We start from the raw sequence: 57,171 nt of genomic DNA, 5'->3' as shown, positions 1-57,171 counted from the left end.
CCAGCGAAGTGCTGCCGACTGGCGGTACCGCCTTCATCAGCGTGCGTGACGACGACAAGCCGCAAGTGGCTGGCGTTGCCCGCGACCTGATCGCCCTGGGCTTCGAAGTGGTTGCAACTGCCGGCACTGCCAAGGTTATCGAAGCGGCTGGCCTGAAAGTGCGCCGTGTGAACAAGGTGACCGAAGGTCGTCCGCACGTGGTCGACATGATCAAGAACGACGAAGTGTCGCTGATCATCAACACCACCGAAGGCCGCCAGTCGATCGCCGATTCCTACTCGATTCGTCGCAATGCGCTGCAGCACAAGATTTACTGCACCACTACCATTGCGGCCGGTGAAGCCATCTGCGAGGCGCTGAAATTCGGTCCGGAAAAGACCGTTCGTCGCCTGCAGGATCTGCATGCAGGACTGAAAGCATGAGCATTACCAAGTACCCGATGACCGTCCAGGGCGCTCGCGCCCTGGAAGAGGAGCACCTGTTCCTGAGCAAGACCGAGCGCCCGCGCCTGAGCCAGGCCATCGGCGAAGCACGTGAACTGGGCGACCTCAAGGAAAACGCCGAATACCATGCCGCCCGTGAAGAGCAGGGCATGGTCGAGGCGCGTATCCGCGATATCGAAGGCCGCCTGCAGAACTCGGTGGTGATCGACGTGACCACCATCCCTCACACCGGCAAGGTGATTTTCGGTACCACCGTGGTACTGGCCAACACCGAAACCGATGAAGAGGTGTCCTACCAGATCGTCGGCGAGGATGAAGCTGACGTGAAGCAGGGCAAGCTCTCGAGCGGTGCGCCGATTGCCCGTGCCATCATCGGCAAGGAAGAAGGTGATACTGTCGTCGTCAAGACGCCTAGCGGGACGGTCGAGTACGAGATTGTCGAAGTCAAGCACATCTGACCGGCGCCTGCGGGCGCCATCCCTCGAGGGGATCCTCTGGCAGCTGGCCCAGGTTTTCTGGGTCGGTGGCTTGTGGGTGTTTCACGTGGGACTGGTGCCCGCGCTCAAGGTCAGTGGCCTGGCGCCGCTGCTGGTGCAGGATATCGCCGGGCAGATCGACCGCTGGTTGATCGGTGTGGCGCTGCTTGGCTTGTTGACCCAGCTGGCGGTGCTGGCAAGGGTGGACGGCCTGTCGGCCTGGTGGCAGCAGTTCCGTGGCCAGATGCTGTTGCTCGGCTTCGGTGCCTGCGTGGGGTATTACACCTTGCGCTACGGTATTTCCGTTGGCGAGCGCTGGCAGCTGCTCTGTTTCCTGGTGCTTGGCTTTTCCGGCATCGTGCTGGTGGCCCAGCCGGTTCCGGTCAAGGTGCGCCGCTAAACGGCTCGAGATCGCTGGGGCCGCTTTGCGGCCCTTTCGCGACACAAGGCCGCTCCCACAGGGATTGCGTTGTGCCGCAGGTCGGTGCAATCCCTGTGGGAGCAGCCTTGTGTCGCGATGGGCTGCGCAGCAGCCCCCCGTGCCGTTACTTGTAACGGTGGATATTGGACAGCTGCTTGTTCGGCTGTGGGTTCTTGCGGTAGATCAGGGCTTTCTTGCCAATGGTCTGCACCAGCTCGGCACGGCCGGCCTTGCACAGTTCGGCAATGGTCTCGGCCCGCTCTTCGCGGTCTTCCGAGCGAATTTCGACCTTGATCAGCTCATGGTCGACCAGGGCGCGCTCCAGTTCGGCGATGACGCCTTCATTCAAACCGTTGCCAGCAACGATCAGGACCGGCTTCAGGTCATGACCAATGGACTTGTATTGCTTCTTCTGCTCGTTATTGAGCGGCATAATCTGACCCTTTCCGTCTGATTCTGTAAAATTGACCGGCATTTTACCCGAGGGCCACCGGCTCCGCCCAGTCAATCACGACGCATATCATCGAGGTGCCCCGTGGTACAACGTTCCAAAAGCAGCGCAAACTGGCTGCGAGAGCATTTCAACGATCCTTTTGTGAAACAGGCACAAAAGGATGGCTACCGCTCGCGTGCGAGCTACAAATTGCTGGAGATCCAGGAAAAGGACCGGCTGATCCGCCCAGGCATGAGCGTGATCGACCTCGGCGCGGCTCCTGGTGGCTGGTCGCAGGTGACCAGTCGTCTGATTGGTGGCCAGGGCCGCCTGATCGCGTCCGACATCCTGGAGATGGACTCGATCCCCGATGTGACCTTCATCCAGGGCGATTTCACCCATGATGAAGTGCTGCAGCGCATTCTCGAGGCCGTCGGCGATTCGCATGTGGACCTTGTGATTTCCGACATGGCCCCCAATATGAGTGGTACGCCTGCGGTGGACATGCCGCGTGCCATGTTCCTCTGCGAGCTGGCCCTCGATCTGGCAACCCGCGTGCTGAAGCCCGGCGGCGATTTCCTGATCAAGATTTTCCAGGGCGAAGGTTTTGACGTGTACCTCAAGGACGTGCGCAGCAAGTTCGACAAGGTACAGATGCGCAAGCCGTCGTCGTCGCGTGACCGTTCCCGCGAGCAGTACCTGCTGGGCAGGGGTTTCAAGGGGGCATGAAAGGCGTGAAGCGTGGTGGCCGATAGTTATTTCCAATCGGCCGCTGCGTCAGGATCGTCCGAACTTCGTGTAGTCTAGCTTTCACAAAGGGTTACAGACGGTGCCTGCGGCTGCGTAGGTAATGTAGTAAGTTAGGGCGATGAATATCATGCGAGGAACGGCTGCGTCGTGCGCCGACCTCAGAGGGTAGCGAATTGAACGACATGGCAAAGAATCTGATCCTGTGGTTGATCATCGCAGCTGTCCTGGTGACAGTGATGAACAACTTCTCCAGCCCTAACGAGCCGCAGACCCTCAACTATTCCGACTTCATCCAGCAGGTCAAGGATGGCAAGGTCGAGCGTGTGACCGTCGACGGCTACATCATTACCGGCAAGCGCGCCGACGGCGACAATTTCAAGACCGTTCGCCCGGCCATTACCGACAACGGCCTGATCGGCGACCTGGTCGACAACCACGTCATCGTCGAAGGCAAGCAGCCTGAGCAGCAGAGCATCTGGACCCAGCTGCTGGTGGCGAGCTTCCCGATCCTGGTGATCATCGCCGTGTTCATGTTCTTCATGCGCCAGATGCAGGGCGGCGCGGGCGGCAAGGGCGGGCCGATGAGCTTCGGCAAGAGCAAGGCGCGCCTGCTGTCCGAAGACCAGGTCAAGACCACTCTGGCCGACGTTGCAGGTTGCGACGAAGCCAAGGAAGAGGTCGGCGAGCTGGTCGAGTTCCTGCGCGACCCGGGCAAGTTCCAGCGCCTGGGCGGCCGTATCCCGCGTGGCGTGCTGATGGTCGGCCCGCCCGGTACCGGTAAGACCTTGCTTGCCAAGGCCATCGCCGGCGAGGCGAAAGTGCCGTTCTTCACCATTTCCGGTTCGGACTTCGTGGAAATGTTCGTCGGTGTCGGTGCCAGCCGTGTGCGCGACATGTTCGAGCAGGCCAAGAAGCACGCCCCGTGCATCATCTTCATCGACGAGATCGACGCCGTTGGTCGCCACCGTGGCGCCGGCATGGGTGGCGGTCACGACGAGCGTGAGCAAACCCTCAACCAGTTGCTGGTGGAGATGGACGGCTTCGAAATGAACGATGGCATCATCGTCATCGCCGCTACCAACCGTCCGGACGTGCTCGACCCGGCTCTGCTGCGCCCCGGCCGCTTCGACCGCCAGGTGGTGGTTGGCCTGCCGGATATTCGTGGTCGTGAGCAGATCCTCAAGGTGCACATGCGCAAGGTGCCGGTCGGCGAGAACGTCAACCCGGCGGTCATTGCCCGTGGTACCCCTGGCTTCTCCGGTGCGGACCTGGCCAACCTGGTCAACGAGGCCTCACTGTTTGCCGCGCGCGCCAACAAGCGCCTGGTCGAAATGAAAGAGTTCGAGCTGGCCAAGGACAAGATCATGATGGGCGCCGAGCGCAAGACCATGGTCATGTCCGAGAAAGAGAAGCAGAACACTGCCTATCACGAGGCTGGCCACGCCATTGTCGGTCGCCTGGTGCCTGAGCACGATCCGGTCTACAAGGTTTCGATCATTCCGCGCGGTCGTGCCCTGGGCGTGACCATGTTCCTGCCGGAAGAAGACCGCTACAGCCTGTCCAAGCGCGCACTGATCAGCCAGATCTGCTCGCTGTACGGCGGCCGTATTGCCGAAGAAATGACCCTGGGCTTCGACGGTGTCACTACCGGCGCGTCCAACGACATCATGCGTGCCAGCCAGATCGCCCGAAACATGGTGACCAAGTGGGGCCTTTCCGAAAAACTCGGCCCGCTGATGTACGCCGAGGAAGAAGGCGAGGTGTTCCTGGGTCGCAGTGCTGCCAGCCAGCACGCCAGCGTTTCCGGCGAAACCGCCAAGCTGATCGACTCGGAAGTGCGCAGCATCATCGACCAGTGCTACGCCACGGCCAAGCAATTGCTCACCGACAACCGTGACAAGCTCGATGCCATGGCCGAAGCGCTGATGAAGTACGAGACCATCGACGCCGAGCAGATTGACGATATCATGGCTGGCCGTACCCCCCGCGAACCGCGCGACTGGGATGATGACTCGGCTTCGGGCAAGCCTGCTGCCCAGGGTGATCGCCCGGAATCGCCGATCGGCGGTCCAGCGGCTCAACACTAAGGGCATCTATGAGCTCAGCGCAGTACCCGACCCGGTTGCCTTGCGGCAACCGGGTTCTTGATTTGTCGCGTACCCATGTCATGGGTATTCTCAATATCACCCCTGATTCCTTTTCTGATGGTGGGCGCTTCAACCAGCGCGACGAGGCGTTGCGTCATGCCGAAGCGATGGTTGCCGCAGGCGCCACGCTGATCGATATCGGCGGCGAGTCCACGCGTCCGGGCGCGCGCGCGGTATCGGTGACCGAGGAGCTGGAGCGGGTAGCCCCCATGGTCGAGGCGATCAACAGCCGCCTCGATGTGGTCATCTCGGTCGATACCTCCACCCCGGCGGTCATGCGTGAATCGGCGCGCCTCGGTGCCGGGCTGATCAACGACGTGCGAGCCCTGGAGCGCGATGGCGCCCTGGACGCTGCCGCGGATACCGGCCTGCCGGTATGCCTCATGCACATGCGCGGCGAGCCGGGTAACATGCAGGACGACCCACATTACGAAGATGTGACCGCCGACGTTACGCGTTACCTTGAGCAGCGAATGGCCGCCTGCGCTGCGGCGGGCATCGACGCAAACAGAATCATCCTTGATCCGGGCTTCGGTTTCGCCAAGACACTGGCGCACAACCTGAGCCTGTTCAAGCATATGGAAGCGCTCTATCGCCTTGGGCGCCCGCTGCTGGTGGGTGTTTCACGCAAGAGCATGATCGGCCTGACGCTGGAACGTCCGGTCGGCGAGCGGTTGTACGGCAGCCTCGCGCTGGCGGCGTTGGCCATGACCAAGGGGGCGAGCATCCTTCGTGTCCATGACGTGGCCGAAACCGTTGATGTGGTGCGCATGATCGCTGCGGTGCAAAACGCCGAATAAGAACATTGGAGTCCCTATGAGCAGAAAATACTTTGGTACCGACGGCATTCGTGGCCGCGTCGGCGAATACCCGATCACGCCTGACTTCATGCTGAAGCTTGGTTGGGCGGCCGGCATGGCCTTCCGCAAGCAAGGCCACTGCCGGGTGCTGGTTGGCAAGGACACGCGTATTTCCGGCTACATGTTCGAGTCCGCACTCGAAGCCGGCCTGTCCGCGGCAGGTGCCGACGTGATGCTGCTCGGGCCGATGCCTACGCCGGCCATCGCCTACCTGACGCGTACCTTCCACGCCGAAGCCGGCATCGTCATCAGCGCCTCGCACAACCCGCACGATGACAACGGCATCAAGTTCTTCTCGGGCCAGGGGACCAAGCTGCCGGACGAAGTCGAGCTGATGATCGAGGAATTGCTCGACCAGCCGATGACCGTTGTCGAGTCGGGCAAGCTGGGCAAGGTTTCGCGCATCAACGATGCCGCCGGCCGCTACATCGAGTTCTGCAAGAGCAGCGTGCCGAGCAGCACCAGTTTCGACGGCCTCAAGCTGGTGGTCGATTGCGCCCATGGCGCCACCTACAAGGTCGCGCCAAGCGTGTTCCGCGAGCTGGGTGCCGACGTGACCGTGCTGCATGCCCAGCCCGACGGCCTGAACATCAACGAAGGCTGTGGCTCGACTCACATCGAATCGCTGCAGGCTGCCGTGCTGGTCGGTCATGCCGACCTGGGCATCGCCTTCGACGGTGATGGCGACCGAGTGCTGATGGTCGACCACACCGGCGCCATCGTCGATGGTGACGAACTGCTGTTCATCATCGCCCGCGACATGCAGGAGCGGGGCAAGCTGCAGGGCGGGGTAGTGGGCACGCTGATGAGCAACCTGGGCCTGGAGCTTGCGCTGAAGGAGCTGGATATCCCGTTCGTGCGGGCCAAGGTCGGTGACCGTTATGTCATGGCCGAGCTGCTGGAGCGTGAGTGGCTGGTCGGTGGTGAAAACTCCGGTCACGTCGTGTGCTGCAATCACACCACCACTGGTGACGCGATAATCGCTGCGCTGCAGGTGCTGATGGCGCTCAAGCGCCGTGGCGAAACCCTCGCCCAGGCTCGTCAGGCCCTGCGCAAGTGCCCGCAGGTGCTGATCAACGTGCGCTATGGCGCCAGCAAGGTCGACCCGCTGGAGCACCCGGCGGTCAAGGAAGCCAGTGCCAAGGTGACCGAGGCCTTGGCCGGCCGCGGCCGCGTGCTGCTGCGCAAATCCGGTACCGAGCCGTTGGTGCGGGTGATGGTCGAGGGCGAGGACGAAAGCCAGGTGCGTGCGCACGCAGAAGCGTTGGCCAAACTGGTTGGCGAAGTTTGTGTCTGAAGGCGCTTGCCAGCGCAGATAGGGTTGGGTACTATCTGCGCCCACTTTGACCGACGAGGTAAAGCATGCGTCGCCCTATGGTAGCTGGTAACTGGAAGATGCACGGTACCCGCGCTAGCGTCGCTGAGCTGACCGAAGGCTTGAGAAATCTGGCCTTGCCGAGCGGAGTGGAAGTCGCGGTGTTTCCACCGGCCTTGTTCATCAATCAAGTGATCGATGGCCTGGCAGGCAAGGAAATTACTGTCGGCGCACAGAATTCTGCAGTACAACCCGAGCAGGGTGCGCTGACCGGAGAAGTTGCTCCGGAACAGCTGGTTGAAGCAGGCTGCAAGTTGGTGTTGATTGGTCATTCGGAGCGTCGCCAGATCATTGGTGAAACCGACGAAGTGCTCAATCGCAAGTTTGCAGCGGCCCTAGCCAAAGGTTTGAAGCCAGTGCTTTGCATCGGGGAAACCCTTGAAGAGCGCGAGGCCGGCAAAACGCTCGAAGTTGTCGGGCGTCAACTAAGCAGTATCATCGAGGCATTCGGTGTTAAGGCTTTTGCCAATGCAGTAATTGCCTATGAGCCTGTATGGGCCATTGGCACTGGCCTTACGGCCACGCCACAGCAGGCCCAGGATGTGCATGCAGCCATCCGCGGCCAGCTGGCGGCAGAAGATGCTGAAGTGGCTGCGAAGGTGCAGTTGCTCTACGGCGGCAGCGTGAAGGCGGCCAATGCGGCCGAACTGTTCGGCATGCCGGATATCGATGGGGGGCTCATTGGTGGAGCTTCCCTGAACGCAGACGAATTCGGTGCAATTTGTCGCGCCGCAGGAAACTGAACAAATGCTGGAAACAGTCATCGTTGTTTTTCATCTGTTGGCAGCGCTGTCGCTTGTAGTGCTGGTTCTGTTGCAACAGGGTAAAGGTGCCGAAGCAGGTGCATCTTTCGGCGCGGGTGCTTCAAATACCGTGTTCGGGAGCCAGGGCTCTGCAACGTTCCTGAGTAAATTAACTGCTATACTCGCTGCCACTTTCTTTTTGACAGCACTTGGGTTAGGATACTTCGCGAAGCAACAAGCTCACCAGCTTAGCCAAGCAGGTCTTCCAGATCCAGCAGTGCTAGAAGTGAAAGAGCCGCAGAAACCGGCAGTTAATGATGATGTACCGGTGCTCCAGCAGCAGAAGAGCGAAACCACTCCTAATACGGGTGATGTACCTCCTCCAGCACAAGAGCAGAAGTAACGGGTTTCAAGTAGTAGTATTGCCGAGGTGGTGGAATTGGTAGACACGCAACCTTGAGGTGGTTGTGCCCATAGGGTGTAGGGGTTCGAGTCCCCTTCTCGGTACCAATTAAAGCTTGAGAGCCCGCTTTAGCGGGCTTTCTTGCAGGTGAAGGTTCGGATTTGACCCTCAGGAGGGTTCGGTCTTATACTTTCGCCCCAGCTTTGTCGCGGGGTGGAGCAGCTTGGTAGCTCGTCGGGCTCATAACCCGAAGGTCGTTGGTTCAAATCCAGCCCCCGCAACCAGCTTCAGCGGAGCCCCTTTTCAGGGGCTTTTTGCTAACCGAACAGTTTTCGGCGTCGTTGTCCAACGGCGCTTTCAGGGATGGGCGCTTCGCCCATTTTTTATTTGCACAGCATGCACGAGGGGGTTCAGGTGTCGAGCAAGCTAGAACAGTTGCAGGCCTTGTTGGCCCCGGTTGTCGAGGGTCTGGGCTATCAATGCTGGGGGATCGAATACGTTTCCCAGGGTAAGCATTCGGTACTGCGCATCTACATCGACAAGGAAGGCGGCATCCTGGTGGACGACTGCGAAGCGGTCAGCCGTCAGGCCAGCGCAATTCTCGATGTGGAAGATCCGATCAGCAGTGAATACACCCTCGAGGTGTCTTCTCCAGGCATGGATCGCCCACTGTTCACTCTGGAACAGTTTGCCTCGCATGCCGGCGAACAAGTGAAGATCAAGCTGCGCTCACCCTTCGAGGGTCGTCGTAACTTCCAGGGCCTTCTCCGCGGTGTGGAGGAGCAGGATGTGGTGGTCCAGGTGGACAATCAAGAGTTCCTGTTGCCGATCGACTCGATCGACAAGGCCAATATTATTCCCAGTTTTGACTGAGACGTGCCGGGCCCGGCGGACTATCCGGGCCCAATGGCTTGCGCAAGGCGAGGCGTACGATGAGCAAAGAAGTACTGCTGGTTGTTGAATCGGTATCCAACGAAAAAGGTGTACCGCCCGGCGTCATTTTCGAAGCGCTGGAAGTGGCACTGGCCACTGCAACCAAAAAACGTTTTGAAGACGAAGTCGACCTGCGTGTGGAAATCAACCGCCACACCGGTAGCTACGAGACCTTCCGTCGCTGGACCGTGGTCGACGAAGCCGATCTTGATGATCCGGCGATCGAGACCTGGTTGAGCAAGATTCACGAAACCCACCCTGAAGCCAAGGTCGGTGACGTGATCGAAGAGAAGATCGAGTCCATCGAGTTCGGTCGTATTGCCGCCCAGACCGCCAAGCAGGTCATCGTGCAGAAGGTCCGTGAGGCCGAGCGTGCCCAGGTGGTCGATGCCTACCGCGAGCGCGTTGGCGAGATCATCTCCGGTACCGTCAAAAAGGTTACCCGCGACAACGTCATCGTTGACCTGGGCAACAACGCAGAGGCCCTGCTGGCCCGCGAAGACATCATTCCGCGTGAGACCTTCCGTGTTGGCGTGCGCCTGCGTGCGCTGCTCAAGGAAATTCGCACCGAGAACCGTGGCCCTCAGCTGATCCTGTCGCGCACCGCGCCACAGATGCTGATCGAGCTTTTCCGCATCGAAGTGCCGGAAATTGCCGAAGGCCTCATCGAAGTCATGGCTGCCTCCCGTGATCCGGGTTCGCGAGCCAAGATCGCCGTCCGCTCCAAGGACAAGCGCATCGACCCGCAAGGCGCCTGCATCGGCATGCGTGGTTCGCGCGTCCAGGCCGTATCCGGGGAGCTGGGTGGTGAGCGTGTGGATATCGTCCTGTGGGACGATAACCCGGCGCAGTTTGTCATCAACGCCATGTCGCCGGCTGAAGTTGCGGCGATCATCGTTGATGAAGATGCCCATGCCATGGACATCGCCGTTGCCGAGGACAACCTGGCCCAGGCCATTGGTCGTGGCGGTCAGAACGTTCGCCTGGCCAGTCAGCTGACCGGCTGGACCCTGAACGTGATGACCGAGAAGGACATCCAGGCCAAGCAGCAGGCCGAAACCGGTGACATCCTGCGCAATTTCATCGATGAACTGGAAGTCGACGAGGAGCTGGCCCAAGTGCTGGTCGACGAAGGCTTCACCAGCCTCGAAGAAATTGCCTACGTACCGTTGGAAGAAATGCTCAACATCGATGGCTTTGACGAAGATATCGTCAACGAGCTCCGCGCTCGAGCCAAGGACCGTTTGTTGACCAAGGCCATCGCTACCGAAGAAAAACTGGCAGACGCCCATCCGGCTGACGACCTGCTCTCCCTCGAGGGCATGGACAAGGACCTGGCGGCGGAACTGGCGGTGCGCGGCGTGGTTAACCGCGAAGACCTGGCCGAGCAGTCGATCGACGATCTGCTCGACATCGACGGCATCGACGAAGAGCGTGCCGGCAAGTTGATCATGGCCGCCCGAGCCCACTGGTTCGAGTAATTAGGCGCGGCCTGAGGAGAGAAGTGCATGACGCAAGTCACGGTGAAAGAACTGGCCCAAGAGGTCGAGGCACCGGTAGAGCGCCTGCTGCAGCAGATGCGTGAGGCAGGTCTGCCGCACACCGACGCCGGTCAGGTAGTGACCGACAATGAGAAGCAGACCTTGCTGACTCATTTGAAGAGCAGCCACAAGAGCAAGGCGGAAGAACCGCGCAAGATTACCTTGCAGCGCAAAACCACCAGCACCCTGCGTGTCGCCGGTAGCAAGAGCATCAGCGTAGAAGTACGCAAGAAGAAAGTATTCGTGCAGCGCAGCCCGGAAGAAATCCAGGCTGAGCAGAAGCGTGAACTGGATGAGCGCCGCGCGGCTGAAAATGCCGCTCGCGAGAAGGTCGAGGCCGAAGTTCGCCAGCGCAACGAAGAGCAGGCTCGCCGTCAGGCCGCCGATACCGCTGCTGCAGCCCCTGCGCCTGCCGCCAAGCCAGAGGCGGCGCCAGCCGCTGCCCCGGCCCCGGTAGTTGCCGATGCCCCGGCGTCCGAAGACGCCGCAGCCCGTGCCGCCGAGCGCAAGAAGGACGAAGCCCGTCGCAACGAAGGCCGCACCCGTGACGAAGACCGTCGTGGTGGCGAGCGTCGTGGCGAGGCCCCGCGCGTGTCGATCAAGGTCAAGGTCAAGGAGAAGGAAAAGGCTCCGACTCCTCGTGCCGCACCGCGCACCACCGATGAAGAGAGCGATGGCGTACGCCGTGGCCGCGGTGGCAAGAGCAAGCTGAAGAAGCGCAACCAGCACGGCTTCCAGAACCCGACCGGTCCAGTCATCCGTGACGTGACCATCGGCGAGACCATCACCGTCTCGGAACTGGCCCAACAGATGTCGGTCAAGGCCGCTGAAGTGGTCAAGTTCATGTTCAAGCTGGGTACCCCGGTCACCATCAACCAGGTGCTCGACCAGGAAACCGCTCAGCTGGTCGCCGAAGAACTGGGCCACAAAGTGACCCTGGTCAGCGATACCGCCCTGGAAGACTCCCTGGCCGAATCGCTGAAGTTCGAAGGTGAAGTCGAATCGCGTGCGCCGGTCGTTACCGTCATGGGTCACGTTGACCACGGCAAGACCTCGCTGCTCGACTACATCCGTCGTGCCAAGGTTGCCGCTGGCGAAGCCGGTGGTATTACCCAGCACATCGGTGCCTACCACGTGGAAACCGACCGCGGCATGGTCACCTTCCTCGATACCCCAGGCCACGCTGCGTTCACCGCAATGCGTGCCCGTGGTGCCAAGGCTACCGACATCGTCATCCTGGTGGTGGCGGCGGACGACGGCGTGATGCCGCAAACCCGCGAAGCCGTTCAGCATGCCAAGGCAGCTGGCGTTCCGCTGGTGGTTGCGGTGAACAAGATCGACAAGCCGGGTGCCGATATCGATCGCATCCGCAACGAGCTGGCCGTCGAAGGCGTGACCTCCGAGGACTGGGGTGGTGACACTCCGTTCGTCAAGGTTTCGGCGAAGATGGGTACCGGCGTCGACGAACTGCTCGAAGCTGTCCTGCTGCAGGCCGAGATCCTCGAGCTGACCGCTACCCCGACCGCTCCAGGTCGTGGCGTGGTTGTCGAATCGCGTCTGGACAAGGGCCGTGGCCCGGTGGCTACCATCCTGGTTCAGGACGGTACCCTGCGTCAGGGCGACATGGTCCTGTGCGGTTCCAACTATGGCCGCGTGCGCGCCATGCTCGACGAGAACGGCAAGCCTGTGAAGGAAGCCGGCCCGTCGATCCCGGTCGAAATCCTCGGCCTGGACGGTACCCCGGAAGCCGGTGACGAGCTGTCCGTGGTTGCCGACGAGAAGAAGGCCCGTGAGGTTGCCCTGTTCCGTCAAGGCAAGTACCGCGAGGTCAAGCTGGCCCGTGCTCACGCCGGCAAGCTGGAAAACATCTTCGAGACCATGGGTCAGGAAGAGAAGAAGACCCTCAACATCGTCCTCAAGACCGACGTGCGTGGTTCCCTGGAAGCACTGCAGGGTTCGCTGTCGGGCCTGGGCAACGACGAAGTTCAGGTACGCGTGATCGGTGGCGGCGTCGGTGGTATCACCGAAAGCGACGCCAACCTGGCGCTGGCTTCGAATGCAGTACTGTTCGGCTTCAACGTGCGTGCCGATGCCGGCGCGCGCAAGATCGTCGAGCAGGAAGGTCTGGATATGCGTTACTACAACGTGATCTACGACATCATCGAAGACGTCAAGAAGGCCCTGACCGGCATGCTCGGCAGCGATGTTCGCGAGAACATCCTGGGTGTCGCCGAAGTACGTGACGTGTTCCGTTCGCCGAAGTTCGGCGCCATCGCTGGCTGTATGGTCATCGAGGGTACCGTGTACCGCAACCGTCCGATCCGCGTACTGCGCGAAGACGTTGTGATCTTCGAAGGCGAACTGGAGTCGCTGCGTCGCTTCAAGGACGACGCCTCCGAAGTGCGTAACGGCATGGAGTGCGGTATTGGCGTGAAGAGCTACAACGACGTCAAGGTCGGCGACAAGATCGAAGTCTTCGAGAAAGTCCAGGTTGCTCGTACCCTTTAAGGGTGAGCAGGGCGCCAGCCCCCGCCGCAGGGCGGTGGGCAGTGCCTCAGTAGGTAGCGCCCGGTCAGGCATCAGCCTGACCGGGCGTTTGCCGCTTTAAGTTACAGGTAGCAAGAATGGCCAAAGAATACAGCCGTACCCAACGTATCGGTGATCAGATGCAGCGCGAGCTGGCCGAGCTGATCCGCCGTGAAGTCAAGGACCCCCGCGTCGGTCTGGTCACCATCACCGCTGTGGATGTCAGCCGCGACCTAGGCCATGCCAAGGTCTTCATCACCGTCATGGGCGAAGAAACGCCAGACGCAGTGCAGCAGTCGCTCAAGGCCCTGAACAGCGCCGCCAGCTTCCTGCGCCTGCACCTGGGCCGCTCGATGCAGCTGCGCAGCGTGCCGCAACTGCATTTCCACTTCGACGAAAGCGTCAGCCGCGGTGTCCACCTGTCGGCACTGATCGAGCGCGCGGTCGCCGAAGACCGCCTGCACAAGGATGCCGACAAGCCGGACGCCGAGGAGTAAGCGGTGGCCCAGGTCAAACGTATCCGCCGCAACGTCAGCGGCATCATCCTGCTCGACAAGCCGCTGGGCTTCACCTCCAACGCCGCCCTGCAAAAGGTGCGCTGGCTGCTCAACGCGGAAAAGGCCGGCCACACCGGCAGCCTCGACCCGCTGGCAACCGGCGTGTTGCCGCTGTGCTTCGGCGAAGCGACCAAGTTTTCGCAGTACCTGCTCGATTCCGACAAGGGCTACGAAACGGTCATGCAGATGGGGCAGACTACCAACACCGGTGATGCCGAAGGTGAGGTGCTGCAGACCCGCGAGGTGACCGTTGGTCGCGCCGACATCGAGGCCCTGCTGCCGCGTTTTCGTGGCCAGATCAGCCAGATACCGCCGATGTACTCGGCGCTCAAGCGTGACGGCCAGCCGCTGTACAAGCTGGCACGTGCAGGAGAGGTAGTGGAGCGCGAGGCGCGTTCTGTTACTATTGGCCGCTTGGAGTTGCTCGAGTGCGAAGGCACCCGTGCACGGTTGAGCGTAGGATGCAGCAAAGGCACCTATATCCGCACCCTGGTGGAGGATATCGGCGAGGCCCTTGGCTGCGGCGCCTATGTCGCCGAGCTGCGCAGGACCCAGGCCGGGCCTTTCGCGCTGGCACAGACGGTCACCCTCGAGGAACTCGAACAGGCCCACGCCGAAGGCGGCAACGAAGCGCTCGACCGCTTCCTCATGCCCTCGGACAGCGGCCTGCAGGACTGGCCGCTGGTGTGCCTGTCCGAACACAGTGCGTTCTACTGGCTGCATGGGCAGGCGGTACGCGCGCCGGACGCGCCACAATTTGGCATGGTCCGGGTACAGGATCACAATGCACGCTTCATCGGTATCGGTGAAGTGAGCGAAGACGGGCGCATTGCGCCGCGTCGGCTGATTCGGTCGGAATGACCGAAACCGTGAGGCCAGGCAGTTGCCAGGCCCCACGGCACCAAGGGTGGCTGTCAGTAGGCACGGTCACACCTTTTTTATTAATACAGGGATTTGTCCCTGGCCTATTGGACCCCGCATGCGGGATCCGTTATCAGGAGAAGCCAAATGGCCCTCAGCGTTGAAGAAAAAGCTCAGATCGTTGCCGAATACCAGCAAGCCGCCGGCGATACCGGTAGCCCGGAAGTGCAGGTTGCTCTGCTGACCGCCAACATCAACAAGCTGCAAGGCCACTTCAAGGCCAACGACAAAGACCACCACTCCCGTCGTGGTCTGATTCGTATGGTCAACCAGCGTCGCAAGCTGCTGGACTACCTGAAGGGCAAAGACACCACTCGTTACAGCGCCCTGATCGGTCGCCTGGGTCTGCGTCGCTAATAGCGGCCTGGCCAGTGGTGTGCATGGCGTGTCGCAGGCTTCGGCAGGGCTGTTTTGCAGTGCTGCCGTTGGACACGCCACGCGTATCTCCGAGGTTGGCAGCCTGGCAATGCTGAGCGGATTTTCCGCTTGGTGCCAGGCTCCCAGCCTCGTGTTGTATCTGGACGGTCAATGGGGCCGATTCCCCGTTCTGCCCAAGAATTCGCAAGAAACCAGTTCCCCCAAGAGCCACTGAAAAAGGTAGGAAACCGTGAACCCGGTAATCAAGACTTTCCAGTTCGGTCAATCGACCGTTACTCTCGAAACGGGCCGTATTGCCCGTCAGGCAACCGGCGCCGTGCTGGTGACCGTCGACAACGACGTCACCGTGCTGGTGACTGTGGTAGGCGCCAAACAGGCCGATCCAGGCAAGGGTTTCTTCCCGCTGTCGGTCCACTACCAGGAAAAGACCTACGCCGCCGGCAAGATCCCGGGTGGCTTCTTCAAGCGTGAAGGCCGTCCTTCCGAGAAAGAGACCCTGACCTCGCGCCTGATCGACCGTCCGATCCGTCCGCTGTTCCCGGAAGGCTTCATGAACGAAGTGCAGGTAGTCTGCACCGTGGTTTCCACCAGCAAGAAGACCGACCCGGACATCGCTGCGATGATCGGTACCTCGGCTGCCCTGGCCATTTCCGGCATTCCGTTCGAAGGCCCGATCGGCGCCGCTCGCGTTGCCTTCCACGAAAGCACCGGCTACCTGCTGAACCCGACCTACGAGCAACTGGCTGCCTCGAGCCTGGACATGGTCGTTGCCGGTACCTCCGACGCTGTACTGATGGTTGAATCGGAAGCCAAAGAGCTGACCGAAGACCAGATGCTGGGCGCCGTACTGTTCGCCCACGACGAATTCCAGGCCGTGATCCAGGCCGTCAAGGAACTGGCCGCCGAAGCCGGCAAGCCGACCTGGGACTGGCAGCCAGCCCCAGCCAACGTCGAGCTGATGAACCTGGTGCGTGGCGAGTTCGGCGAAGCCGTTTCGCAGGCCTACACCATCACTCAGAAGGCTGACCGTTACAACCGCCTGGGCCAGCTGCGCGACGAGGCTGTTGCCCGTCTGAGCAACGAAGAGACCGGCCCGTCCGCCAGCGCCATCAAGGACATCTTCGGCGAGCTGGAATACCGCACCGTCCGCGAGAACATCGTCAACGGCAAACCGCGTATCGACGGCCGTGACACCCGCACCGTGCGCCCGCTGAACATCGAAGTCGGCGTATTGCCGAAGACCCACGGTTCGGCGCTGTTCACCCGTGGCGAAACCCAGGCCCTGGTCGTCGCGACCCTGGGTACTGCCCGTGACGCCCAGCTGCTGGACACCCTGGAAGGCGAGAAGAAAGACCCGTTCATGCTGCACTACAACTTCCCGCCATTCTCGGTGGGTGAGTGCGGCCGCATGGGCGGCGCCGGCCGTCGTGAAATCGGCCACGGCCGCCTGGCCCGTCGTGGCGTGCAGGCCATGCTGCCGAGCGACAGCGACTTCCCTTACACCATCCGCGTGGTATCGGAAATCACCGAATCCAACGGTTCCAGCTCCATGGCTTCGGTCTGTGGTGCTTCCCTGGCCCTGATGGACGCCGGTGTACCGATGAAGGCACCGGTTGCCGGTATCGCCATGGGCCTGGTCAAGGAAGGTGACAAGTTCGCCGTCCTGACCGACATCCTGGGTGACGAAGACCACCTGGGCGACATGGACTTCAAGGTAGCCGGTACCGCCAAGGGTGTTACTGCGCTGCAGATGGACATCAAGATCAACGGCATCACCGAAGAGATCATGGAAATCGCCCTGGGCCAGGCCCTGGAAGCGCGCCTGAACATCCTCGGCCAGATGAACCAGATCATCGCCCAGTCGCGTAGCGAGCTGTCGGCCAACGCCCCGACCATGATCGCGATGAAGATCGACACCGACAAGATCCGCGACGTCATCGGTAAAGGCGGCGCCACCATTCGCGCCATCTGCGAAGAGACCAAGGCTTCGATCGACATCGAAGACGACGGCTCGATCAAGATCTTCGGCGAAACCAAGGAAGCGGCAGAGGCTGCCAAGCAGCGCATCCTGGGCATCACTGCCGAGGCCGAGATCGGCAAGATCTACGTCGGCAAGGTCGAGCGCATCGTCGACTTCGGTGCCTTCGTCAACATCCTGCCTGGCAAGGACGGCCTGGTGCACATCTCCATGTTGAGCGATGCTCGCGTCGAGAAAGTCACCGACATCCTGAAAGAAGGCCAGGAAGTTGAAGTACTGGTACTGGACGTGGACAACCGCGGCCGTATCAAGCTGTCGATCAAGGACGTTGCCGCGGCCAAGGCCTCGGGCGTCTAAGCGACTGCCACGCAACAGGAAAAGGGCCCTTCGGGGCCCTTTTTTCATGGGCGAAAGGGAACCTTTTGCGGACTTGCATCTTGCATGCAGGTTTACCGTGCAGATTGCAAAATGCACGACGACGGGAATGCTGGTTTTTCGCTAACTTATTGATTTGAAAGGAAACAAGCGAAGCGGAAAATCTGGCACAGCGCGTGCAAGTACCTTCATATCTGACGCCAGGACATACGGCGCAGACCTTTCGAAAAACAGGAGTGACTCACATGAAGAAGTTCGCCATTGCTGCCGCTACTGCTACCGCCCTGACCCTGACCATGGCTAACGGCGCATTCGCTGCAGAGCCAACCCAGGCTCCAGTCATGTTGGCCGCCAATACCGTGGACAACGCCAAGCAGGAAGGTTCTGACACCTGGATCACCACCAAAGTGAAAGCGGACCTGCTGACTGAAAAAGGTATTCCAGGCAGCGACATCAAAGTCGAGACCAGCCAAGGTGTCGTCTCGCTGTCGTCTGACGTGGCGGTGACTCAGTCCCAGAAAGAAGAAGCTGTACGTATTACCAAGAACATCAAAGGCGTCAAGAGTGTGATGTCGGACGGCCTGAAAGCCGAATAAGGAATGTCCCGTCGGCCAAAAGGATTTGGCCACCTTCGCTCCGAGCCCCGGCTATTTGCCGGGGCTTTTCATTGGTGGCTAGTAAACCGGGTTACGCGCAATCACCTCACTCTCGAAGCATTCCTGCTCGACGATCAGCGGCTCGACCAACGGCCGGCTATCGCGAAAGTGCGCAGTCTGCGTATGCGCGTCATACGCCGCATCATCGCGGTAGATCTCGTACAGGTAGATCACCTCCGGATCGACCCGGTCCTGCGACACATCGAACACCAGGCAGCCAGGCTCGTTGGCAACGGAAGCCGCGGCATTGACCTTGATCGCAGTCAGAAATTCCTCGGCGCAACCGGGCTTCACTCGGGTCTTGATGAACAGGCTATACACAAGGCTCTCCTTTTGTTTTAAATTCTATTATGAATTGTATACAAAAATGGAGCCTCGCCAATGTCCGAATTGCCTGCACGCCCTGGCCGCCTGAACGGCCTGCGTCATATTGCCTTGTTGGTACCCAACCTGGAGGAGTGTGAACGCTTCTACGTCGATGTGCTGGGCATGGAAGTGCTGAACCGCGCCAACGAAGACCTGGTATACCTCACTTGTGGTAACGACAACCTGTCGCTGGGGCGTGGGGCAGGGGCGGCCAATGGGTTGCAGACCCTGGACCACTATGGGTTCATCGTCGATAGCGTGGAGGAGCTGGAAGCCTGGTACCAGTACTTCAAGGCGCACGGCGTGACCTTGCTGGACCGGCCGTTCAACCATGGTGACGGGGCGCGCAGCTTCCACCTGTTGGACCCGGCAGGGAACAAGGTGCAGCCGTTGTACCATCCGGCGGTGTCGGGGCAGCGTTTGGTGTGAAGCCTGTACCGGCCTCTTCGCGGGCTTGCCCGCTCCCACAGGTACTGCACAGGCCTTGAACTGTGTGCGGTCCCTGTGGGAGCGGGCAAGCCCGCGAAGAGGCCAGACCTGCTAGTAGAAGTTACTCGGCATCCAGATGCATCGGCGTCACCACCCGCCCATCGCTCTCGGCCTGGCCCAGGTTGGTATCGATGAAGTACACCCGGTCATCTTCCAGCTGGCCTTTGTCCACCAGGTAATCCTTGATGCTGCTGGCCCGCTCCTGGCCCAGCGTGCGCAGTAGCGCAGTACTCTCGGCCCAGGACTTGATCACCGCCTCGCGCAGCTTGGCGGTGCGCTCGTCGCGGCCCAGTTGCTCCCATTCGGCAGGCGGCTGCTGCTTCAGGCGGTTACGGTAGATGCCTTCGAGCATCGCCGGTTTGTCACTGTCGTCGACCACCAGCATCGAGGCATTGGCCGGCACCTTGTCACCGCGACGCTGCAGGATCTTGTACCAGGTGGCCTGGTACTCGCGCTCCAGGCGCTGCTGGGCGATCAGCGGGCCATCGCTGGCCTGGGCGCTGGTGCCTTCGATTTCCAGGCGCAGTTCCGGGCGTTCCTTCAGGGCCGACGCCAGCTTGTCCAGCGATGCCTGGGCGTCGCTACCGAGCTCGCTGGAGCCCGGGGCGAAGGCCACGTTGCCCAGGTCTTCCGAACCACCGCCGGCAACCAGCCCGCCAATGAACTTGAACGGTGCCTGCGCCGCACGCAACACCAGGTTGCGCAGGGTTTGCCAGACGATCGGCATCACGCTGAACTGCGGGTTGTTGAGGTCGCCCGACACCGGAAGCTCGATCGAGATCTTGCCTTCGGTGTCCTTCAGCAACGCAACCGCCAGGCGGATCGGCAGGTCCACTGCGTCCGGGCTGTCGACCTTCTCGCCCAACTGCAGCTGCTCTACCACCACCTTGTTTTCGGCCTTCAGCTGGCCATTGGTGATCAGGTAGTGCAGGTCGAGGTTGAGCCGGCCTTTGCGGATGCGGAAGCCGGCGAACTTGCCGGAGTAGGGGGTGAGTGTGGTCAGCTCGACCCGCTTGAAGCTGGTGGCGATGTCCAGGCTGGCCAGCGGGTCGAACGGGTTGAGGGCGCCTTTGATGGTGACCGGCGCGTAGCGGTCGACCTTGCCCTTGACGTCGACCTTGGCCGGCACCGGCTTGCGGTTGTCGATGGTGCCGATCCGGCCGTTGAGCTGCTGGATGGCCGTGGCGAAGTTGGGGGTGAGGGACAGGTCGGCGAAGTTGGCCGAGCCGTCGTTGATGTCGATCTGGCCGATGTGGATGCCCAGCGGCTTGTCGTTGCTGGCAGCGGCCGGCTTGGCCTGGCTGGTCGCCGGGGCGCCGGCCGGCTGCGGGATCAGCAGGTCGTTGATGTTGGTGGTGCGGTCCTCGTTGATGATGAAGCGCGCATAGGGTTGCAGCAGGGTCACCTTGTCGATCGACAGAGCATCGCCGTGCACGTAGGACAGGCCGTCGACGTTCACCTGCTGCCATTTGACGAAGTCACGGCTCTTGATGGTGTCGAGGGTGTGCAGCTGGCTGACCTGTGCCTTGCCGGTAACGCTGAAGGCCAGCGGTGCGGTGTTCTTCAGGTCGACCTTGAGGTCGCTGGCGAGCATGCCGCTGCGCAGCTCCAGCAGGATGAACGGGCTGATATAGGCCTGGGCCACTCGCAGGTCGATGTCGCGGGTGCTCACGTCCAGCTTGGCCCAGATGGGCGCCAGGTTGACCTGGCCGGCCGCCTGCAGTTTGCCTTGCTTGCCCACGCCGGTATCGAGCTTGAGGGTGAAGGGCGACTTGTTGAGGCTGTCGAAACCTTGCAGGTCGGCGTTGAGCGGGCCGACGTCGAGGGCCACCGGCTCCTTCTGGGTACGGTCTGCCAGGTGCACCAGGTAGTTACGCAGTTGCACATCCTTGAGCAGCACCTGCCAGGGTTTGCTCGGCTCCTTGGCGGCTTGCTGTTCGGGCGTGGGTTCGGCGGCTGCCGGCTCGGCCTTTTCCTTCGGCGTAGCTTTGGGCGGCTGGCTGGCGAACAGCTTCTGCCAATCGAGCTGGCCGTCCTTTTCCAGCGCAGCCCAGGTTTCCAGCTTTTCACTGCGGATCTTGCCCACGGTGACCAGCTGCTTGACCAGGTCGACCGAGGTTTCGCTTACTTCCAGGCTGGCCAGGCGTGCCAGCGGGCGGCCATCCGGGGCCTTGATGGCAAACGGGGCGATGCGCACCGACGCGTTGTCCAGCAACAGTTCGGTCTGTTTGGCAAGGTTGAGCTTGTAGTGGGTGTCGAGGCTGACCACGCCCTCTTCCAGCACCAGTGGCACGGCATCGCGCACATAGGGCCAGAATGCCTTCATCTTGCCTTCGGTGATCTTCAGTGTGCCTTCAGAGGCGATCGGCGCCAGGCTCAGGGTACCTTTCCAGTCGATACGCCCGCCGTTGGGGCCGATGGCCACCAGGGTCATGTCGGCATTGTCGTTAGGCAGGGTGCTGAGGTTTTTCAGCTCCAGGTTCATGTTGTCGTACAGGAACTCGATCGGCTCGCTCGGGCGCAGGTCCTCGAAGTGCAGGTAGCCGTCGCTGAGCTTGATGCTGCCGATGCGTAGCGGGAACGGGTCGCTGGGCGGCTCGTCAGGCTTGGCTTCGCTGGCTGGCAGCTTGAACAGGCGGGTCAGGTTGAGGGTACCGTCCTTGGCGAACAGTACTTCGTTGCGTGGTTTGACCAGTTCCACGGCGTCCAGGTGCAGGGCACCGCTCCACAGGCTGTCGAGCGAGAGGTTGGCGTACAGCCGCTCGAAGCCGACCTGCTCCTTGCCCGGCTCGCCGATCTGCAGGCCCCACAGCGTCAGCTCGAGGCTGAAGGGGTTGAGCTCGATCCGTTCGAGGTGGGCAGGCACGGTCGCGTACTGGGCCAACTGCTGGTTGGCGATGCGCAGCGCGACACCGGGGAGAACGAGAAAGCCGAGAAGGCTGTAGAGGGCTACGAGGGCCAGCAGTGCGCCAGCGGCGCGAGTCAATCCTTTGTACATGTGTCGCTTCGTCTGTCTAAGCAGGAGAGCTTGGAGTATGGCACGTTAAATCAGTTCCGCTGAGGCGACCATCTGACCTCATTCGATACCCATGCGCCGTTTGGCCCGATGCGCCGAGCCGTCGCGCATCGCCCAGCGCAGTACTGGCGCGGTGCGTTGCAGGCCCAGGCGGATCATGCGCCGCTGCAACGGGCCGTGCTGCAGGCCGAGCATGGCCTGGGCCCAGCCCGGCAGCAGGTCGATGCCGGCGTGCAGCATCAACTTGCCCACCGGCTGTGCCAGGCGGCTGGGGGCGGGGGCATCGAGCAGGATGCTGACCACCTCATGGCTGCGGGCGTCGCAGTGCAACTGCGGCCGCATGCGCTGCAGGTAGTCCTCGACCTGCTGGCACGAGCGCGGCACGTCGCGGGCGCCAAGGCGCTCGGCAATCAGCGCGATCTCTGCGTAGTAGGCATCCTGCTCGGCGCGCGCAAGGTGCGGGTTGCGGTAACGCAGGTGGGCAGCGAGGAAGCTGCTGACTTCCGCCACATGCACCCAGGTCAGCAGGTCCGGGTCGCTGGCCGCATATGGGCGGCCATCCGGCGCGGTGCCGGTCACCTGCAGGTGGATGGTGCGCACCTTGTCGATCAGCCACTCGGCATCGCGGGTGGCGCCGAAGGTGGTGCCGGAAATGAATTGGCTGGTGCGGCGCAGGCGGCCGAGCAGGTCTTCACGGAAGTTGGAATGGTCCCACACCCCGGCCAGGGCCAGCGGATGCAGCAATTGCAGCATGAGGGCGCTGATGCCACCGACCAGCATGCTCGGGAAGTCGCCATGTACCCGCCAGCTGATGCTGTGCGGGCCGAACAGGCCGGGGTCGCCCTTGGGCGATTCCAGATCGAGCTGGCCGAGGGCCAGCCCGGTAAGGCTCATGACCTGGGTTTCGATGCGGCGGCGAAGGGCTTCCATGGCGACCTGTGGTTCAGGGCGGCCATGAACAGCGGCCGCCGGTTACTGGTTGAGGCGTTTGTCGATCAGGCCCTGCACCACACTTGGGTCGGCCAGGGTCGAGGTATCGCCCAGGTTGTCGAGTTCGTTGCAGGCGATCTTGCGCAGTATACGCCGCATGATCTTGCCTGAGCGCGTCTTGGGTAGCGCCGGGGCCCACTGGATCAGCTCGGGCTTGGCGAAACTGCCGATTTCCTTGCTGACCAGGGCCAGCAACTCGGCCTTGAGCGCGTCGTCCGGCGTTACGCCATTCATGGGCGTGACGAAGGCATAAACGCCCTGGCCCTTGAGGTCGTGGGGGTAACCGACCACCGCCGCTTCGGCGACGCTGTCATGCAGCACCAGCGCGCTTTCCACTTCGGCGGTACCGATACGGTGGCCGGAAACGTTGATCACGTCATCGATACGCCCGGTGATCCAGTAGTCACCATCGGCATCGCGGCGGGCACCGTCGCCGGTGAAGTAATAGCCGGGCATCGGCTTGAAGTAGGTGTCGACCATGCGCTGATGGTCGCCATAGACGCTACGGATCTGCCCGGGCCAGCTGGCCTTGATCACCAGCAGGCCGGCACCGGGGCCTTCGATGAGCTTGCCCTTTTCGTCCAGCAGCACTGGTTGTACGCCGAACATGGGCTGGGTGGCACAGCCGGGCTTGAGCGACTGCGAGCCGGGCAACGGGGTGAGCATGATGCCGCCGGTTTCGGTCTGCCACCAGGTATCGACGATGGGGCAGCGCTTTTGCCCGACTTCCTCGAAATACCACTCCCAGGCTTCGGGGTTGATCGGCTCGCCGACGCTGCCCAGCAGGCGCAGGCTCTGGCGTGAAGTGTTTTGCAGCGGCGCGGAGCCTTCGCGCATCAGCGCGCGCAGGGCGGTCGGGGCGGTGTAGAAGATGTTCACCTGGTGCTTGTCCACCACTTGCCAGAAGCGCGAGGTGTCCGGGTAGTTGGGCACGCCTTCGAACATCAGCGAGATCGCGCCATTGGCCAGTGGACCATAGACGATGTAGCTGTGGCCGGTGACCCAGCCGACATCGGCGGTGCACCAGAACACCTCGCCGTCACGGTAGTCGAACACCACCTTGAAGGTGAGGGTGGCCTGCAGCAGGTAGCCGCCGGTAGTGTGCAGCACGCCTTTGGGTTTGCCGGTGCTGCCGGAGGTGTAGAGGATGAACAGCGGGTCCTCGGCCTCCATCGGCTCGGGAGCGCAGTCGTCGCCGGCCTTTTCCGTTGCCTCGTGGTACCAGAGGTCACGGCCTTCGGCCCAGGCGACATCGCCGCCGGTGCGGCGCACCACGAATACGCTGCTGACCGCGGGGCAGCTGGCCAGGGCCTTGTCGACGTTCTGTTTCAGCGGGATGCGTTTACCGCCGCGCACGCCTTCATCGGCGGTGATCACCGTACGGCAGTCGGCATCGAGGATACGGTCGCGCAGGGCATCGGGCGAGAAGCCGCCAAACACCACCGAGTGGATGGCACCGATGCGGGTGCAGGCAAGCATGGCGAAGGCGGCCTCGGGGATCATCGGCATGTAGATGCACACCCGGTCGCCTTTCTTCACCCCGCGTGCTTTCAGCGCATTGGCCAGGCGGCAGACCTGGCGGTGCAGTTCGCGGTAGGTGATGGCCTTGGAATCCTTGGGATCGTCGCCTTCCCACAGCAGGGCGGTCTGTTCGCCGCGTCGGGCCAGGTGGCGGTCGATGCAGTTGTAGCTGACGTTGAGCTGGGCGCCGTCGAACCAGCGGGCGCTGCCGGTCTTCAGGTCGCATTGCTGCACGCTCGACCAGGGTTTTATCCAGTCCAGGCGCTTGGCCTGTTCGGCCCAGAAGGTGTCGGGGTCATCCACCGACTGGCGGTAGAGGCGGCGGTACTCGTCGGGGGTGAGGGCGGCGGACTGGCTGACGGCCAGGGCCTGGGGGTAGTTGCGGATATCGAACATGGCGGGTGGTCCTGCTCTTGTAAGGGGCGATGGACTGCAACGGCTATTCGATAGGACAGTGTAGCCAGAGGTGATGTTCCTTGAGGGTAGACTCGGTCCCTGTAGGAGCGGCCTTGTGTCGCGATGGGCCGCAGAGCGGCCCCGGGATCTCAGCGCTGGCGCATCAATTGTTGGGGCCGCTCTGCGGCCCATCGCGACACAAGGCCGCTCCTACACGGAGCGACCGTGTGACGGCTTTGGGATCAACCGCGGTGACGGCCGCGGAAGTAGTTGATCAGGCCTTGGGTAGAGCCATCTTCGGCGCTGTCTTCCAGGCTGCCGACCAGGCGTTGGTAAACGCCCTTGCCCAGCTCCTTGCCCAGCTCCACGCCCCACTGGTCGAAGGCGTTGATGCCCCAGATCACGCTCTGTACGAAGACCTTGTGCTCGTACATCGCCACCAGCGCGCCCAGGCGGCGTGGGCTGATGCGCTCCACCACCAGGGTATTGCTCGGGCGGTTGCCCGGGATGACCTTGTGCGGGGCCAGCTTTTCGATGTCCGCTTCGTTCAGGCCTTTGCCACGCAGCTCGGCTTCGGCTTCCTCGCGGGTCTTGCCCAGCATCAGCGCCTGGCTCTGCGACAGGCAGTTGGCGTACAGCCACTGGTGATGGTCGGCCACCGGGTTGAAGCTCACCACTGGCACGATGAAGTCGGCCGGAATCAGCTGGGTGCCTTGGTGCAGCAACTGGTGGTAGGCATGCTGGCCGTTGCAGCCGACGCCGCCCCAGATCACCGGGCCGGTGTCGGTTTTCACCGGGGTGCCGTCCTGCAGCACGCTCTTGCCGTTGGACTCCATGTCCAGCTGTTGCAGGTGCTTGGTGATGTTGCGCAGGTAGTGGTCGTACGGCAGGATCGCGTGGCTCTGGGCGCCCCAGAAGTTGCCGTACCACACGCCCAGCAGGGCCAGCAGTACCGGCATGTTCTTTTCGAACGGCGCGGTCTGGAAGTGCTGGTCCATGGTGTAGGCACCGGACAGCAGTTCCTTGAAGTTGGCGGTACCGATGGCCAGGGCGATCGGCAGGCCGATGGCCGACCACAGCGAGTAGCGCCCGCCCACCCAGTCCCACATCGGGAAGATGTTTTCTTCGCGGATGCCGAAGGCCACGGCGGCGGCCTTGTTGCTGGAAACAGCGATGAAGTGGCGGTACAGCTCGGCTTCCGAACCGCCCTGGGCCAGGTACCAGGTACGCGCGGCCATGGCGTTCTTCAAGGTCTCGAGGGTGTTGAACGACTTCGATGAGACGATGAACAGGGTGGTTTCGGCGCGCAGGTTGGCCGACAGCTCGTGGAACTCACTGCCGTCGATGTTCGCCAGGTAGTGGCAGCGCACGCCGCGCTGGGCGTAGGGCAGCAGCGCCTCGGAGACCAGCTCGGGGCCGAGGAACGAGCCACCGATGCCGATGTTGACCACGTCGGTGATCGGTTTTTCGCTGTAGCCGCGCCACAGGCCGTCGTGGATGCGGCCGACCAGTTCGGTGATCTGGTTGAGCACCTTGTGCACTTCCGGCATGACGTTCACGCCGTTGACGCTGAGCTTGTCGCCCACCGGCCGGCGCAGGGCGGTGTGCAGCACCGGGCGCCCTTCGGAGGCGTTGATGATTTCGCCACTGAACATCGACTTGATGGCGTCCTGCAGGCCCACTTCGTTGGCCAGGTTCACCAGCAGGTCGCGGCTTTGTTCGGTGATCAGGTTTTTCGAGTAGTCGAGGAACAGGCCGCAGGAGCTCAGGGAGAACTGGTCGAAGCGCTTGGTATCGGCGGCGAAGGCTTCGCGCATGCTGAAACCTTGCATGGCGTCGCGGTGTTGCTGGAGCGCCTGCCAGGCGGGCAGGGCCGTGACATCGTGGGGTGTACGGTAATACGCCATTGCGCGGGGTTCCCTTGGTGCGTGGTGAGACCTTGGACACGGCACTCATTGCCGGGTTCAGGCTGGCACCATTATAGGCAAAGGCCACTTGCAGGGAATGGGTATGGCGGGGGAATTTGGGGGGGCGCTTTGCGCCCCTTCGCAGCATAAGGCTGCTCCTACAAAGGAAGGCGATTTTCTGTAGGAGCAGCCTTGTGCTGCGAATGGGCTGCAAGGCAGCCCCAGGCCGTTACGCGGTCTTCTCTTCCAGATGCAGGTACAGGTTGTCGATCAACCGTGTGTTACCCAGGTAAGCCGCCGCAATTACCACCAGGTCTCGATCATCGATCACTGCCGGGCGCAGGCTCACGGCATGACGCACTTCCAGGTAATCCGGCCGGAAACCAGCGGCGGTCAACTGCGCCTGGCCTTCGGCAACCAGCGCGGCAAAGTCACGTTGGCCACGGCCGATGCCAGCAGCAATGTGCTGCAGCGTGCGGTACAACGCTGGCGCCGCAGCACGCTGCTCAGGCGTGAGGTAACCGTTGCGCGACGACAGCGCCAGGCCGTCCTCGGCACGCACGGTGGGCTCGCCGATGATCTGGATCGGCATGTTCAGGTCGCGCACCATGGCACGGATCACCGCCAGCTGCTGGAAGTCCTTTTCACCGAACACGGCAAGGTCGGGCTGGACCATGTTGAACAGCTTGCTGACCACGGTGGCCACGCCTTCGAAATGCCCGGGCCGGCTGGCGCCGCACAGGCCTTCGGAAAGGTGGGGCACGCTGACGCGGGTTTGCACGCTCATGCCGTCGGGGTACATCTCTTCGACGCTGGGCGCGAACAGAAGATTGCAGCCAGCCTGGAGCAGGCGCTCCTGGTCGGCGGCCAGGGTGCGCGGGTACTTGTCGAGGTCTTCGTTGGCGCCGAACTGCAGCGGGTTGACGAAAATGCTGGCGACCACGAAATCGGCGCGCTGCGCAGCCTTGGTCACCAGGGCGGCATGGCCGCTGTGCAGGTTGCCCATGGTCGGCACGAAGCCGATGCGCTTGCCTTCACCGCGGGCGCGGGCGACTGCGGCGCGCAGTTCGCGGACGGTCTTGACTGTATTCATGCACTGAACCCGTGTTCGCTGCCTGGGAAGCTGACTTGCTTGACCGCCTCGACGTAAGCGACGAGGGCACTGTGGATATCCGGCTGGCCGTGCATGAAGTTCTTCACGAACTTCGGTACCCGGCCGCTCAGCGACAGCCCGAGCATGTCGTGCAGGACCAGTACCTGGCCATCGGTGCCGCTGCCGGCGCCAATGCCGATCACCGGGATGGATACGGCACTGGTGATTTCCGCCGCCAGTTCGCTGGGCACGCATTCGAGCAGCAGCATGGCTGCACCGGCCTGTTCCAGGGCGATGGCGTCGGCGCGCATCTGCCGGGCCTGGGCTTCCTGGCGGCCCTGCACCTTGTAGCCGCCCAGCACGTTGACAGTCTGCGGGGTCAGGCCCATGTGCGCGCACACCGGCACGCCACGCTCGGCCAGCAGGCGGATGGTCTCGGCCAGCCAGGCAGCACCTTCGATCTTGATCATGTGGGCGCCAGCCTGCATCAGCGTGGCGCTGTTGGCAAAGGCCTGCTCCGGGGTGGCATGCGCCATGAACGGCAGGTCGGCGAGGATCAGCGCGCCGTCGTTGCCACGTTTGACGCTGGCGGTATGGTAGGCCATGTCCGCGGTGGTCACCGGCAGTGTGCTGTCGTGGCCTTGCAGGACCATGCCCAGCGAGTCGCCCACCAGCAACACTTCGACACCGGCCTGGCTGGCGGCCTTGGCGAAGGTCGCGTCGTAGCAGGTCAGCATGGTGATTTTTTCACCCTTGGCCTTGAGGCCATTGAGGGTGGTCAGGGTTACTTCAGGCATGTAGGAAATTCCTCGTTCAGGCGCTGTAAGAAACGACTGCATTCAACGCGTGTAGTCATCTTCCGGAGCGGCACATCATCGCGCGTGATGTTCGGGCACAGGTCCGTCCGGGCCTAAATACGGGTATGCGGCACTTTGGTGCCACACGGGACGCCTATAGTCGTGAGCGAGGTTGGGGAAGTCAATCACCCTGTTACCGCATTGTTACGATCAGGGTGTTACTGGCGTTACCGCGCCAGTGTGCAAGGCTGGAACGCCCGGTTTACAGGCGTTCCAGGCCGACGAACGGGCAGTCGTCGAGCAGTTGCGCGAGGGCGCGGCCGTCGGCCAGGCGGAAATCGCCCGGTACCAGTTCCGCCAGCGGGTACAGCACGAAAGGCCGGGCATGCATGTGGTAATGCGGCACTCTCAGGCGCGGCTCATCGAGCACCTGGTCGCCGAACAGCAGGATGTCCAGGTCCAGTGTGCGCGGGCCCCAGCGTTCCTTGCGCACGCGGCCCTGATCGTTCTCGATGGCTTGCAGTGCATCGAGCAGGGCCAGCGGTGGCAGGGCGGTGTCCAGGGCGGCGACGGCGTTGGTGTAGCGCGGCTGGCCGGGCAGCAACGAATCGCTGGTGTACAGGGCCGAGGCCGCCACCAGGCGTGTGGCTTCGACCTGGTCGAGGGCCTGCAAGGCGCTGCGCAGCTGCTCGGCAGGTGCGTCCAGGTTGCTGCCCAGGCCGATATAGGCGCGGGTACTCACTCGAACGCCTCGTCGCCACTGCGCTTGCGCTTGCCACCGCTACGCTTGCGTTTGCGCGGGCCGGCGCCTGTGCCTTCGTCACGGCTGCCCAGCTCGCGGATCATCTCGCGGCGCTCGCTGTCGTTGGCATCCTGGTAGTCGGTCCACCACTGGCCGAGGTCGTCGGTTTCTTCCCCGGCGCTTTCGCGCAGCAGCAGGAAGTCGTAGCCGGCACGGAAGCGCGGGTTGTCCAGCAGCATGTCGGCGCGCTTGCCGCTGCGGCGTGGCAGGCGCTCCTGCATGTCCCAGATCTCGCGGATCGGCAGGGTGAAGCGCTTGGGGATGGCGATGCGTGCGCATTGCTCGGCGATCAGGTCGTGGGCCGCACCGTTCATGGCCGGGATCGGCGGCACGCCTTGGTTCTGCAGGTGCAGCACGCGGGCCGGCAGGGCTGGCCACAGCAGCGCGGCGAAGAGGAAAGCCGGGGTTACCGGTTTGCCTTGCTTCACGCGCAGGTCGGTGTTGTTCAGCGCCTGGCTGATCAGCGTGTGGGTGTAGGTCGGGCGCTCGTCCAGGGCATGCGAACTGGCCGGGAACAGCGGCTCGAACAACTGCAGGTCGACCAGCATTTCGAAGACGATGGCGCCCTGGCCGGAGAGGAACAGCTTGAGGCTCTCTTCGAACAGGCGCGCTGGCGGAATCTCGCGCAGCAGTGGGGCCAGCTCGCGGATCGGCTGGACCGTGTGCTTTTCGATGCCGAAGTCGAGCTTGGCGGCGAAACGCACCGCGCGCAGCATGCGCACCGGGTCTTCCTGGTAGCGGTGGGTAGGGTCACCGATCAGGCGCAGCAGGCGGTTGCGAATATCGTGCACGCCGTTGGCGTAGTCGAGGATGCGCTCGCTGACCGGGTCGTAGTACAGGGCGTTGATGGTGAAGTCGCGACGTTGCGCGTCCTCTTCCAGGGTGCCGTACACGTTGTCACGCAGGATGCGGCCACTGGCATTGTGCGACGAACGGTGGCTGTCGCCCTGGTCGTCTTCCGAGTGGTGGGCGCGGAAGGTGGCGACTTCGATGATCTCACGGCCGAAATGCACGTGGACCAGCTTGAAGCGGCGGCCAATGATGCGCGCGTTGCGGAACTCGGCACGGACCTGTTCGGGGGTGGCACTGGTGGCGACGTCGAAGTCTTTCGGCGTGATGCCCAGCATCAGGTCGCGGACACAGCCACCGACCAGGTAAGCCTGGTAACCGGCGCTCTGCAGGCGTTCCACGATGTTCACCGCATGGCGGCTGAACTGGTGGCGTTGCAGCGAGTGCTGGCTCTTGTTGATCACCTCAGGCGTGGTGCGCCTGTGGTGCGGGCCCGGTACGGGCGGGCGGAACGACTGGAACAGCTTCTTCAGCATGGGATGCACTGTTTGAAGGAATGTTCGGCCAAGAATAGGAGAATGGCCGCATGATGGGCGGGGATTCTAGCATTTACTCAAGGAATGGTGTAGGCGGGTAGCAGGATGCCTGCCGGAAGGGTAGAAACGACAAGGGGAGCCTAAGCTCCCCAAGAAGTCGTTGCGTGCTCTTATTGTTTTTTTGCTGGGCTTCTTGTTTTTGTTGAGTGCCCTGTCCACAAATCTCGAAGCTTGTGGACGACCCCCAATCCAGGGGTTAAGAGCAAACGGATTGCTTTGGTCGCTGATGTCACGTTGATCTGTCGATCCAACCAGTTCAGGCGCTGCTTTTTAGTGCAGTTTTTATTGTTCTCTGCCTGGTTGTGGGGCAAGCCCCAAACACGCATCCTCTCCAAAAGAATCAGTTAGCTGCGCCTCCGCCGTCTTGTTTTTATTGTGCGTGAGCCGTTTCGTCTTGTTCTTATTCTGAGTTGCAGTGCTTGTTATTGTTCTTGTACCAGACATATAGCAGGTGCCGTGCCAACTTTCGCAAACCCAGTAAAATCAATGGGTTGGAGATGGCGAGCAGTTTTTCAGTGGTCGAAAATGTCGAAATTTCGTTACCGTACGCCTCGGGAACTGTTACGGCGGAAAGCTTGGGTAACAGATTTTTGCGGGGGCTGATGTGTTACCTGGGGTGTGTGCGCTGGCTTTGCCGGCCCTTTCGCGGGTGAACCCGCTCCCACAGGGCTGCGCAGGTTTCGCTGAATCTCGGTAAGCCGGCTTCTACAAGGATTGCACCACCCTTGAGGGCAGTGAGATTTCTGTGGGAGCGGGTTCACCCGCGAAGAGGCCGGAACGGCAGATAGAGAGGGATCAGGGCAGGAGGAACCTCCCGCCCAGGCAGCGCGGTTACTCGCTGGTAGCGTTGCTCTTGCGCCGCGGGATACCCAGGCGCTGGCGGCGTTCCCACAGGCACTTGCGGCTGACCCCGAGCTTGCGGGCCAGCTCGGTCTCGGTCATGTGGTCCTGGTGCTCGAGCACGAAGTGCTGGAAGTAGTCTTCCAGCGACAGGTCCTCGGTCGGCTCATGGCTGGCATTCGCCGAACTGGCCACGACCAGGGCGTTGTCGAGGATTTCGTCCTCCTCCAGGTCACCCAGCTCGATGTCGATGCCCAGCAGGTCTGCGGAAATTTCTGCGCTCTCGCTGAGGATCACCGCACGCTCAACGGCGTTTTCCAGCTCTCGCACGTTACCCGGCCAGCTGTAGTGACGAATGGCCTGCTCGGCTTCGGCCGAGAAGTGCAGGTCGTCGCGGCCGATGCGCGCGCTCTGGCGGGCGAGGAAGGCGCTGGCGATCTCGTTGACGTCGCTGCCGCGCTCGCGCAGGGCAGGCAGTTTCAGGGCGATCACGTGCAGGCGGTAATACAGGTCTTCACGGAACTGGCCGGCCTTGGCCAGGTTCTTCAGGTCGCGGTGGGTCGCGGCGATCAGGCGTACATCGACCTTTTGCGACTGTACCGAACCCACCCGGCGAATCTCGCCTTCCTGCAGCACGCGCAGCAGGCGGGCCTGGGCTTCCAGCGGCAGTTCGCCGATTTCGTCGAGGAACAGGGTACCGCCATCGGCAGCTTCCACCAGGCCAGCGCGCCCGGCGCTGGCGCCGGTGAACGCGCCTTTCTCGTGGCCGAACAGCTCGGACTCGATCAGTGTCTCGGGGATGGCTGCGCAGTTCACCGAAATCATTGGTGCCTTGGCCCGACGCGACAGGTTGTGCAGGGCGCGTGCGACCAGCTCTTTACCGGTGCCCGACTCGCCTTGGATCAGCACGTTGGAGTCGGTGGGCGCGACCTTGCGGATCTTGCTGTACATGTCCTGCATTGGCGGGCACGAGCCGATGATGCCGATTTCGCCATTGGCGGCTGCCGCGCTGCCTTTGTCGGCCGGGGCGGCCTTGCCATTGGTGGCGCGTGGCTCGGCCGCCGGTGCGGCAGCCGGGGCGTTCTGCCGGTCGCGCAGGATACGCGCCACCGCTTGCAGCATCTCGTCGTGGTCGAAGGGCTTGGCGATGTAGTCCACCGCGCCCATTTTCATCGAGTCTACCGCCGAGCGCAGGCTGGCGTAGCTGGTCATGATCAGCACCGGGGTGCCCTGGCCGAGCTTGATCAGCTCGGTGCCGGGCGCGCCTGGCAGGCGCAGGTCGCTGACGATCAGGTCGAAGGTGGCAATGCTGAAGCGTTCCTGGGCTTCCTGCACCGAGCCGGCTTCGCTGACCTGGTACTGGTTCCGTTCGAGCAGGCGACGCAAGGCCGAGCGGATGATGGTTTCGTCTTCGACGATCAGAATGTGCGGCATTGATTCAATTCTCTCGACGGTCTCGAATTTCAGGGGACGTCGCTACGACATGCCGGGGCAGGGTCACGCGGATCCGGGTGCCACGTTGCCGTTCGATATCGGCCGGGCTGTCGATGGTGATTTGCCCATAATGCTCTTCCACGATGGAATAGACCAGAGCGAGCCCCAGTCCGGTGCCTTCGCCCGGGTCCTTGGTGGTGAAGAAGGGTTCGAACAGGCGGTCCATGATGTTCTTCGGGATCCCGCTGCCCTCATCCTCGACGATCAGGTCGACGGTGTGCTCGCTGACTTCGCTGCGCACGCGCACGGCGCTGCCGGGCGGCGAAGCGTCTCGGGCGTTGGAGAGCAGGTTGATCAGCACCTGGGCCAGGCGCTGCGGGTCCCCTTCGGCCCAGTGCTCCGGGTCGCAGAGGTTGAAGAACTGTACTTCGAAATTGCGCCGGTTCAACGCCAGCAGACCGATGGCGTCCTGTGCCACTTCGGCCAGGCATACTGGCTCTTCGCTGTTCTGGTGGCTGCCGCCGGCATGGGCGAAGCTCATCAGCGACTGGACGATGCGCGATACCCGCTTGGTCTGTTCGAGAATCTGGCTGGACAGCTCGATGATTTCGCCATCGCCCTCACGCTCCTCGCGCAGGTTCTGCGCCAGGCAGGCGATGCCGGTGATCGGGTTGCCGATCTCGTGTGCCACGCCGGCGGCCAGGCGGCCGATGCTGGCCAGGCGTTCGGAGTGCACCAGCTTGTCTTCCAGCGCCTGGGTTTCGGTAAGGTCCTCTACCAGCAGCACCAGGCCGCTGTTGCCCGGGGCCAGCGGCTCGTCGATGGCCGCCTTGTGCAGGTTCAGCCAGCGCGGCTGGCCGTCCAGCGCCAGGCGCTGCTTGTGCAGGTGCTCGTCGGGCACGTTGATGAAGCCTTGCAGCAGGCCGCGCCAGGGTTCGCTGATGGTGACCAGGCGCGAGCCGACCACGTGCTTGGCAGCGATGCCGGTGAGCTCTTCCATGGCCTTGTTCCACATCAGGATTTCCTGGTCCTTGGCCAGCGAGCAGACGCCCATGGGCAGTTCCTGCAGGGTCTGGCGGTGGTAGCGGCGCAGGGCGTCGAGCTCGGCGGCCAGGCCGGTCAGGCGCGAGTGGTAGTCTTCCAGGCGGCTTTCGATGAAGTGGATGTCCTCGGTCACGTAGTTTTCGTTACCGGACTTGTACGGCAGGAAGGTCTCGACCATGTCCTGGGCCACGCTCGGCCCCATCAGGCCGGACAGGTTGGCCTCGATACGGTCGCGCAGGCGGCGCAAGGCATAGGGGCGGCGCTCGTCGAATGGCAGGTAAAGGTCGCGCAGGGCCTGCTCCACCTCCTTCTGTGCGGCCTTGGCGCCCAGCGGCTTGGCCAGTTGGGTGGCGAACTCCTGTGGCGAGGCGGCGTGCAGTTCGCGGCGTTGCGGGCGGCGCACATTGTCCACCGCGCAGGCTTCGGCGGCGCTGACCTCTTCGTTGCTGGCGTTGGTGAACAGCGAGATCAGGGTGAACAACAGCACGTTGGCCGCCAGCGAGGCGATGGCCGCCATGTGCCAGCTGGTGTCGTCCAGCACGTAGATCATGTCCAGCAGCGGGATGTAGAAGCCCTGCAGGTTGCCCAGCAGTGGCAGCAGCATGGTCACCATCCACACCAGGGTGCCGGCCAGCAGGCCGGCGATGAAGCCACGGCGGTTGGCAGTCGGCCAGTACAGTACCGACAGCACGCCCGGCAGGAACTGCAACGTGGCCACGAAGGCGACGATGCCCAGGTTGGCCAGGCTCTGATGGTTGTTCTGGGTCAGGTAGAACATGAACCCGGCGGTGATGATGGCGACGATCAGCGCGCGGCGGGTCCACTTCAGCCAGCGGTAGATGTTGCCTTCGGCCGGCGGCTGGTACAGCGGCAGCACCAGGTGGTTGAGGGCCATGCCCGACAGCGCCAGGGTGGTGACGATGATCAACCCGCTGGCGGCCGACAAGCCGCCGACGTAGGCCAGCAGCGCCAGTGCCTGGTTGTTGGCGGCAAGCCCCAGGCCCAGGGTGAAGTACTCGGGGTTGGTGGTGGCGCCCAGGCGCAGGCCGGCCCACAGCACCAGCGGCACGGCCAGGCTCATCAGCAGCAGGAACAGCGGCAGGCCCCAGCTGGCACTGACCAGCGAGCGCGGGTTGAGGTTTTCGGTGAAGGCCATGTGGTACATGTGCGGCATGACGATGGCCGAGGCGAAGAACACCAGCAGCAGGGTGCGCCATGGGCCTTCCTGCAGTGGCGTATGCAGAGCCGCCAGGGCGGTCTGGTTCTGCAGCAGCCACACTTCCAGTTCGTGCGGGCCGCCGAACACGCCATACAGGGCGTACAGGCCGATACCGCCCAGGGCCAGCAGCTTGATCACCGACTCGAAGGCGATGGCGAACACCAGCCCTTCGTGCTTTTCGCGTGTGGCGATGTGCCGCGAGCCGAAGAAGATGGTGAACAGGATGATCAGCGCACAGAAGGCGAAGGCCACCCGTGCCTTGACCGGTTCACCGGTGAGGATGCTGATCGAGTCGGCCACCGCCTGGATCTGCAGGGCCAGCAAGGGCAGCACGCCGATCAGCATGATGATGGTGGTCAGCGCCCCGGCCCAGGTGCTGCGGAAACGGAACGCCAGCAGGTCGGCCAGCGAGGACAGCTGGTAGGTACGGGTGATCTTGAGGATCGGGTAAAGCAGCACCGGCGCCAGCAGGAACGCGCCGGACACCCCCAGGTAACAGGCAAGGAAGCCGTAGCCGTACTGGTAGGCCAGGCCCACCGAGCCATAGAAGGCCCAGGCACTGGCGTACACACCCAGCGACAGGGTGTAGGTCAGCGGGTGGCGAATGATCGAGCGCGGGATCAACCCCCGCTCGCTGATCCAGGCCACGCCGAACAGCACCATGAGGTACGCGGCGCTGATCAGGATCATCTGGGTCAGGCTAAAGCTCATCGGCATCTCGTTGGCTCTGCAGGATGAAGGTGACGACGATCAGGATCAGCCAGAGCAGGTAAGGGCGATACCAGGCTCCGGTCGGTTCGATCCACCAGTCCATGATGGCCGGGGAGAACAGGTAGATCCCCACGACCAGAAGCAGGACCAAACGATAGATGTACATGCTGGCCTCGATGGTTGGGCGCTGCGGGCTTGGACTTATTATTGGCGCAAATGGCTGGGCGGATGCTAGCGGGAATCCATGGTGTTCGCCAAGAGGTTGAATTTATTGGGCTTTTGTTTTTGAGGGTGCGTTGCCTGTGCCGGCCTCTTCGCGGGTGAACCCGCTCCCACAGGTAATGCGCTTTCCTCAGGTTTGGTGAGGACCCTGTGGGAGCGGGTTTACCCGCGAAAGGGCCGGGCCTGCCTCAGCGCAAATCAGCCTCTGGCACCGTGGTCCGCTGTGCAATCGCCTCGGGCCGCCACTGCTTGCGAGCTACCGCCAATACCTCCGCCGGCGTTGCCAGCAACAACTCGGGGTCTGCTTCCTGCCCCAGCGCCCGCAACGCCCGCAGCAATAGCGGTGTCGCCTGGTCCGCCTGCAGCGGCGGCGAGCGGTACGACTTGCCCAGCTTGTGCCCGTCCGGCTGCACGATCAGCGGAATATGCAGGTAACGCGGCTGCGAAAAGCCCAACAACTCTTGCAGGTACAGTTGGCGCGGGGTGTTGTCGAGCAGGTCGGCCCCACGCACGATGTCGGTAACACCTTGCCAGGCATCGTCCAGTACCACCGCCAGCTGGTAGGCATACAGCCCGTCGCGGCGCTGGATGACGAAATCGCCCACTTCACGCCCCAGGTGCTGCTGGAACTCGCCCTGCACGCGGTCGGTAAAGCGGTAGATCAGCTCTGGCACGCGCAGGCGGATCGCCGCGCCTTCCCGAGCATGCCCGGCGTTGCGGCAAAGGCCCGGGTAGATGCCGTTGTAACCCTCAAGCTGCTTGCGCGAGCAGGTGCAGGCGTAGGCCAGGCCCATGTTGAACAGGCGGTCGACCACCGCGGCATAGGCATCGTGCCGCTGGCTCTGGAACACCACTTCGCCGTCCCACTCCAGGCCGTAGCGCTCCAGGGTCTGCAGGATCGCATCGCGAGCACCGGGCATTTCCCGAGGCGGGTCGGTGTCTTCCATGCGCAGCAGCCAGCGGCCGTTCACGGCGCGGGCATCGAGCCAGGAGGCGAGGGCGGCGACCAGCGAGCCGAAGTGCAGGAAGCCGCTGGGGGTGGGGGCGAAACGCCCGATGTAGCTTGATTCGGTCATGGTCAGGCTGGGCATATAAATGAAACGGGGCGCATGATGCGCCCCGTTCAGGTGGAAAGAAAGATCAGCCTTTGCCGACCGTCTTTTCCTTTTTCTCGGCGATTTCCTTGCAGTCGAAGCACAGGTCGGCGGTAGGGCGGGCCTCCAGGCGACGCAGGCCGATCTCGATGCCGCACGATTCGCACCAGCCGTACTCGTCGGCCTTGATCTTGTCGAGGGTCTTGTCGATTTTCTTGATCAGCTTGCGCTCGCGATCGCGGTTGCGCAGCTCCAGGGCGAATTCTTCTTCCTGGCTGGCACGGTCGGCCGGGTCGGGGAAGTTGGCTGCCTCGTCCTTCATGTGGTCCACAGTGCGGTCGACACTGTTCATCAGCTCTTGCTTCCAGGCGCCGAGAAGCTTGGTGAAGTGCTTTTTCATGGGCTCGCCCATGTACTCTTCACCCTTGGTTTCTACGTAGGGCTCGACACCGTACATGGTCTGGGCTTTTTGCTTTTCTACGGTGGACATGAATAGACCGCCTCTCACTCATCTGATCCAATGCGCAGGCTGCTCCATCTCCGGCACCCGCCGGCCCTGCGACTGCGAGCCGCCGAACTTACCAGATAGATCGGGGGTGCGCTACCCCGCCCGATCCTGGTAATTGACAGCGGCGCGAGCCGCACGTTCGGTGGCGTGCAGAGGTAGAATCTCCAGTTTAGACCCAATTGAGAGAAGGTCATGGCCCACCCCTACAGTGCGCGCAGCCGCGCCATCGAACCCTTCCACGTCATGGCGCTGCTGGCCCGGGCCAACGAGCTGCAGGCGGCCGGGCACGACGTGATCCACCTGGAAATCGGCGAGCCGGACTTCACCACGGCCGCGCCCATAGTTGCCGCCGGCCAGGCAGCATTGGCCGCCGGGCACACCCGCTACACCGCAGCACGCGGCCTGCCGGCACTGCGCGAAGCCATTGCCGGGTTCTATGGCCAGCGTTACGGCCTGAGTGTCGACCCTGAACGCATCCTCATCACCCCGGGTGGCTCCGGTGCGCTGCTGCTGGCCAGCAGCTTGCTGGTAGACCCAGGCAAGCACTGGCTGCTGGCCGACCCAGGCTACCCGTGCAACCGCCACTTCCTGCGCCTGGTCGAGGGCGGGGCGCAGCTGGTGCCGGTGGGCCCGGACGTGAATTACCAGCTGACTGCCGACCTTGTCGACCGCTACTGGGACAAGGACACGGTTGGAGCCCTGGTCGCCTCGCCGGCCAACCCGACCGGCACCGTGCTGGGGCGTGACGAGCTGGCCGGCCTGTCCAGCGCCACCCGCGAACGGCATGGCCACCTGGTGGTGGACGAGATCTACCACGGGCTGACCTATGGCATGGACGCACCCAGCGTGCTGGAAGTGGACGACTCGGCATTCGTGCTGAATAGTTTTTCCAAGTATTTCGGCATGACCGGTTGGCGCCTCGGCTGGCTGGTGGCGCCTCCTGGCGCGGTGGCCGACCTGGAGAAGCTGGCACAAAACCTGTACATCAGTGCGCCCAGCATGGCCCAGCATGCCGCGCTGGCGTGTTTCCAGCCCGAGACCCTGGCCGTTTTCGAGGAGCGCCGGGCCGAGTTCGCCCGCCGCCGCGACTACCTGTTGCCTGCCCTGCGCGAACTGGGCTTCCGCATTGCCGTCGAGCCGCAGGGGGCGTTCTACCTGTATGCCGACATCAGTGCCTTTGGCGGTGACGCGTTCGCCTTCTGCCGGCACTTCCTGGAGACCGAGCACCTGGCCTTCACCCCGGGCCTGGACTTCGGCCGTCACCTGGCCGGCCACCATGTGCGCTTTGCCTACACCCAAAGCCTGCCGCGCCTGGAAGAGGCGGTACAACGGATCGCCCGCGGTCTGCGGAGCTGGCAAGGCTGATGCAATTCCATCCCCCACTCGAACAGGGACGCCTGCTGCGCCGCTACAAACGCTTTCTGGCGGATATCGAACTGCCCGGCGGCGAACAGCTGACCATCCACTGCCCGAACACCGGTTCCATGCTCAACTGCATGCGAGAAGGCGGGCAGGTGTGGTTCAGCCGCTCCAACGACCCCAAGCGCAAGCTCCCGGGCACGTGGGAAATCAGCGAAACACCGCAGGGGCGGCTGGCCTGTGTGAATACCGGGCGGGCCAATACGCTGGTCGAAGAGGCCCTGCGTGCCGGCATCATCGCCGAACTGGCCGGCTTCAGCGCTCTAAGGCGTGAAGTGGCCTACGGCGAGGAAGGCAGCCGCATCGACTTTCGTCTGGAATTCGAGGGTGCCCCGGCCTATGTCGAGGTCAAGAGCGTGACCCTGGGCTACCCAGACAGCACGGTCGCGGCCTTCCCTGATGCGGTGACCCAGCGCGGTGCCAAACACCTGCGCGAGCTGGCGAAGCTGGCCAGGCAGGGCGTGCGGGCGGTGCAGCTGTATTGCGTGAACCTGACCGGTATCGACGCGGTGCGCCCGGCCGAGGAAATCGATGCGGCCTATGCCCAGGCCTTGCGCGCGGCGGTGGCGGACGGGGTGGAGGTGCTGGCCTACGGCACGCGCCTGGACGCCGAAGGCATCGTCATCGACCGCCGCCTGCCGGTGCTGCTTACCCCTTGAACCAGATGCCCTGGCTGTCCTCGTGGCAGCCCAGGGCCTGCAGTTGCTCGCCTTCGCATGGCCCGGCCACGCATTCGCCGCTTTCGATCAGGAACAGCGCGCCATGATGGGCGCAGTGAATCAGGCTGGCGCTGTCATCGAGAAACGCATCTTCCGCCCAGTTCAGCGGGATGCTGCGGTGCGGGCAACGGTTGCGGTAGAGGTACACCTGGCCCTGGCGGCGTACGCCGAACAGTTCGATGCCGTCTACGCTGAAGGCGCGGCTTTGGCCTTCGGCCAGGCCGTGGGAGGTACAAAGGAAGTGCATGGCAAGGACGACTCGTGAAACAGGTGGTGGCTTGACGCATCAATGCGAATAATTATCAAATTGCCCGCATTCGCTGCGCCCGGCTGCTTATGGTGCGCAGTTCCGTCGCCCGCCACAAGGCGCGCGGCCCGCCTGCAGAAGGAACCCGATGATGCGCCGTCCCGTCGCCTTGCTCGCCCTGTGCGCGAACCTTGTGCTCTCCACCCAGGCCCCGGCGGCCGAGCTGCCGCAGCGTTGGGTCAGCGCTGGTGGGGCACTGAGCGAATGGATCAGCGCGCTGGGTGGTGAAGCGCGGTTGGTGGGTGTGGACACCACCAGCCAGCATCCGCCATCGCTGAAGTCACTGCCCAGTGTCGGCTACCAGCGGCAGCTGTCTGCGGAAGGCATTCTCAGCCTGCGCCCGGATGTGCTGGTGGGCACCGAGGAAATGGGGCCGCCGCCGGTATTGGCGCAAATCCGCAAGGCTGGCGTGCGGGTCGAACTGTTCTCCAGCAAGGCCGAACTGGCGGCGGTGGATGAAAACCTCAAGCACCTGGGGCAGTTGCTGGGCGCAGAACAGCAGGCCGCAGTCCTGACGTCAGGCTACCACCAGCAGCTCGATGCCTTGCAGGCCAAGGTCAGGCAGGCCCAGGCGGAGCAGAAGGCGCCAGGGGTGTTGCTGCTGGTCGGGCATGCCGGGGCCAAGCCGCTGATCGCCGGGCAGGGTACCGCCGGTGACTGGCTGCTGAGCCAGGCAGGCGGGCGCAACCTGGCAGAACATCAGGGCTACAAGAATTTCTCCAGCGAAGCACTGGCGGCGCTGGACCCGGATGTGATCGTGTTTTCCGACCGGGCGCTGGCCGATGAGCAGGCCTTGCAGGCGTTGCTCAAAGAAAACCCCGCGCTGGCGGCCTCGCGCGCTGTGCGCGAGAAACGCCTGGTATCGCTTGACCCGACGCTGTTGGTCGGCGGGCTCGGGCCACGCCTGCCGGCAACACTGCAGTTGCTTGCGGCCACCTTCTATCCGGCTGCCAAGGCCGGCCTCGCCCAATGAAACAGCGGGTCCAGCCACGCACGCTGTTCGTTTGCCTGAGCCTGTTGTGCCTGTTGGCGGTGTGGTTGTCTTTGGCCCTGGGGCCGGTCAGCCTGCCGCTGTTCGATACCCTGCGTGCCGGCCTGCGCCTGCTGGGGCTGCCCATTGCCGCTGATGGCCTGCAGCAGGCCGAGATGATCCTCGGCCAGATCCGCCTGCCGCGCACCTTGCTGGGGTTGGCGGTGGGCGCGGTGCTGGCGTTGTCCGGTGTGGCCATGCAGGGGCTGTTCCGTAACCCGCTGGCCGACCCCGGGCTGGTAGGGGTTGCCGCCGGGGCGGCGGTGGGCGCGGCGGTGGCCATCGTTGGCGGCAGTTGGCTGGGCGGCATGCCGGAGGTGCTTGCCCCTTACCTTTTGTCGCTGTGTGCTTTCATCGGCGGGCTGGGCGTGACTGCGCTGGTCTATCGTCTGGGGCGGCGCGACGGCCAGACCAACGTCGCCACGATGCTGCTGGCCGGTGTGGCCATGACCGCGTTGGGCGGTGCTGCCGTGGGGCTGTTCTCCTACCTGGCCGACGACGCCACGCTGCGCACGCTGACGTTCTGGAACCTGGGCAGCCTCAATGGTGCCAGTTACCAGCGGCTGTGGCCGTTGCTGCTGGTGGCTGCGGGCGTGGCAGTGTGGCTGCCACGCCGGGCCAAGGCGTTGAATGCCATGCTGCTGGGTGAGTCGGAGGCGCGCCACCTGGGCATCGATGTGGAGCGGCTCAAGCGCGAGCTGGTGTTCTGCACGGCGCTGGGCGTGGGTGCGGCGGTGGCGGCTGCCGGGTTGATCGGTTTCATCGGCCTGGTGGTACCGCACCTGGTGCGCTTGCTGGCCGGGCCTGATCACCGTGTGGTGCTGCCAGCTTCGTTGTTGGCGGGCGGTGTGCTGATGCTGTTCGCCGATTTGGCGGCGCGGCTGCTGCTGGCGCCTGCCGAGCTGCCGATCGGTATCGTCACGGCCTTTATCGGTGCACCGTTTTTCCTGTTCCTGCTGATACGAGGGCGCAGCTGATGTTGCAAGCCGAGGGCCTGTACTTGCGGCGGGGCAGCAACGAAGTGCTGCATGACATTCATTTGCAGCTGAGCCCGGGGCAGGTGGTGGGCGTGCTCGGCCCCAACGGTGCCGGCAAGAGCAGCCTGCTGGGTGTACTGTGTGGTGAGCTGGCGCCTGATCGCGGATGGGTGACGCTACAGGGCAGGCCGCTGGCCAACTGGGCCGGGCAGGAACGGGCCAGGCGCCTGGCGGTGTTGCCGCAGGTGTCTAGCCTGGGGTTCTCGTTCCGGGTCGAGGAAGTGGTGGGCATGGGGCGCATGCCCCATGGCACCGGGCAGCGGCGCGATGCGGAAATCGTCGAAGCGGCCTTGCGGGCGGCGGATGCCTGGCACCTGGTGGAGCGCAGTTACCTGGCGTTGTCTGGCGGCGAGCGGCAACGGGTGCACCTGGCTCGGGTACTGGCGCAGCTGTGGCCGGGCGAGGCGGGTAGCACGCTGCTGCTCGACGAGCCAACCTCGATGCTCGACCCGTTGCACCAGCACACCACCCTGGAAGCCGTGCGCCGCTTTGCCGACCGTGGCGCCGCGGTGCTGGTGATCCTGCATGACCTGAACCTGGCGGCGCGCTACTGTGACCGTATCCTGCTGCTGGAGCAGGGGCGCTGCCATGCCTTTGCCGCCCCCGAAGCAGTGCTGACGCCGGCGGCGTTGAAGGCGGTATATGGGATCGATGTACTGGTACAGGCGCACCCGGAGCGTGGGCATCCGCTGATCATCACTCGCTAACGCTGGCGCGATCTTTGTAGGAGCGGCCTTGTGTCGCGAAAGGGCTGCAGAGCAGCCCCGGCAATTTGTGCATCACTGCTGAAAATCTGGGGCCGCTTTGCGGCCCTTTCGCGACACAAGGCCGCTCCTACAAGGGCTCGTGCAGGCCATGAATGGAGGTACTGCCCATGCGACATCCGCTGCTGTCCGCTTTCTCGCTGTGCCTGGTGCTGGTACTGGGTGGCTGCCAGGCCAGCCTGCCACCGCTGCCCGCCTGGCAGAGCAGTGAGGGGCGCAGCCATGCCGAGCTGGGGCATATCGTCGATCTTGCCAATGGCCAGCTGATCAGCCCTGAGCAACTGGTGCAGCGCCTGTCTGCCGCCCCCCGGGTGCTGGTCGGCGAGAAGCACGACAACCCCGACCATCACGCACTGCAGCTGTGGCTGCTGCGCGCCCTGCAAGGCCAACGTGTGCAGGGCAGCCTGCTGCTGGAAATGCTGCAGCCCGAGCAGCAACCGCTGCTGGACAAGCTTGCGGGGCGACCTTTGCCGGTAGACCTGCCCAAGGCCCTGGCATGGCAGGACGGCTGGGATTGGCAGCTGTACGGGCCAATCGTGACTGAGGCTTTGCAGCAGCGGATGCCTGTGCTGGCCGCCAACCTCTCGCCCGGCGAGATGCGCCAGGCCTATCGACAGCCAGCTTCGTTACCGGGCGAACGCTCCAATGCGCCGATGGTCAAGGCCGCCTTGCTGGAGCATGTGCGTGCCGGGCATTGCGGGATGCTGCCAGAAAGCCAGTTGCCGGCGATGCTGGCCGTGCAGCAGCAGCGCGACCGGCGCATGGCCGAGCGCTTGCTGGCGGCGCCGCAGCCGGCACTGCTACTGGCTGGGGCTTATCACGTGCGCAAGGACCTGGGTGTGCCGTTGCACCTGGCTGACCTGCAAGCGCAGGGGGAGAGCAAGGTACTGCTGTTGGCAGAGGTCGGTGAGCAGGTCGAGGCAGGCGAGGCTGATTTTGTTTGGTACACGGCAGCGATGCCGGAGCAGGACTATTGCGCGCAACTGCGGTGACAGGGCTGCAAAGAGGCAAAAAAAAGACCCGGCAAATTGCCGGGTCAATAACCGTGATTAGCCTGATGAGGAGATAATCTGAGAGTCCGAACCAGGGGCTCTTAGCTTATCCAACCAGTCTCGCGACCAGTTGTGATAATCATAACGATTCTCATTTCGTCGTCAATCCCCTTCCTGAAATTATTTCTGATTTTTTTGCGCGGGGCTTTTCGCATCCAGTTGTTGGTTGAGCGCTTCTTTGCGCTCCAGCGGCAAATCGTTCCAGTGCATGTCCAGCAGGGCGCCTTCAATGGCATACAACAGCACCTTCGATGCGCGGAACCCTCGTGTCTTCACGGCCTGGTACGCACCCACCGCGCCCAGGCGGCGCAGATCCGATGCACTGTGGATGCCGGCTGCATGCAGCCACTGCGCAGAGGTCTTGCCAAGGTTCTTCAGATGCTGCAATTCATCGTTCATCGAGCCTCCTTGCGATGGCTGAACGGGGATTGGGGGATAAATCGCGAGCAGGTCAGAGAGGAGTGTAGCGGGGGATGGGAAATGCGCGGCCTTTTGCCATAGGGGGCGACGAGATGTCCTGCACTGGCCTCTTCGCGGGCTTGCCCGCTCCCACAAGGTTATCTGCAAGCCTCACGACTGACGCAGTACCTGTGGGAGCGGGCAAGCTCGCGAAGAGGCCGGCCCAGGAAAACGCTGACCTTACAGCCCAGGCAAGCGCTGGCGAATCTGCTCGATCACCTGGTCCATGCTCCCGGCACTCTGGGTATCGACGCGGGTGCTCTGCACCAGCTCTTGTGCACTCAGCGGCTCACGGCTGGCCTGCTGGGCCTTGACCACTTCCAGGGTGGCATCTGACGGGTCGGTGTTTTCTGCCCGGCGCTGCTCCAGCCAGCTGGCGATGACCGCATCCGGTGCATGGCAGTCGAGGATCAGGAATGGCACGCCGGTCTGGCTGGCGATGTCCGCCGCGGCCTGGCGCTGATCACGCTTGAGGTAGGTGGCATCCAGCACTACCGGGAAGCCGGCTCGCAGCACGGTCGCCGCCACCTCGTGCAGGCGCTGGTAGGTCGCGACACTGGCGTCCTGGTCATAGATGCCGGTACTTAGCTGGCCAGCGTCAGCCTGCTGCTGGTCGCCGAACAGGCGTTTGCGCTCCACATCCGAACGCACGCGGACCGCACCCAGGGCCTCGACCATGCGCATGGCGACGTGGCTTTTGCCCACTGCCGAAACACCGTGGGTAATGGCCAGCAGGCGCGACGGGATGGCGCTGTAGCTTTCTGCCAGGTTGGCATAGTTGCGGTAGGTGCGCAGGGTGGTGGCGCGCTGCACGCCATCGGCATCGGCTGGCATGCTGAACAGTGCAACCTTGGCCCGCACCAGCGCGCGGTAGGCTTTGTAGAAGTTGAGCAGTTCCAGGCCTTCGTAGTCGCCGGTCAGTTCCAGGTACTGGCTGATGAAGCGGCGGGCCAGGCATTTCAGGCCGCGGTCTTCCAGGTCCATGGCCAGGAAGCCGGTGTCGGCATACACGTCGGTCAGACGGAACGGTTCGTTGAACTCGATGCAGTCGAAGATCACCACCTTGCCGTCGATCAGGGTGGCGTTGCCCAGGTGGATGTCACCGTGGCATTCACGGATGAAACCATTGGCCTTGCGCTTTTCCAGCAGGCCATGCAGGCGCTCGAAGCTGCTGCGTGCCCAAGCCTGCAGGGCGTCGAGTTGCTGCAGGTCGGCCTTGTCGCTGAGGAACGGGCGAATCTGCTCGAAGTTCTGTTCCACCGGCGCCATCACGCTGTCCGGCGTGCCGAGCGGGTGCTCCACTGGAACGCGTGGGGCCTGCAGGTGGAACTCGGCGATCTGCCGGGCCATCTGGTCGATGTGCGCGGCGTTCAGCTCGCCATTGGCCTGCAGGGTATTGAGCATCTGCCCCTGGGGGAACTGGCGCATCTTCAGCACGTACTCGATGGCTTCGCCTTCACCACCGATCTGCGGCGCGTCGACGCTACCGGTGATCGGCAACACTTCCAGGTACAGGCCGTCGGTCAGGCGCTGGTTCAGGCGCAATTCTTCGTTACAGAAATGCTGGCGCTGGTCCAGGCCGGTGAAGTCGAGGAAGCCGAAGTTCATCGGCTTCTTGATCTTGTAGGCATACTCGCCAGTGAGCAGGACCCAGGAGATATGCGTCTCGATGAGCTGGAACCCATCCACGGGGTGAGGGTACAGGGCGGGGTTCTGCAACGCAGTGATAAGGGCTTGGCTCACGGGAAATCCTTCCGGGGGCAGGGAATTCGAATGCGCCATTATGGTCAATGGTGCCGTCCCTGCCTACCGCCGGGGGCGTCTGCCCAGCCTTTATAAAGTGCGTATAATCCGCCGCCATGACCCGAACCCGAAATCCCCGTACCCCTCAGAAACGCCCGACCGGCCGCTCCCGCGCCTGGCTGGGCTGGGCTTTGAAGCTCAGCCTGGTCGGCCTGGTGATCGTTGCCGGCTTCGCGGTTTACCTCGATGCTGTCGTCCAGGAAAAGTTTTCCGGCAAGCGCTGGACCATCCCGGCCAAGGTGTATGCCCGGCCGCTGGAGCTGTTCTCCGGCCAGAAGCTGAGCAAGAACGACTTCCTCACCGAGCTGGACGCGCTCGGCTACCGGCGTGAAAGCGCGGCCAACGGCCCGGGCGCGGCGGCAGTCAACGGCAACACCGTCGAGCTCAATACCCGTGGCTTCCAGTTCTACGAGGGCATGGAGCCGGCGCAGTTCGTGCGTGTGCGCTTCTCCGGCGATTATGTGGCGGGCCTTTCCGGCGCCAACGGCAAGACGCTCGACGTAGTGCGCCTGGAGCCGCTGATGATCGGCGGCATCTACCCGAAAAACCTCGAAGACCGCATCCTGATCAAGATCGACCAGGTACCCCCGTACCTGCTCGAAACCCTGGTGGCGACGGAAGACCGCGATTTCTACAGCCACTTCGGGGTGTCGCCCAAGTCCATCGCCCGGGCCATGTGGGTCAACACCTCGGCAGGTTCCATGCGCCAGGGTGGCAGTACCCTGACCCAGCAGCTGGTGAAGAATTTCTACCTCACCAGCGAGCGCAGCCTCAGCCGCAAGCTGACCGAGGCGATGATGGCCGTACTGCTGGAGCTGCACTACGACAAGCGCGAGATCCTCGAAGCCTACCTCAACGAGGTGTTCGTCGGCCAGGATGGCCAGCGTGCGGTGCACGGCTTCGGCCTCGCCAGCCAGTTCTTCTTCAGCCAACCGCTGTCGGAGCTGAAACTGCACCAGATCGCCTTGCTGGTGGGCATGGTCAAGGGGCCGTCCTACTACAACCCACGTCGCTATCCGGACCGCGCCCTGGCCCGCCGCAACCTGGTACTCGACCTGGTGGCCGAGCAGGGCGTGGCCAGCCAGGCAGAAGTCGATGCAGCGAAGAAGATGCCGCTGGGCGTGACCAAGCGTGGCAGCCTGGCCGACAGCTCGTTCCCGGCATTCCTCGACCTGGTCAAGCGCCAGTTGCGCCAGGACTACCGCGATGAAGACTTGACCGAAGAAGGTCTGCGCATCTTCACCAGCTTCGACCCGATCCTGCAGATGAAGGCCGAAACCTCGATGAGCGAGACCTTCAAGCGCCTGGCGGGCCGCAAGGGGGCGGACGAGGTGGAGTCGGCGATGGTCGTGACCAACCCGGAAACCGGTGAAGTGCAGGCGCTGATCGGCAGCCGCCAGGCCGGTTTCGCCGGCTTCAACCGCGCCATCGATGCCGTGCGGCCGATCGGCTCGCTGGTCAAGCCGGCGGTTTACCTGACCGCGCTGGAGCAACCGACCAGGTACACCCTGACCAGCCTGGTTCAGGACGAGCCGTTCTCGGTCAAAGGTGCCGACGGCCAGGTCTGGCGCCCGCAAAACTACGACCGCCGCCCGCATGGCACCATCTACCTGTACCAGGGGCTGGCCAACTCCTACAACCTGTCGACTGCCAAGATCGGCCTGGATGTGGGCGTGCCCAACGTGATCAAGACCATTGGCAGGCTGGGTGTGAATGTCGACTGGCCAGCCTTCCCGGCCATGCTGCTGGGTGCCGGCGGCATGTCGCCGATGCAGGTCGCGACCATGTACCAGACCATCGCCAACGGCGGCTTCAACACCCCGATGCGCGGTATCCGCAGCGTGCTCACCGCCGAGGGCGAGCCGCTCAAGCGCTACCCGTTCCAGATCCAGCAAACCTTCGACCCGGGGGCCATCTACCTGGTGCAGAACGCCATGCAGCGGGTGATGCGCGAAGGCACCGGCCGCTCGGTGTACAACACTTTGCCGCGTAATCTCACCCTGGCGGGCAAGACCGGTACCAGTAACGATTCGCGCGACAGCTGGTTCTCCGGTTTCAGCCAGGACCTGCTGGCCGTGGTATGGATGGGCCGTGACGATAACGGCAAGACGCCATTTACCGGTGCCACAGGTGCCCTGCAGGTGTGGACCAGCTTCATGAAAAAGGCCGACCCGCTACCGCTGGACATGCCGCAACCGGACAACGTGGTGCAGGCCTGGATCGACCCGTACAGTGGCCATGGGTCTGATGGCAGCTGTCCGGGAGCGGTGCAGATGCCGTATATTCGCGGCAGTGAACCGCCCGCCGGCGCGACCTGTGGCGGCGAGCAGGATCCAGTTGAATCGGTCATGGACTGGGTCAAGGGCTGGATGAATTAAGCACAGGCTGCATTGATGAGGTGTGACGTGAACAAGTGGCTGTTTCCTGCCGTGACGGCGCTGGCTGTGCTCCAGGGGTGCGCCAGCGTCCCGCGCGGCAATATTCCGGTGGTCGACTCGAGCACTCGCGTGTCCAACAGCGAACGCGTGACGGCCAACCGCTCTGCGGGTGGCTACAACGCGGGCACCGCGCAGGCGCAAACGCTGCCTGAAGACTCCGGCGTCACCGTGATGATCCCGCAGGGCGCTGGCGCTTCGGGCATCCAGACGTTCCCGGCGGCCAATGGCGCGGCGCCGATCAGCACCTCGCCGATTACCCCGGGGCCAATCACCCCAGGCCCGATTACCACAGGGCCGGTCACTTCGGCACCGATGACCACCAACCCCAACCCGATCGCCGACGAACCCTTCGACATCGCGGCGATGAACAGTGCCCCGCAAACCACCAGTGCGCCAACCGGTATCCCGCGTAGCAGTGCCGCTGCAGGTGGCCTGTCGGCCGACGAGCAGCTGGACGGCCCGGTGCTGGCGCTGCTGACCACCGCGAAGACCCAGCAGGGCAGTGGCGACTTCAACGGTGCCGCCTCGAGCCTGGAGCGTGCCCAGCGCATTGCCCCGCGCGAGCCGCAGGTGCTGTACCGCCTGGCCCAGGTACGCCTGTCGCAAGGTGATGCGCCGCAGGCCGAGCAACTGGCGCGTCGTGCCCTGACTTACGCCAATGGCCGCCCGAGCCTGCAGGCCGAGCTGTGGAACACCATCGCCCAGGCCCGCGAGAAGCAGGGTGATAACGCCGGCGCCGCACTGGCCCGGCAGAAGGCACGGGTCAATTCGTGATGATCGAACAGCGCATTCTGGATATTGCCGACCACCTGCTGCTGATCGAGCGTGAGCTGCAGGTGCAAGGCTGGTGGGATGACGAGCCGCCAAGCGACGAGGCACTGGCCAGTACGGTGCCTTTCGCTGTCGATACCCTCAGTTTCGAGCAGTGGCTGCAATGGATCTTCCTGCCGCGCATGAAGATCATCATCGAGCTAGGCCACCCGTTGCCCAACGCCTCCGGCATCCTGGTCATGGCCGAAACCGTGTTTACCGACCGGCCAGAGCAAAGTCGTGAGCTACGCCGCCTGTTGGCAGCATTTGACCAATTGATTGCTCCTTCCGCCTGATTTCTTCAGTTTTTCCTTCAAGGGCCGCAGATTGTGGCCCTTTTTTGTGGAAATCTTATTTATTCTGCTGCTGAAGCGATTTTTAGTGGTGGCAGGAATTCATCTTGGGGAAAAATTGGCAATAATTTTTCTTGACTTGTTGGCGCCGAATCAGAAGAATCCAATCTCCGCTGTAGAGGGACTGCCAGAAGCAGACCCGCTAAGCAGATCATGAGGCGCACACCCGCGCCGACCTGTTACACCCCGCAACGCGTTACCTCGCGCTGGGTGGGAAAACCCCGCAACACTCTGGGGCGCTCCCAATACTTGCTCAGTCAGTGCTGACGTTCGCTCATGCTCTGCTTGGCAGTAAACCTATTAAGACCCGTCCAGTGAGGACGGTATTCTGGCGTTTTAGAGGTGAACAACGTGGAGCTTTTATCTGGCGCTGAGATGGTCGTCCGCTTCTTGCGTGACGAAGGCGTTAAGCACATCTACGGGTACCCTGGTGGTGCTCTCCTGCATGTTTACGACGCGCTGTTCAAGGAACCGGAAGTCGAGCACATCCTGGTTCGTCATGAGCAGGCAGCTACCCATATGGCGGACGGTTACGCCCGCGCCACCGGCAAGGCCGGCGTGGTGCTGGTAACCTCCGGCCCGGGCGCGACCAATGCCATTACCGGTATTGCCACCGCCTACATGGACTCGATTCCGATGGTCATCCTGTCCGGCCAGGTGCCTAGCACCATGGTGGGTACCGATGCCTTCCAGGAAACCGACATGATCGGTATTTCGCGGCCGATCGTGAAGCACAGCTTCATGATCAAACATGCCAGCGAAATCCCCGAAGTTCTGAAAAAAGCATTCTACCTGGCGCAATCCGGTCGCCCAGGTCCGGTCGTGGTCGACATTCCAAAAGATATGACCAACCCGGCCGAGAAGTTCGAATACGTCTACCCGAAAAAGGTCAAGCTGCGCTCCTACAGCCCGGCGGTACGCGGCCACTCCGGCCAGATCCGCAAGGCTGCCGAGATGCTGCTGGCGGCCAAGCGCCCGATCGTCTACTCCGGTGGCGGCGTGATCCTCGGTGGTGGCTCCGAAGCCCTGACCGAAATCGCCAAGTCGCTGAACCTGCCGGTCACCAATACCCTGATGGGTCTGGGTGGCTTCCCGGGTACCGACCGTCAGTTCCTCGGCATGCTCGGCATGCACGGCAGCTTCACTGCCAACATGGCCATGCACCATGCCGACGTCATCTTCGCCGTCGGTGCCCGTTTTGACGACCGCGTGGTCAACGGCCCGGCCAAGTTCTGCCCGAACGCCAAGATCATCCATATCGACATCGACCCGGCGTCGATCTCCAAGATGATCAAGGCCGACGTGCCGATCGTCGGCCCGGTCGACAGCGTGCTCAGCGAAATGCTCGGCATCCTCAAGGAAATCGGCGAGCAGCCTGACAAGGCGGCGCTGGATGCCTGGTGGAAGCAGATCGACGAATGGCGTGGCAATGGCGAGCTGTTCCCTTACGACAAGGGTGACGGCAATGTCATCAAGCCGCAGAAAGTCATCGAGACCCTGTGCGAAGTGACCAATGGCGATGCCTTCGTCACCTCCGACGTGGGCCAGCACCAGATGTTCGCGGCGCAGTACTACCGCTTCAACAAGCCGAACCGCTGGATCAACTCCGGTGGCCTGGGCACCATGGGCTTCGGCTTCCCGGCTGCGATGGGCGTCAAGCTCAACTTCCCGGACCAGGACGTGGCCTGCGTGACCGGCGAAGGCAGCATCCAGATGAACATCCAGGAGCTGTCCACCTGCATGCAGTACGGCCTGCCGGTGAAGATCGTCAACCTGAACAACGGTGTGTTGGGCATGGTCCGCCAGTGGCAGGACATGGCCTACAACGGTCGTCACTCGCACTCGTACGTCGAGTCGCTGCCTGACTTCATCAAGCTGGCCGAGGCCTATGGCCATGTGGGTATCCGCATCACCAGCCTGAAGGACCTCAAGCCGAAGCTGGAAGAAGCGTTTGCGATGAAGGACCGCCTGGTGTTCATCGACATCGCAGTTGACCGCAGTGAGCACGTCTATCCGATGCAGATCAAGGATGGCTCGATGCGTGACATGTGGCTGAGCAAGACGGAGCGTACCTGATATGCGGCACATCATCTCCCTGCTGCTGGAAAACGAACCAGGTGCGTTGTCCCGCGTGGTCGGCCTGTTCTCCCAGCGTAACTACAACATTGAAAGCCTGACCGTGGCGCCGACCGAAGACCCGACCCTGTCGCGTCTGACGCTGACCACCGTTGGCCATGACGAAGTGATCGAACAGATCACCAAGAACCTGAACAAGCTGGTCGAAGTGGTCAAGCTCGTCGACCTGTCGGAAAGCGCTCACATCGAGCGTGAACTGATGCTGGTCAAGGTCAAGGCCACCGGTGCCCAGCGCGCCGAGATCAAGCGCACCACGGATATCTTCCGTGGCCAGATCGTCGATGTGACCGCCAGCGTGTACACCGTGCAGCTGAGCGGCACCAGCGACAAACTGGACAGCTTCATCCAGGCGATCGGCACTGCATCGATTCTCGAAACCGTGCGCAGCGGCGTTACCGGCATTGCCCGTGGCGACAAAGTGCTCAGCATCTAAATTCAAAAATTAGCGATGGCTCCGCAGGGGCCGAGATATAACCAGGGGTATTTTCATGAAAGTTTTCTACGATAAAGACTGCGACCTTTCCATCATCCAGGGTAAGAAAGTCGCCATCATCGGTTACGGTTCCCAGGGCCACGCTCAGGCGTGCAACCTGAAGGACTCCGGTGTAGATGTCACCATCGGTCTGCGTAAAGGTTCGGCCACCGTTGCCAAGGCAGAAGCCCATGGCCTGAAAGTGACCGACGTTGCCTCTGCCGTCGCTGCTGCCGACCTGGTCATGATCCTGACCCCGGACGAGTTCCAGGGCCAACTGTACAAGCAGGAAATCGAGCCGAACATCAAGAAGGGCGCTACCCTGGCCTTCTCCCATGGCTTCTCGATCCACTACAACCAGGTTGTTCCACGTGCCGACCTCGACGTGATCATGATCGCGCCGAAGGCCCCGGGCCACACCGTTCGCTCCGAGTTCGTCAAGGGCGGCGGTATCCCTGACCTGATCGCCATCTACCAGGACGCCTCCGGCAACGCCAAGAATGTTGCCCTGTCGTACGCTTCGGGCGTAGGCGGCGGCCGTACCGGCATCATCGAAACCACCTTCAAGGACGAGACCGAAACCGACCTGTTCGGTGAGCAGGCTGTTCTGTGCGGCGGTACCGTAGAGCTGGTCAAGGCCGGTTTCGAAACCCTGGTCGAAGCTGGCTACGCGCCGGAAATGGCCTACTTCGAGTGCCTGCACGAACTGAAGCTGATCGTTGACCTCATGTACGAAGGCGGCATCGCCAACATGAACTACTCCATCTCCAACAACGCCGAGTACGGTGAGTACGTAACCGGTCCGGAAGTCATCAACGAAGAATCCCGCAAGGCCATGCGCAACGCCCTGAAGCGCATCCAGGACGGCGAGTACGCGAAGATGTTCATCTCCGAAGGTGCTACCAACTACCCATCGATGACCGCCAAGCGCCGCAACAACGCCGCTCACGGCATCGAAATCATCGGCGAGCAACTGCGCTCGATGATGCCGTGGATTTCGGCTAACAAAATCGTCGACAAGACCAAGAACTAAGTCTTATCGAAAGATGAAAAACGCGGCTTCGGCCGCGTTTTTTCGTTCTGACAGTCAGCTTCTGGTATAAAGCAGACCAGTGGCCTGCCGTCAGAACCTGTTTTGCAGGCCCGTGTCGAACATTTTCCATCCTGTTGCAAGGTACCCTCCATGAGCGAACGTCCCGAAGAGCCGAACAAGCCCTCCGACGCCGAAAGCCTGCTACCTGTCGATGAGCACGTTGAAGAAGGGCATGACGCCGAAGGGCGCAAGGTGCGCCATCGCGGCATCTACCTGCTGCCCAACCTGTTTACCACCGCCAACCTGTTTGCCGGTTTCTATTCCATCATCAGCTCGATGAGCGCGCAGAGCGCCCTGAGCGCCGGTGACCCGCGCGAGGCGAGCAAGTACTTTGCCTTCGCTGCCATCGCCATCTTCGTGGCCATGGTGCTCGACGGCCTCGATGGCCGTGTCGCGCGCATGACCAACACCCAGAGCGCCTTTGGTGCCGAGTACGACTCGCTGTCGGACATGGTCGCCTTCGGTGTGGCTCCGGCCTTGCTGGCCTTTGGCTGGGCGCTGGGCGACATGGGCAAGGTCGGCTGGATGGTCGCCTTCATCTATGTGGCCGGTGCAGCACTGCGCCTGGCACGCTTCAATACCCAGGTCGGCACCGCCGACAAGCGCTACTTCATCGGCCTGGCCAGCCCGGCTGCCGCGGGCGTGGTCGCGGGTACCGTGTGGGCGTTCAGCGACTACGGCATCCAGGGCTCCAAGCTGTCGTTCCTGGTGGCGCTGCTGGTGGCTGCTGCCGGCATGCTGATGGTCAGCAACATCAAGTACAACAGCTTCAAGGAGCTGGACCTCAAGGGCCGTGTACCGTTCGTGGCTATCCTGGCCGTGGTGCTGGTGTTTGCCGTGGTGTTCAGTGACCCGCCGCGTATCTTGCTGCTGATCTTCCTCGCCTATGCGGCTTCGGGGCCGATCCAGTTCCTGCTCAAGGCACGCCGTCGTAAAGCGTGACAATCATTTAATGCAGGAATAACCCGCCGGCTCCATAGTCTTACTGGTACATCCGTTATCCAGTGCTGTGGAGCCGCTCATGCTCATCAAGCTACCCAGGTCTTCCGAGTGCAAGGCGTCGGAGATCACCCCCGAAGGCATCTACCTCTCCCGTCGTACCCTGCTGGGTGGCTCGTTGGCCGGCCTGGCCTTGGGTGCCTTGCCGAGCATGGCGCGCGCAACTGAAGCCAGCCGTTACGCCGATGTCGAGGCGGGCAGGGCGCCTGGCTGGTTCAGTGAAAAGCTCGCGGCCACTCGATGGCAGGCAGTAACGGTAAAGGGTGAGGCAATCACGCCGTTCAAAGATGCCACCCACTACAACAACTTCTACGAGTTCGGGCCCGACAAGGGTGACCCGGCGGCCAATGGCGACAGCCTGAAAACCGAACCGTGGAGCGTTGTGGTCGATGGCGAAGTGGGCAAGCCCGGGCGCTATGCACTGGAAGACTTCGTCAAGCCGTACCAGCTTGAGGAGCGCATCTACCGGCTGCGTTGCGTCGAGGCGTGGTCGATGGTCATTCCGTGGCTGGGCTTCCCGTTGGCGCAGTTGCTCAAGCAGGTCGAGCCGACGTCCAAGGCGCGCTATGTGCGCTTCGAAACCCTGAAAGACCCGGAGCACATGCCGGGGCAGCGTTCGGGGTTCGCCTTGATCGACTGGCCTTATAGAGAAGGCTTGCGTCTGGATGAGGCGATGCATCCTTTGGCGATCCTGGCGGTCGGCATGTATGGCCGGGAGCTGCCCAACCAGAATGGCGCGCCGTTGCGGCTGGTGGTGCCGTGGAAGTATGGCTTCAAGAGCATCAAGTCGATCGTGCGTATCAGCCTGGTGGCCGAGCAACCGGGCACCACCTGGGAAGGGCTGGCGCCGGATGAATATGGGTTCTATGCCAATGTGAACCCGACGGTCGACCACCCCCGTTGGAGCCAGGCGCGTGAACGGCGGCTGCCCAGCGGGCTGTTCAGTCCCAATGTGCGGGAAACCCAGATGTTCAATGGCTATGCCGATGAAGTGGCGTCGCTGTATACCGGGCTTGATCTGCGGAAGAACTATTGATGCGTTACCCCTGGTTTCGTCTGGCCATCTTCATCGTGGGGTGCCTGTTCCCGGTCTGGTGGTTGTATGAGGCGGCGATGAATCTGTTAGGGCCTGACCCTGGAAAGATCCTGATGGACCGGCTTGGGCTCGGGGCGCTGACCTTCCTGCTGGTTACCTTGGGCATGACGCCGCTGCAGAAGCTGACGGGATGGTCGGGCTGGATCGTGGTGCGCCGGCAACTGGGGTTGTGGGTGTTTGCCTATATCGTGCTGCACTTCCTGGCTTACCTGTTCTTTATCCTTGGGCTGGACTGGGGGCAGTTGACGGTTGAGTTGCGCAAGCGGCCTTACATTATTGTGGGTGCGCTTGGGTTTCTTGGGCTGCTGGCCCTGGCGGTTACCTCGAATCGGTATAGCCAGCGGCGGTTGGGTGCGCGTTGGAAGAAGCTGCACCGGTTGGTGTACGTGATACTTGGGTTGGGGTTGCTGCATTTCTTGTGGATCGTGCGCTCGGATCTGCGGGAGTGGGCAATCTATGCGGTCATTGGGGCTGTGTTGATGGTGTTGCGAGTTCCCGCGGTTTCGCGGGTGCTGCCAAGGGTTGGACGGAGGCAGGGGAGGGTGGTTTGAGAGTGGGGTGGGGCAGCCAGGGGCCTGTCTTGGGATGGCATTGGCTTTGAGATGTATCTGTCTTGGGGTTTCTGGCGCCTGTGAGATCGAGCGCCGCCCGCGCGGCGCTTCGCGGGGCAAGCCCGCTCCCACATTTGTTGCAACGTGCCGAACCTGTCGGGCCATGGTTGCCCGCCTTCGTGCTCGTCTTGAAGCAGGTGGGGCGGCATCAATGCCCACGAGATCCAGCCATGCCAACAAGGCTGACAACCATGCCCTCACAGGCATGGCCACGTTGCAACAAATGTGGGAGCGGGCTTGCCCCGCGAAGCGCCGCGCGGGCGGCGCTCGATCTCATAGGCGCAGAAGGTGTTGCGGCGAGCACCTGGTGGCCTTGATAAGGTCTTCGCCTGGAACATTTCAAATAAATGAAATTAAAGGTTGACGCCCTCTCGAATCCCCTTATAATGCGCCCCACTTCCAGCGACGCCGAAACGACAAACTCCTTGAGATTCAATGAGTTAGATAGTTGAAGCGAAGTTGGAAGGGCTACGATCGAATGATCGCCAGCGGTTGAGATGATGGTTGACAGCGCTTCTAAACGCTGTATGATTCGCCTCCCGCTACGAGAGATCGCAGCGAGTCAAGTGTTTGAAGCTAAACGAGTTTCTCGCAAAAAACTTCAAAATAAACGCTTGACAGCAAATGAGGAAAGCGTAGAATGCGCGCCTCGGTTGAGACGAAAAGCTCTTAACCAAACGCTCTTTAACAAATCGAATCAAGCAATTCGTGTGGGTGCTTGTGAGTACGGACTGATAGTCACAAAGATTATCAGCATCACAAGTGGCCATGCGAGAAATCACATAGTCATTTGAGATTGCTGAGCCAAGTTTAGGGTTTCTTA

Annotated in this window: 51 protein-coding genes and 2 tRNA genes (1 of these 53 only partly in view); 35 read left to right on the top strand and 18 right to left on the bottom strand. The window is 62.6% G+C overall.

The window, feature by feature from the left end; genetic code table 11:
- The 3 genes in view from carB to CAG46_RS24040 are tightly spaced (each overlapping or abutting the next) and all read left to right on the top strand, a layout consistent with a single transcriptional unit that may run on beyond the window.
- On the top strand, nt 1–422 hold the final stretch of the coding sequence (gene carB, locus CAG46_RS24050) for a carbamoyl-phosphate synthase large subunit (protein ID WP_015271865.1). 2,800 nt of this gene lie to the left of the window's left edge; 422 of the gene's 3,222 nt are visible here — the last part of the coding sequence; its start codon lies off the left edge, out of view; it ends in the stop codon at nt 420–422.
- The gene (gene greA, locus CAG46_RS24045) at nt 419–901 is read left to right on the top strand and encodes a transcription elongation factor GreA (RefSeq protein WP_013974292.1); all 483 of its coding nucleotides are present in this window, start codon (nt 419–421) and stop codon (nt 899–901) included. Before carB ends, greA begins: the two co-directional genes overlap by 4 nt.
- Nucleotides 879–1,319 carry a hypothetical protein gene (locus CAG46_RS24040; protein WP_049798463.1) on the top strand — a complete coding sequence of 147 codons (441 nt, stop codon included), beginning with the start codon at nt 879–881 and terminating at the stop codon, nt 1,317–1,319. The genes greA and CAG46_RS24040 overlap by 23 nt, the downstream gene beginning before the upstream one ends.
- Nucleotides 1,320–1,464: 145 nt before the next feature.
- On the opposite strand, the gene yhbY is transcribed toward CAG46_RS24040, so the two are convergent.
- Nucleotides 1,465–1,773, bottom strand: a complete 309-nt coding sequence (yhbY, locus tag CAG46_RS24035) for a ribosome assembly RNA-binding protein YhbY (RefSeq protein ID WP_003249945.1) — start codon at nt 1,771–1,773, stop codon at nt 1,465–1,467.
- Between the two features lie 102 nt (nt 1,774–1,875).
- Here yhbY and rlmE point away from each other — a divergent pair, with 102 nt between their 5' ends.
- From rlmE to CAG46_RS23950, 16 genes are all read left to right on the top strand, one after another.
- On the top strand, nt 1,876–2,502 hold the full coding sequence (gene rlmE / locus CAG46_RS24030; protein ID WP_025340705.1) for a 23S rRNA (uridine(2552)-2'-O)-methyltransferase RlmE: 627 nt from the start codon (nt 1,876–1,878) through the stop codon (nt 2,500–2,502).
- A 203-nt stretch (nt 2,503–2,705) separates the two neighbouring features.
- Entirely contained in the window at nt 2,706–4,610 is a 1,905-nt protein-coding gene (gene ftsH / locus CAG46_RS24025; RefSeq protein ID WP_025340704.1) for an ATP-dependent zinc metalloprotease FtsH, read from the top strand.
- A gap of 8 nt (nt 4,611–4,618) precedes the next feature.
- A complete protein-coding gene (gene folP / locus CAG46_RS24020) occupies nt 4,619–5,470 on the top strand; it encodes a dihydropteroate synthase (RefSeq protein WP_075046426.1) in 852 nt (283 codons plus the stop codon).
- Nucleotides 5,471–5,486: 16 nt separating this feature from the next.
- Nucleotides 5,487–6,827, top strand: coding sequence for a phosphoglucosamine mutase (gene glmM, locus CAG46_RS24015; protein ID WP_085591700.1), 1,341 nt, complete (start codon nt 5,487–5,489; stop codon nt 6,825–6,827).
- 65 nt (nt 6,828–6,892) lie between these two features.
- On the top strand, nt 6,893–7,648 hold the full coding sequence (tpiA, locus tag CAG46_RS24010) for a triose-phosphate isomerase (RefSeq protein WP_085617921.1): 756 nt from the start codon (nt 6,893–6,895) through the stop codon (nt 7,646–7,648).
- A gap of 4 nt (nt 7,649–7,652) precedes the next feature.
- Nucleotides 7,653–8,051 carry a preprotein translocase subunit SecG gene (gene secG / locus CAG46_RS24005; RefSeq protein WP_015271857.1) on the top strand — a complete coding sequence of 133 codons (399 nt, stop codon included), beginning with the start codon at nt 7,653–7,655 and terminating at the stop codon, nt 8,049–8,051.
- A 21-nt stretch (nt 8,052–8,072) separates the two neighbouring features.
- Nucleotides 8,073–8,158: transfer RNA gene (locus CAG46_RS24000), tRNA-Leu, on the top strand.
- 100 nt (nt 8,159–8,258) lie between these two features.
- Nucleotides 8,259–8,335, top strand: a tRNA-Met gene (locus CAG46_RS23995).
- 130 nt (nt 8,336–8,465) lie between these two features.
- Nucleotides 8,466–8,924, top strand: coding sequence for a ribosome maturation factor RimP (gene rimP, locus CAG46_RS23990; RefSeq protein WP_003249960.1), 459 nt, complete (start codon nt 8,466–8,468; stop codon nt 8,922–8,924).
- 59 nt (nt 8,925–8,983) lie between these two features.
- A complete protein-coding gene (gene nusA / locus CAG46_RS23985) occupies nt 8,984–10,465 on the top strand; it encodes a transcription termination factor NusA (RefSeq protein ID WP_003258062.1) in 1,482 nt (493 codons plus the stop codon).
- 27 nt (nt 10,466–10,492) lie between these two features.
- The gene (gene infB / locus CAG46_RS23980) at nt 10,493–13,033 is read left to right on the top strand and encodes a translation initiation factor IF-2 (RefSeq protein WP_025340700.1); all 2,541 of its coding nucleotides are present in this window, start codon (nt 10,493–10,495) and stop codon (nt 13,031–13,033) included.
- Between the two features lie 116 nt (nt 13,034–13,149).
- On the top strand, nt 13,150–13,548 hold the full coding sequence (gene rbfA, locus CAG46_RS23975) for a 30S ribosome-binding factor RbfA (RefSeq protein WP_025340699.1): 399 nt from the start codon (nt 13,150–13,152) through the stop codon (nt 13,546–13,548).
- Nucleotides 13,549–13,551: 3 nt separating this feature from the next.
- The gene (gene truB / locus CAG46_RS23970) at nt 13,552–14,469 is read left to right on the top strand and encodes a tRNA pseudouridine(55) synthase TruB (protein ID WP_013974284.1); all 918 of its coding nucleotides are present in this window, start codon (nt 13,552–13,554) and stop codon (nt 14,467–14,469) included.
- 147 nt (nt 14,470–14,616) lie between these two features.
- On the top strand, nt 14,617–14,886 hold the full coding sequence (rpsO, locus tag CAG46_RS23965) for a 30S ribosomal protein S15 (protein ID WP_003249971.1): 270 nt from the start codon (nt 14,617–14,619) through the stop codon (nt 14,884–14,886).
- Nucleotides 14,887–15,136: 250 nt separating this feature from the next.
- Nucleotides 15,137–17,242, top strand: coding sequence for a polyribonucleotide nucleotidyltransferase (gene pnp / locus CAG46_RS23955; RefSeq protein ID WP_075046423.1), 2,106 nt, complete (start codon nt 15,137–15,139; stop codon nt 17,240–17,242).
- Between the two features lie 263 nt (nt 17,243–17,505).
- Nucleotides 17,506–17,856: a BON domain-containing protein gene (locus CAG46_RS23950; protein ID WP_025340697.1), complete on the top strand. Its 351-nt coding sequence runs from the start codon at nt 17,506–17,508 to the stop codon at nt 17,854–17,856.
- A 78-nt stretch (nt 17,857–17,934) separates the two neighbouring features.
- On the opposite strand, the gene CAG46_RS23945 is transcribed toward CAG46_RS23950, so the two are convergent.
- Nucleotides 17,935–18,237 (bottom strand): putative quinol monooxygenase, encoded by a 303-nt coding sequence (locus CAG46_RS23945; RefSeq protein WP_085617918.1) that lies wholly within the window; start codon nt 18,235–18,237, stop codon nt 17,935–17,937.
- 60 nt (nt 18,238–18,297) lie between these two features.
- Here CAG46_RS23945 and CAG46_RS23940 point away from each other — a divergent pair, with 60 nt between their 5' ends.
- Nucleotides 18,298–18,711 (top strand): VOC family protein, encoded by a 414-nt coding sequence (locus CAG46_RS23940; RefSeq protein WP_010955354.1) that lies wholly within the window; start codon nt 18,298–18,300, stop codon nt 18,709–18,711.
- 121 nt (nt 18,712–18,832) lie between these two features.
- On the opposite strand, the gene CAG46_RS23935 is transcribed toward CAG46_RS23940, so the two are convergent.
- From CAG46_RS23935 to dksA, 13 genes are all read right to left on the bottom strand, one after another.
- The gene (locus CAG46_RS23935; protein WP_085617916.1) at nt 18,833–21,769 is read right to left on the bottom strand and encodes a DUF748 domain-containing protein; all 2,937 of its coding nucleotides are present in this window, start codon (nt 21,767–21,769) and stop codon (nt 18,833–18,835) included.
- Nucleotides 21,770–21,847: 78 nt separating this feature from the next.
- Entirely contained in the window at nt 21,848–22,717 is an 870-nt protein-coding gene (locus CAG46_RS23930) for an oxygenase MpaB family protein (protein WP_085617914.1), read from the bottom strand.
- A gap of 42 nt (nt 22,718–22,759) precedes the next feature.
- Nucleotides 22,760–24,694 carry an acetate--CoA ligase gene (gene acs, locus CAG46_RS23925; RefSeq protein ID WP_085617912.1) on the bottom strand — a complete coding sequence of 645 codons (1,935 nt, stop codon included), beginning with the start codon at nt 24,692–24,694 and terminating at the stop codon, nt 22,760–22,762.
- Nucleotides 24,695–24,936: 242 nt separating this feature from the next.
- Nucleotides 24,937–26,601 carry a glucose-6-phosphate isomerase gene (gene pgi, locus CAG46_RS23920; protein ID WP_085591714.1) on the bottom strand — a complete coding sequence of 555 codons (1,665 nt, stop codon included), beginning with the start codon at nt 26,599–26,601 and terminating at the stop codon, nt 24,937–24,939.
- 229 nt (nt 26,602–26,830) lie between these two features.
- The gene (gene panC, locus CAG46_RS23915; protein WP_025340691.1) at nt 26,831–27,694 is read right to left on the bottom strand and encodes a pantoate--beta-alanine ligase; all 864 of its coding nucleotides are present in this window, start codon (nt 27,692–27,694) and stop codon (nt 26,831–26,833) included.
- Nucleotides 27,691–28,491 (bottom strand): 3-methyl-2-oxobutanoate hydroxymethyltransferase, encoded by an 801-nt coding sequence (gene panB / locus CAG46_RS23910; protein ID WP_085617910.1) that lies wholly within the window; start codon nt 28,489–28,491, stop codon nt 27,691–27,693. The genes panC and panB overlap by 4 nt, the downstream gene beginning before the upstream one ends.
- Before the next feature lie 262 nt (nt 28,492–28,753).
- Complete coding sequence (gene folK, locus CAG46_RS23905) at nt 28,754–29,233, bottom strand: 2-amino-4-hydroxy-6-hydroxymethyldihydropteridine diphosphokinase (protein ID WP_085617907.1); 480 nt, start codon at nt 29,231–29,233, stop codon at nt 28,754–28,756.
- Nucleotides 29,230–30,618, bottom strand: coding sequence for a polynucleotide adenylyltransferase PcnB (locus CAG46_RS23900; protein ID WP_015271847.1), 1,389 nt, complete (start codon nt 30,616–30,618; stop codon nt 29,230–29,232). The genes folK and CAG46_RS23900 overlap by 4 nt, the downstream gene beginning before the upstream one ends.
- Nucleotides 30,619–31,509: 891 nt before the next feature.
- On the bottom strand, nt 31,510–32,952 hold the full coding sequence (locus CAG46_RS23895) for a sigma-54 dependent transcriptional regulator (protein WP_013974271.1): 1,443 nt from the start codon (nt 32,950–32,952) through the stop codon (nt 31,510–31,512).
- A 4-nt stretch (nt 32,953–32,956) separates the two neighbouring features.
- Nucleotides 32,957–35,932, bottom strand: a complete 2,976-nt coding sequence (locus CAG46_RS23890; RefSeq protein WP_025340687.1) for a sensor histidine kinase — start codon at nt 35,930–35,932, stop codon at nt 32,957–32,959.
- Complete coding sequence (locus CAG46_RS28570) at nt 35,916–36,092, bottom strand: hypothetical protein (RefSeq protein ID WP_003250005.1); 177 nt, start codon at nt 36,090–36,092, stop codon at nt 35,916–35,918. The genes CAG46_RS23890 and CAG46_RS28570 overlap by 17 nt, the downstream gene beginning before the upstream one ends.
- 244 nt (nt 36,093–36,336) lie before the next feature.
- On the bottom strand, nt 36,337–37,224 hold the full coding sequence (gene gluQRS, locus CAG46_RS23885) for a tRNA glutamyl-Q(34) synthetase GluQRS (RefSeq protein ID WP_084785353.1): 888 nt from the start codon (nt 37,222–37,224) through the stop codon (nt 36,337–36,339).
- Nucleotides 37,225–37,288: 64 nt separating this feature from the next.
- Nucleotides 37,289–37,732, bottom strand: coding sequence for an RNA polymerase-binding protein DksA (gene dksA / locus CAG46_RS23880; protein ID WP_025340685.1), 444 nt, complete (start codon nt 37,730–37,732; stop codon nt 37,289–37,291).
- Between the two features lie 210 nt (nt 37,733–37,942).
- On the opposite strand from dksA, the gene CAG46_RS23875 reads away from it, so the two are divergent.
- Together CAG46_RS23875 and sfsA are read left to right on the top strand one after the other, a co-directional pair.
- Nucleotides 37,943–39,115 carry a pyridoxal phosphate-dependent aminotransferase gene (locus CAG46_RS23875; RefSeq protein ID WP_085617905.1) on the top strand — a complete coding sequence of 391 codons (1,173 nt, stop codon included), beginning with the start codon at nt 37,943–37,945 and terminating at the stop codon, nt 39,113–39,115.
- Nucleotides 39,115–39,828, top strand: a complete 714-nt coding sequence (gene sfsA / locus CAG46_RS23870) for a DNA/RNA nuclease SfsA (RefSeq protein ID WP_085617903.1) — start codon at nt 39,115–39,117, stop codon at nt 39,826–39,828. The genes CAG46_RS23875 and sfsA overlap by 1 nt, the downstream gene beginning before the upstream one ends.
- Here sfsA and CAG46_RS23865 read toward each other — a convergent pair.
- Nucleotides 39,818–40,135, bottom strand: a complete 318-nt coding sequence (locus CAG46_RS23865) for a Rieske (2Fe-2S) protein (protein WP_025340682.1) — start codon at nt 40,133–40,135, stop codon at nt 39,818–39,820. The genes sfsA and CAG46_RS23865 overlap by 11 nt on opposite strands.
- A 148-nt stretch (nt 40,136–40,283) precedes the next feature.
- Between CAG46_RS23865 and CAG46_RS23860 the strand changes: the two genes are divergently transcribed.
- The 4 genes from CAG46_RS23860 (at nt 40,284) to CAG46_RS23845 (ending at nt 44,018) form a co-directional block, all read left to right on the top strand.
- Entirely contained in the window at nt 40,284–41,168 is an 885-nt protein-coding gene (locus CAG46_RS23860; protein ID WP_085617901.1) for a hemin ABC transporter substrate-binding protein, read from the top strand.
- A 50-nt stretch (nt 41,169–41,218) separates the two neighbouring features.
- Nucleotides 41,219–42,202 carry an iron ABC transporter permease gene (locus CAG46_RS23855; RefSeq protein WP_176240857.1) on the top strand — a complete coding sequence of 328 codons (984 nt, stop codon included), beginning with the start codon at nt 41,219–41,221 and terminating at the stop codon, nt 42,200–42,202.
- Nucleotides 42,202–42,969 (top strand): heme ABC transporter ATP-binding protein, encoded by a 768-nt coding sequence (locus CAG46_RS23850; RefSeq protein WP_085591731.1) that lies wholly within the window; start codon nt 42,202–42,204, stop codon nt 42,967–42,969. The genes CAG46_RS23855 and CAG46_RS23850 overlap by 1 nt, the downstream gene beginning before the upstream one ends.
- Nucleotides 42,970–43,136: 167 nt before the next feature.
- A complete protein-coding gene (locus tag CAG46_RS23845; protein WP_085617897.1) occupies nt 43,137–44,018 on the top strand; it encodes a ChaN family lipoprotein in 882 nt (293 codons plus the stop codon).
- 180 nt (nt 44,019–44,198) lie between these two features.
- Here the strand turns inward: CAG46_RS23845 and CAG46_RS23840 are convergent, their stop codons facing one another.
- The gene (locus tag CAG46_RS23840; protein ID WP_013974260.1) at nt 44,199–44,477 is read right to left on the bottom strand and encodes a TfoX/Sxy family protein; all 279 of its coding nucleotides are present in this window, start codon (nt 44,475–44,477) and stop codon (nt 44,199–44,201) included.
- A 240-nt stretch (nt 44,478–44,717) separates the two neighbouring features.
- Entirely contained in the window at nt 44,718–46,280 is a 1,563-nt protein-coding gene (locus CAG46_RS23835) for a bifunctional aminoglycoside phosphotransferase/ATP-binding protein (RefSeq protein WP_085617894.1), read from the bottom strand.
- A gap of 116 nt (nt 46,281–46,396) precedes the next feature.
- Here CAG46_RS23835 and mrcB point away from each other — a divergent pair, with 116 nt between their 5' ends.
- The 9 genes from mrcB to msrQ all read left to right on the top strand — a co-directional run bounded on the left by mrcB (nt 46,397) and on the right by msrQ (nt 56,288).
- Nucleotides 46,397–48,718 carry a penicillin-binding protein 1B gene (mrcB, locus tag CAG46_RS23830; protein ID WP_085591736.1) on the top strand — a complete coding sequence of 774 codons (2,322 nt, stop codon included), beginning with the start codon at nt 46,397–46,399 and terminating at the stop codon, nt 48,716–48,718.
- 15 nt (nt 48,719–48,733) lie between these two features.
- A complete protein-coding gene (locus tag CAG46_RS23825) occupies nt 48,734–49,552 on the top strand; it encodes a M48 family metallopeptidase (protein WP_038408278.1) in 819 nt (272 codons plus the stop codon).
- Complete coding sequence (locus CAG46_RS23820; RefSeq protein WP_025340674.1) at nt 49,552–49,884, top strand: YqcC family protein; 333 nt, start codon at nt 49,552–49,554, stop codon at nt 49,882–49,884. Before CAG46_RS23825 ends, CAG46_RS23820 begins: the two co-directional genes overlap by 1 nt.
- A gap of 408 nt (nt 49,885–50,292) precedes the next feature.
- Entirely contained in the window at nt 50,293–52,017 is a 1,725-nt protein-coding gene (locus CAG46_RS23815; RefSeq protein WP_015271834.1) for an acetolactate synthase 3 large subunit, read from the top strand.
- Nucleotide 52,018: 1 nt separating this feature from the next.
- Entirely contained in the window at nt 52,019–52,510 is a 492-nt protein-coding gene (ilvN, locus tag CAG46_RS23810) for an acetolactate synthase small subunit (RefSeq protein WP_003250040.1), read from the top strand.
- Between the two features lie 55 nt (nt 52,511–52,565).
- Nucleotides 52,566–53,582: a ketol-acid reductoisomerase gene (gene ilvC, locus CAG46_RS23805; protein ID WP_013974255.1), complete on the top strand. Its 1,017-nt coding sequence runs from the start codon at nt 52,566–52,568 to the stop codon at nt 53,580–53,582.
- A 150-nt stretch (nt 53,583–53,732) separates the two neighbouring features.
- Nucleotides 53,733–54,584, top strand: a complete 852-nt coding sequence (pssA, locus tag CAG46_RS23800; RefSeq protein WP_003250045.1) for a CDP-diacylglycerol--serine O-phosphatidyltransferase — start codon at nt 53,733–53,735, stop codon at nt 54,582–54,584.
- Nucleotides 54,585–54,663: 79 nt separating this feature from the next.
- Nucleotides 54,664–55,677, top strand: coding sequence for a protein-methionine-sulfoxide reductase catalytic subunit MsrP (gene msrP, locus CAG46_RS23795; protein WP_085617892.1), 1,014 nt, complete (start codon nt 54,664–54,666; stop codon nt 55,675–55,677).
- Nucleotides 55,677–56,288: a protein-methionine-sulfoxide reductase heme-binding subunit MsrQ gene (msrQ, locus tag CAG46_RS23790; protein ID WP_085617890.1), complete on the top strand. Its 612-nt coding sequence runs from the start codon at nt 55,677–55,679 to the stop codon at nt 56,286–56,288. The genes msrP and msrQ overlap by 1 nt, the downstream gene beginning before the upstream one ends.
- Nucleotides 56,289–57,171: the final 883 nt, after the last annotated feature.

The organism is Pseudomonas sp. B23(2017), assembly GCF_002113725.1.
Classification (GTDB): Bacteria; Pseudomonadota; Gammaproteobacteria; order Pseudomonadales; family Pseudomonadaceae; genus Aquipseudomonas; species Aquipseudomonas putida_Z.
Note: the sequence above shows the minus strand (reverse complement) of the source record. Positions and strands in the feature narration are given on the sequence as shown.

Excerpts from the sequence above, each read along its gene's own strand:
- CAG46_RS23950 (WP_025340697.1), top strand. The coding sequence starts at position 17,506 with ATGAAGAAGTTCGCCATTGCTGCCGCTACTGCTACCGCCCTGACCCTG.
- sfsA (WP_085617903.1), top strand. The coding sequence starts at position 39,115 with ATGCAATTCCATCCCCCACTCGAACAGGGACGCCTGCTGCGCCGCTAC.
- mrcB (WP_085591736.1), top strand. The coding sequence starts at position 46,397 with ATGACCCGAACCCGAAATCCCCGTACCCCTCAGAAACGCCCGACCGGC.
- ftsH (WP_025340704.1), top strand. The coding sequence starts at position 2,706 with ATGGCAAAGAATCTGATCCTGTGGTTGATCATCGCAGCTGTCCTGGTG.
- CAG46_RS23840 (WP_013974260.1), bottom strand. The coding sequence starts at position 44,477 with ATGAACGATGAATTGCAGCATCTGAAGAACCTTGGCAAGACCTCTGCG.
- CAG46_RS23875 (WP_085617905.1), top strand. The coding sequence starts at position 37,943 with ATGGCCCACCCCTACAGTGCGCGCAGCCGCGCCATCGAACCCTTCCAC.
- msrP (WP_085617892.1), top strand. The coding sequence starts at position 54,664 with ATGCTCATCAAGCTACCCAGGTCTTCCGAGTGCAAGGCGTCGGAGATC.
- rbfA (WP_025340699.1), top strand. The coding sequence starts at position 13,150 with ATGGCCAAAGAATACAGCCGTACCCAACGTATCGGTGATCAGATGCAG.
- secG (WP_015271857.1), top strand. The coding sequence starts at position 7,653 with ATGCTGGAAACAGTCATCGTTGTTTTTCATCTGTTGGCAGCGCTGTCG.
- gluQRS (WP_084785353.1), bottom strand. The coding sequence starts at position 37,224 with ATGACCGAATCAAGCTACATCGGGCGTTTCGCCCCCACCCCCAGCGGC.
- CAG46_RS23825 (WP_038408278.1), top strand. The coding sequence starts at position 48,734 with ATGAGGTGTGACGTGAACAAGTGGCTGTTTCCTGCCGTGACGGCGCTG.
- CAG46_RS28570 (WP_003250005.1), bottom strand. The coding sequence starts at position 36,092 with ATGTACATCTATCGTTTGGTCCTGCTTCTGGTCGTGGGGATCTACCTG.
- panB (WP_085617910.1), bottom strand. The coding sequence starts at position 28,491 with ATGCCTGAAGTAACCCTGACCACCCTCAATGGCCTCAAGGCCAAGGGT.
- CAG46_RS23820 (WP_025340674.1), top strand. The coding sequence starts at position 49,552 with ATGATCGAACAGCGCATTCTGGATATTGCCGACCACCTGCTGCTGATC.
- nusA (WP_003258062.1), top strand. The coding sequence starts at position 8,984 with ATGAGCAAAGAAGTACTGCTGGTTGTTGAATCGGTATCCAACGAAAAA.
- yhbY (WP_003249945.1), bottom strand. The coding sequence starts at position 1,773 with ATGCCGCTCAATAACGAGCAGAAGAAGCAATACAAGTCCATTGGTCAT.
- dksA (WP_025340685.1), bottom strand. The coding sequence starts at position 37,732 with ATGTCCACCGTAGAAAAGCAAAAAGCCCAGACCATGTACGGTGTCGAG.
- msrQ (WP_085617890.1), top strand. The coding sequence starts at position 55,677 with ATGCGTTACCCCTGGTTTCGTCTGGCCATCTTCATCGTGGGGTGCCTG.
- CAG46_RS23890 (WP_025340687.1), bottom strand. The coding sequence starts at position 35,932 with ATGCCGATGAGCTTTAGCCTGACCCAGATGATCCTGATCAGCGCCGCG.
- rpsO (WP_003249971.1), top strand. The coding sequence starts at position 14,617 with ATGGCCCTCAGCGTTGAAGAAAAAGCTCAGATCGTTGCCGAATACCAG.
- CAG46_RS23865 (WP_025340682.1), bottom strand. The coding sequence starts at position 40,135 with ATGCACTTCCTTTGTACCTCCCACGGCCTGGCCGAAGGCCAAAGCCGC.
- panC (WP_025340691.1), bottom strand. The coding sequence starts at position 27,694 with ATGAATACAGTCAAGACCGTCCGCGAACTGCGCGCCGCAGTCGCCCGC.
- glmM (WP_085591700.1), top strand. The coding sequence starts at position 5,487 with ATGAGCAGAAAATACTTTGGTACCGACGGCATTCGTGGCCGCGTCGGC.
- greA (WP_013974292.1), top strand. The coding sequence starts at position 419 with ATGAGCATTACCAAGTACCCGATGACCGTCCAGGGCGCTCGCGCCCTG.
- CAG46_RS23930 (WP_085617914.1), bottom strand. The coding sequence starts at position 22,717 with ATGGAAGCCCTTCGCCGCCGCATCGAAACCCAGGTCATGAGCCTTACC.
- pssA (WP_003250045.1), top strand. The coding sequence starts at position 53,733 with ATGAGCGAACGTCCCGAAGAGCCGAACAAGCCCTCCGACGCCGAAAGC.
- infB (WP_025340700.1), top strand. The coding sequence starts at position 10,493 with ATGACGCAAGTCACGGTGAAAGAACTGGCCCAAGAGGTCGAGGCACCG.
- tpiA (WP_085617921.1), top strand. The coding sequence starts at position 6,893 with ATGCGTCGCCCTATGGTAGCTGGTAACTGGAAGATGCACGGTACCCGC.
- ilvN (WP_003250040.1), top strand. The coding sequence starts at position 52,019 with ATGCGGCACATCATCTCCCTGCTGCTGGAAAACGAACCAGGTGCGTTG.
- CAG46_RS23940 (WP_010955354.1), top strand. The coding sequence starts at position 18,298 with ATGTCCGAATTGCCTGCACGCCCTGGCCGCCTGAACGGCCTGCGTCAT.
- acs (WP_085617912.1), bottom strand. The coding sequence starts at position 24,694 with ATGTTCGATATCCGCAACTACCCCCAGGCCCTGGCCGTCAGCCAGTCC.
- folP (WP_075046426.1), top strand. The coding sequence starts at position 4,619 with ATGAGCTCAGCGCAGTACCCGACCCGGTTGCCTTGCGGCAACCGGGTT.
- CAG46_RS23845 (WP_085617897.1), top strand. The coding sequence starts at position 43,137 with ATGCGACATCCGCTGCTGTCCGCTTTCTCGCTGTGCCTGGTGCTGGTA.
- CAG46_RS23900 (WP_015271847.1), bottom strand. The coding sequence starts at position 30,618 with ATGCTGAAGAAGCTGTTCCAGTCGTTCCGCCCGCCCGTACCGGGCCCG.
- pgi (WP_085591714.1), bottom strand. The coding sequence starts at position 26,601 with ATGGCGTATTACCGTACACCCCACGATGTCACGGCCCTGCCCGCCTGG.
- CAG46_RS23935 (WP_085617916.1), bottom strand. The coding sequence starts at position 21,769 with ATGTACAAAGGATTGACTCGCGCCGCTGGCGCACTGCTGGCCCTCGTA.
- CAG46_RS23850 (WP_085591731.1), top strand. The coding sequence starts at position 42,202 with ATGTTGCAAGCCGAGGGCCTGTACTTGCGGCGGGGCAGCAACGAAGTG.
- CAG46_RS23895 (WP_013974271.1), bottom strand. The coding sequence starts at position 32,952 with ATGCCGCACATTCTGATCGTCGAAGACGAAACCATCATCCGCTCGGCC.
- ilvC (WP_013974255.1), top strand. The coding sequence starts at position 52,566 with ATGAAAGTTTTCTACGATAAAGACTGCGACCTTTCCATCATCCAGGGT.
- CAG46_RS23860 (WP_085617901.1), top strand. The coding sequence starts at position 40,284 with ATGATGCGCCGTCCCGTCGCCTTGCTCGCCCTGTGCGCGAACCTTGTG.